The sequence below is a fragment of the Bartonella senegalensis OS02 genome, assembly GCF_000312545.1.
Classification (GTDB): domain Bacteria; phylum Pseudomonadota; class Alphaproteobacteria; order Rhizobiales; family Rhizobiaceae; genus Bartonella; species Bartonella senegalensis.
In genome coordinates, this window is sequence record NZ_HE997540.1 from 506,916 (window position 1) to 550,981 (window position 44,066).

Here is a 44,066-nt window from a genome sequence, read left to right on the forward strand (position 1 = left end):
AATCACTTTATTCTGAACATTGATGATAGAACTTCCAACTCCTGTCAAAGCTTCCGCTACATTCTTATAGCTCGCCTCTTCAGCCTTACCATCTTCCCTAACTGTCTTCACTTTAAAACTAGGAGCCATCCATTCGCCATTCTCGTACTTAGCACCGCCACCAAAATACTTGGCTATATTCGTAGCAACAGTTTGTAGATTGTTAGCAACAGTATCTACTTTCTGATTTGTAGTAAACAGTTGCGAGCCCGCGACTGCCTCTGTTGAATCTTTTGAGACGTCACCCTTCTTTATACCCGTAAGAATACGCTTTTCACTTTTATTGTTGGCAATATCGATTTTATCACCACCTGTATTCTTGCCAATAGTAATCGGATCTGTTTGTGTCTTTTGCTCAACGAAACCACCGCCTGTTCCTTTTTGCTTTATTGCTTTTAATTGTGCAAAATTCACCGCATCGCTATCTTCAGTACCATTTGCCACGCCTGTAATCTTTTTATTTTCTGCTGAAATTCCTGCAGTTGTTATTTTAGGACCATCACTAATAAATAAACCCATTGCATCTAAAGTATTTTTCCCTAACTTTATGCTATTCAGTTTAAGGTCCTGTGCAAGATCAAATTTTACTTTGTTATCATCATTGCTTTTTTTAATTATGAAATTTTTGCTTCCTGCGGAAAAATCTACACCACTGTCCATCAGAACAGTTTTAGCATTTTCACCGCCTACAGATAAACTCCAACCTTTAGTTCTTACAACTTTCTCTAGACTTTTTAACTGTGCAACATTCACTGCATCGGTATTTTCAGTACCAGCAGATACTCCTGTAATTTGGCGCACTATTTCTTGCTGGGGATTACCAATACTAACCGCCCCTGCAGAACTTTTCCATGCTATACTATTATCTTTTGAAAGAGCATGCGTCATAGGATCATAACCATGAACAGAATCCGAAGTCATAGAATAGGACATCCAACCCAAAGCAACACCTGTAGGGACAATTGCTCCAGAATTCATACCTAGAGCCACTGAATTTTCCCCAAAACCAATAGAAGCAGAACCTATAGAAATTGTTTTTTTACCCCTCGCGAATGCGCCAGCACTTTTATTACCAGCACTACCAATTGCAATAGAACTCTCTTCATCAGCACTAGTATTTTGACCTATAGCAATACTACTCACACCCGATGCCCTTGCAAGATGACCAACAGCTATACCGGAATCTCTCTGCACCGTTGAAAAAGAACCAAGAGCTATAGATTGTATATTGTTCGCCCTAGCACGATATCCAATAGCAATGGATTCTTCGCCTTTTGCTATCGTACGACCCTCAGTAGGGATCGGTTTATCCCCATCTCTACCTTCACCACCTATAGCGATACTTTTTTTACCTACGCAGTGAGCTAAATGTCCTACAGCAATAGAAATTTCTTTTTCTACCTCCGCACCATAACCAACAGCAACCGAATCTATAGCTAACATTGATACATTAGCACCAATAGCAACAATATCTTCGGTACTATAGGCATTTGGACGTCTTTTTATTCCTTCACCCAATATGACATTCGTACTATTGATACGTTGTAATCCGGCACTACGCTTCGTTATTGCAGTGAAACTATCGCGCGAGGAATCAGATACATCAATGATCGCTGTATTCTCATCATTCTGTGCAAGCTGTTGAGAAAAAACATTATTACGAACAGACAACTGCGGACTGATAAGAGATTTCTTCTTTTTTTCCTCTGTATTTACCGCTCGTTTCGATCGGTTACTACCATCTACTCTAAGAGTATTTACAACAAAACTATCACTGCCTCCATCAGAAAGGATTTTGTTTAGAAAATTTGCATAATCCTTATCATCCGCAGAAGCATTCACTTTTGCTGCGAGCACCATATTCAGCGCTTTTAAATATTCTGCTTTGGATAAATTAAAGTCATCAAAACTGTTATGACTGGCGTAAGCAGAAACAATACTCCTATTGTTTCCTTGAAAATAAAGCACCGACGCCTTTTCTACAGTTTGAAGAAACTGTTCTGGTAAATTAATTTTTTTTGCAAAAATAGGCGAAACATTTGATAAAAATGCAACGATTGCGGTTCCTAACAAAAGCTTTTTAAACAAATGTTGAGAGAAATGTACGTAATCCCAGTCATTCCTCTTTGATATGATAGATAATTCTTTCATCACAAGTGCCCCAATGAAAAAAAATCAAATCAAACATATTTATGACATAAAAAAACCATATTTCAATTTATAATGTATTATTTTTATTAAATGAAATGTTAATAATTATTGGGAAAGGTTATTTTTGCGTGAAGCTATAATAAAAAAGCCACTTTAAAGAAAGTTGGAAGTTTTTTGGCAGTTTTATTTTTATGATGATGTGTTATTGGATAATAGGCTCATTTAAATAAATTTGCGGAGGACTATTTTCATGCTAGGTTGGTGAGTTTTTACTTGTGAATTAAGTAGCATTGTGGTTTTTATGATCTTTTGAGCTATTTTTTCGTAAAAAGCAGAAATTATTAATATCTGATAATCTCCGTTATTATTAAGTTGTAAATTGAGATGCAAACAGAGCTTTAGCATTAATAGTACATTTTATTTTATTATTCAGTTACTTGTCATGTTTTTCTTTAAAGACTTCACTATCTCGTTTGTTAACTTTATTGGTTTCTTATTAAAATAAACTTTCGCCCCTGTCTTCATTAAGACAAGAGCGCAAGTGTTTTTACTCAAGAATTTTGTTGATATCAATTCAATGTCATATTGAATCCAGCACCTACACCCCAATGACCGCCAGAAGTGGTAACAGATACATTAGAGCGAATATTTCCCTTTTCTGATGTATAACCAGCACCAAAGGCAAACGCAGATTGGCTACGCCATAAGCCAGTACCAAATCCAACACTTAATTTTCCAGGTGTATCATTGTAGCGTAAGTTAGCTACTGCTAAACCAATAGCCGCTGCTTGTCTTGCTTCTTTTCGTACACCCTCAATACTGTAATTTAAAGCATCAAACTTCATATCGGTATATTGTTTGGACCTCTCAACAGCATCGTCAATCGCATCGATAACAATATTATTGACCCGTTGATCTGTGTAGTGCTTCGATTCATCGAGAACGATTTTCATTTGTTCTTTGGTGTAGTCGTGAAGTTGCCCACCATTTACAGCTTCTTTCGAACCTTTCTCAATGCGACCATCAGCAACATTATCAATCATAACAGGTTCACTTTCATTACCGCCTTTCAAAGTGATTTTATTGGTCTTTTTACCGTTTGCATCTCTGTCATAGCGAACAGCATCCTCAGCAATGTTGTTAACCTTGTCATCAATCTTATCAACTTTGACGTTAATATTGTTAACTGTATCACCAATGTTGGTAATCGTATTGGAAATGTTGTCAACTTTTTTGTCGATAATCTCAACATGATTTTCAACATTTGCAACACGCTCATTGGTTTTCCAAAGTTGGCCACCATTCACTGCTTCTTTTGAATCTTTTGCAATTTTACCATCAGCTACATTGATAATCTTACTTGGTTGACCATTGCGACCAGCATCATAAGCTTTTTTATTCTCATTCCACTTTAAAGCATCTGAATCAACCTTGTTTATAACATTATCAATACGGTTATTAATATTTGACATCCCATTACTAATGTCATCGAAAGCATCTGCGACATTGTTGTGCTTTGTCTCAACAGTCTTACCATTCTCATCAACTTTAGAAATCTTGAAAGTAGGATCTGTCCATTGACCATTCTTATAACCAGCACCGCCACCAAAATAATTGGCAAGCTTGTTGCTCATGAGATAAAGCTGGTTACCCGTAATAGCATCCGTTGAACCTTCAATAATCTCACCATCCAAAAGGGATTTAAGCTTGCTCTTTGTTTTCTTTCCATCTTTTTCATGAAGTGCAACAAATGCACCTTCTTCTTCATCCCACAGTAAAGCATCTTTAGAGATCCCCTTTATGCTTTTATCAAGTTGGGCTTTGTTAACAGCTTCATCATCTTCCTCTGCTGCTTTTACACCAGAAATAGTACGCCCTGCACCACCAACGCCTGCAACATTGATTTTAGTACCTGCTGTTTTCGCACCAATAGTGATAACACCTGAAATTCCCTCTTGTTGCACAAGATTATTTTCCTTCATTTCAATAATCTTATCATCAAGATTTTTAATGGAAATATTTACACCAGTGAAAGCATCTGTAACATTATTATACGTCTCATCCTTAATAAGAAAAGCTGGTTCTATACCATCAATGACATCTGTACTGCCACCAAAATAGTTTGATATATTTTTAGCAATCTCAAAGAGCTGAGAACCATTGATGGCATCTGTTGAGTTAACATCAATATCGCCATCTTTCAAAAATTTAATCTTGCTGTTTGTTTTACGCCCTTCTCCATGAAGTGCAACAAATGCTTGTTCATTTTCACTCCATAATAAAGCATCTTGAGAGAACTTATCAAATTTCTGATCAAATTTATTATCTACGTATTGTACATGGGTATTTACATTCTTTATATTTGTATCAAGCCCCTCAAGAGCATTACCAACATCATTATATTCCTTCTGCTCTATTTTACCATCTGTAGAAACTTTAGATAAATTATACCTAGGATTACTAAAGGTGCCATTATTAAATTCTGTACCACCACCAAAAAACCTCGCAATATCTTCAGATATCGTATTGATTTGACCACCATTCACTGCATCTTTGGAACCGCTCTTAATGTTGCCATCAGAAACATTTGTAATTAATACAGGGGCATCTTTATCGCCACCTCTCAAAGTAACCTTATTAGTTTTTTGACCGTTTTCATCTCTGTCATAGCGAACAGCATCCTCAGAAAGATCGTGAACTTCCTTACTCATATCAGTAACCGTACTTGATATAATGTCAACTCTCTTATCAATATGAGCAACTTTTTGTTCCGTATCCCAAAGCTGTGAACCATTTACAGCTTCAGTTGAATTCTTTGAAAGATCCCCTTTTTTTACACCAGCAATAGTCCGCTCTCCACTAGTACCTGTGATATCAATTTTTGTGCCATCTTTCTCTTTACCGACACTGATAAGCTTCTGACCTTCTTCCCATTTAACAAGACTATTGCTTGTTACGTCTTTTATTTTCTCCTCTACTTCTTGCAACTGTGAAAGATTAACTGCATCCGTGTATAAAACACCGTTTGCTACATTTTTAAGCTCTTTATTGCCAGCATCAATACCGCCATATGTTATACTTGGACCCTGTTTAATCGCTAAACCACTATTATTTATAGTAACTTCACTCCCTACTTTTATTGTTTTAGCAATTTGAATAACTTCGTTTAAATCAAATTTTACCTCGTTATTATCGCCTCTTACAATTTTAATGTTTTTGTGACCTTCATTATTCGCAACAGCAGTAAATTTTACTGTATTACCTGCCTCAATATCTGTAGCATCATCGTTATTAACAGAAAGCTTCCAACCTCCTGCTTTTGATATCAATCCTTTTACCTCAGTCAATTGCTTGAAATTTACTGCATCGGTATCGACAGTCCCCGCTTCAACATCTGTAATCTTTTTCTTACCAGCAGAAATACCATCAACAGTTATTCTTGGTCCCTTATCACCATCAAATATAAAACCATCATCACTCATCTTGCTTCTGCCTGCAGTGACACTCGTCACTGTAATATTATTAGCTAAGTCAAATGTGACATTACGGCTATCATCTCCTACAATTGTGATGTTTTTCTTTCCTTCCTTGTTAGCTGACTTCAAATTTACTGTATCGTTTTGTCCAATAGATATAGGACTTTCACCATTAACGGTAAGCTGCCAATGCGTTATAGAAGCATCTCTTACCTCTTTCAGCTGTTTATAATTCACTGCATCAGTATCTTCTTCTCCGGCTTTCACTCCTGTGATTACTTTATCGCCAGCATGAATGCCATCAAAAGCTATTCTTGGTCCATTATTATCAGTAAATCCAAAGCCATCATCACTCATAGTGCTTCTGCCTGTAGTGATGCTCGTTAACTGAAGATTATCATTCAAAGTAAATTGAATTTTATGCTTATCGCCTTCATTGCTTTTTTCAATCTTTAGGTTATCTTTTCCTACTACGTTGTTACTTTTCACTGAAAAATCTACTGTATTGCCTGCATTAACATCTGTAGGACTTGTATCATTAGCAGAAATTTGCCAACTTCCTCCTCCTTCTCCTATGATACCTCTCAGAGCTTTTAACTGTGCGACATTCACAGCATCTGTATCTTTGGTACCAGCAGCTACCCCTGTAATTTGCCGTGTTAGATTACCTCCTCCATCAAGAGCATCAACTTCACCAACGCTAAAAGCTCCTGCTGTGCTTACCCATGCTATACCGGTTTCTGTCGTATCACCATTAAGGTAAGGGTCATACCCCTTAACGCCCTTGTCTCTATCAGAAACAGAGCCACCACCGATAGCAACACCATCATTAACAAGTACTTGTGCATTTGCTCCAATAGCAACGGAATCTTCAGTTTTAGCGTATGTATGCGAACCTATAGCAATCGCATTTTCAGACTGTGCTATTGCTTTTCTTTTAGGGTCTGCTTGTTCTGTTCTTTCAGATTTGACACCACCTATCGCAATAGCACCTGAAGCTTGAGCTTCAGCCCTTGCGCCGATAGCAATCGCATATTCCTTTTGTGCTTTTGCCTCTACACCTAAAGCAACAGTATTTTTACCAGAAGCGGTTGCAAGTCCACCAATAGCAACCGTAGCCTCTTCTGATGCTTCTGATCCAACGCCCATAGCAATACTTGCTTTACCGCTTGCAAGTGCAGAAACACCAAAAGCTTGGGCTCCACCAGCTTTTGTGGTCGCACCAGCACCAAATGCTGTTGAATAATTCCCCGTTGCCGCAGCTCCACAACCGGTTACAAAAGAATAAACACCATAAGCTTCAGGCATTGCATTTGTCATACCACCAGTATGGGTTCCCATATAACCTCCCTTTGGAGTCGTTGTACCATCACTACTCCAAATGACTTTCTCAGTTGTCGTGCCATAAGGATTACGATTTGAAAATTCTTGATTTTCAATAAATCTTCTATATTGATCCTCTGCAGTTATTTGTGTACCTGTTTTTGATGAACCACCACGCCCTTTAACATTATCCGCACCACAAAAATCATTATCACCGGCAAAAACAATACTGCCATGACTACCATATGTATAAGGAACACCGGGACCACTATCATACTGAACAAGCCCTCCTGTTATCGCAACGCCAGCAGCGAAAACAGGTGAGACACTCGATAAGAGCGCCGCCATGGCGGTTCCTAATGAGACCGCTTTAAGCGAATTTGATTTTGAATATAATTTTTTCATAAGAACCTCCTCCAACAGAGTCCAATACCATTACAAGGCGCAAAAACTCTCGTGGCAAAACCCCTGTTCGCGCACCCCAAAAACCAATAAATAAAGATAAAACCCATCCCTTCGTGATACCGATATTCATTACGGCATCATCCTAAAGTCTCTAAAGAGACGCTAAATCTAGGAAAGTCCCCAACCCTTTTAGCTAGAGGGATTTAAGCTAAAAAATAAAGAAAATAGACAATTTTGAAAATATCGTACCTCTCCCCATTCAAAAACCCGCGCTTTATCTTCTAACAAAAACAGCTTCATTAAAGAGCAATTCTACCTTTCAGATAAAGCGCACAAGAAAAATGGCAAGAGTGTGAAAAATAATTTTTTATTAATTTGCAAAAATACTTTTCAATAAACCTAAAGAGAGCTATTTTACTATAGCTTTTCTTATAAGTATAAGCTTATGATTTTTTTAGAATTTTTACATAATGTAAAAGAGAGTGCTTATCATGCTAATAGCATTATTCACTATGAAATAGCATATTTATAATATGGATCTGTATCTTTAAAGGAAAGATTTACCAATCTCATTCAGCGATTTCTCAAATAAATTTTTGCTCTTTTAATTTCATGCGCTTTATAAAAAAATAAAAGTTCTGTACATTTTCTTGAATTCTTCTCTCTCTTTATATTTGTTTCCTTTTTTAAGCTGCGATAAGAAAATTATTTTAATAGTTATTGTTTTTTTATAAATGTATGGATTTTTATAAAATACCGCTCAATGAAAAGGTTGTGTTTTTAGCTCTTGCCACCCTAAAGCATTACAAACAGAGTTTTTTCGTAAATCTCTCTTACGAAATCATATGAAAAATGCTTTAGAAACATTTTCTATAAACAGACTATGCTTTTTCCAGATTTTTGCACGAATAAATAAGATCCATCACCAAATACACATGTTATAGACTCTTGAATCAACACTTAGACGTTATAAAACGTTATAAAAAATGTGTACTACTCAATTGAACTATTAGCGGTATCCACTATTTGATGGGCTTTTTCTGCTTCGATTTGGCGTTTTAAATGAAGTTTTAAAAGAGGCAAAGTGGCTTCGACTTCTTCCATATCTTGGATATTGTGAATAAGCTCTTGCAACTTTCCATAAAGCTCTGCCGCTAACTCCGCTACATCTTCAGGAGGAAGTGTTATTTGTGCATCACGATAGGTCGTATAAGCTAAATACCCAAGGCGCTTCATCACTCCAGCAGGAATAGCTTGTGGTTTTAAACCCGCTGCTTTCGCCTTCGCTATGTCTGTAAACATCTCACCATTGCCAGTTATCAGCCAATCTAATGAAACACCGCAAATTTCTTTGTATTTAGAGAGAGCAGAGGCTGTAGGTTCACTTATGCCCATTTCATAAGTCCCTATGGAACCAGCAGTTATACCAAGATGTTCGGCAAATTGTTTACGCTCCGTGAAACCAAGTATACGCCGCACTTCACGAAAACGTCTTGCCAATTTGGTTTTAGGTTCTTTTTCAGGACGTGCCAAAAAAATTACTCCAAAATCAATATAATTGTTGACTAAATAATTATATTGATTTATATCTATCATTATCCTCCCATTAAGAAGGGCGGTTATTACACATAGTACCCCACAAAAATGGATGTTACAGCATCCGTATTCATGACAATCACACAAAAAGGGGATCACCAGAATATCTTAGCCAAGCTACACCACCAGAATATATCCTTGGCAAAGAACGCCAGAGTTTACCAAATACCCCCATCCCGTGTCAAAAACATCTCGACAGACCTCAACGAAAAAACTGAACACATCATTGCCGATTTTATCCGATTGCTCACCAAGCAGATGTTGGTCAATCGCCACCTAAAAAGTTGCATTTGCATTTCTAAAGCAGCAAAAAAGCGTGATAAGGCTTCTCTTCTTGCTCACAGCCTATTTTGCAATAATGCCGCTTAAACCTCTTGGCAAGAATGTGTAAAGCATTTCCCATAGTTTTCTAATTACATAAGATAAAAGATTTATCAATGTCTAAAAGTTCATACAAAATGAGCAAGATACCTGATGTTCTGGAAAATATGAAACCATCACCTCTTATGCAAAAGCTAAACATTTACAAACCATATCTGCTTATTATCAATAGTACAGATTTTGTTTTGATTGGCAATGACGAGATCTTAGGGTATGTGTTTTATCGTCAAAGTAGTCCATCTCACACGCAAATTAAAAGCCGTTTGGCAATATATCCTCAATGCTGTAAACTCCATAGTAAAGATACTGCAATACCTCTTCATGATTGGAAGATTAAAGATCTTGGTGCAATAAAATTGCCAATAGATTATAGTTTAAAAACTGCTGTTTTGCAACAAATTGACAAAACCATGATGTTGGTATACATGGCAACTCTTGGTGATGACAGTGGGGTAACACCTAAAATATCAAAGCCGCATGAAAAAACCGCAACGTGGAGGAATAAGCATGACCTCTTTATGCGATAAAGAATTATCCGATACACTTGTTGGTCTTTATGACGATTATCAACGGGGTTCTGATATTGGGGAAGAGCTTAAATTGTGCGTGGATTTGGCTTTAGCTCTTGAATTGGAATTGAGTATTCACCGTTTAAGCGAAACAGATAGCGTTTTGAAAAAGGAAATTATACAGACCTTACAACATCGCAGAAATTCTCATTCCAATGAAGATGAAACAATTGACAAGACTGATACAATTCTTCATGTAAATCTTGAAGACCGCAATTAACCTAACACCTATCGTGTGCGAAAATGCCTCATTGCTTTGCGTTCTATTTTGCTTAAACATAAAATGAAAAAAATTTTAAAGCACTGTATTATTGGCCATTCACAATAATAAGGTTAATTGCATAAACATATCACTGTTTTTGGGTCATTTATCAAAAAACGACGAGCATTTTATAGCATACATAATTTATATTAAAAACTCCGCTCTTGGCATTTGAAATTGGCTCACCTCTTTTAAAACCACACATTAAATGTCAAGCGTTATAAATATTTGCAAAATGACATCATACTTAAAACAATTTACTGTTTTTTATTTTTGTAAAATAAAACAATGAGCATTCCAATAACAGCAACAATACTTTGAAAAAAGTATAGAGATTGGAGTGAAATGCTACTGCTCTCTTTCGCCATGAAGAGATAAACTCCAAGGATAAAGCAACCAGAGAGAGCATTAAAACTTGCTTGTAATCTTCCCTGATATTTAGGATCACAAGAAAGTTGTGATAAAGAAATTGACAGAGCCCAGCTCGAAAGTCCAAATCCAATCATAAAATAAACAGGAAAAACAATAAGTGTATGTCTATTAATAGATAGAATGAAAAGACCGATAGCTATAATAGCTAATAAAAGCGCCAGTGTTTTCCTTATGGATAAAACTTGACAAAAAAGTGGCGAAAGAAGTGCACCAATAAATACGCCCGCTGAATAAAGTACTTCGAACATTGCAAAGGTCCTGCTGCTATCTTCATTCAAGACCTCTTGTGTATAGGGAACCAAAATAACAGGAATTGTCATTAAAAGTGTCATAATAATCATCTGGCTCATATAAGGCATAAAAAGAGCCGGATTCTGCTTAAAATAACGAAGTGACTCTGTATAATTTTTCCACAAGTTTTGCTGGTTTTGCCTTTCAAATCCTCCGGTTTTAGGTACCTTCATTGCAAAATTAAACAAACCAGCAATAATAGAGAATGTGCCACCTATCAGAAGAGTTCCTTTTATTCCAGCATAGGTGAGTATAAATCCACTTAATCCCATACCTATGATCGTGCCAAATTCATACACCATATCAATTGTCGCATTTGCATTAATCAACTGCTCTTTTCGAACAATAGTTTGAATTAAAGAGAGTGCTGATGACATATACAAAGAAATCAAAATACCCAAGAAAGCCGATAAGAACATTAAGTTAATTTCTATGCCAAATTGCCAAAGTGTTACCCAAACCACGAGCACCAAACCTCTGACAAGGTTTGAAATGACAATCTGAACTTTACGATTGTATTTATCCGCTAATACGCCAAAAATAGGCGCAAAAATAATGCTCGGCATCCAGAGAAAAAACATGAGAAGTGCTACACCCTGAATTGAACTCGTCTGATTGTAGGCTAGCCATGATAATGCAATATAATTTAGCCCATTTCCAAATGTAGCAAATAAGCTGCTCAACGTAAAATAGAGAAAAGTTCTACTCTCGAATAAAGCAGCCCGTTCTTTCAAATTTGCAGCGAACATAAATTATCCCTTCGAACAAATATCTCTTAGTATAGAATTGAACCTGTTTTAAAATTTTTTATTTTAAATTATTAAAATTTGAGGAAGTGAAATTCCTCATATGTCGTAGTATGATTTATTTTTTTATGAAAATAAGGGGCATTTTAGGCACAATGGAGAAAAGATTTAAGATATTGAAATTTCATAAAAGTCATTGTACTTCATTGGGGTTTAATGTTTAAATCGTGGATGTAATAGAGTGCCTTTAAAGCCAATTTTTTGGTCATATCAAAAAATAAAAAGTCTAAATCAAATATTAGATACACCTTATAGATCTAACGCAGTGTTTGCATCGTTGTTCTCTATGTCAAGAAGAGACTCTGGCTGCAATATCAGAAAGAAAGAGACTTTGCCGCTTTATCTCTCAAAGGTAAGACAATATCAAATCCCCCTAAAAGGAAACATTATTGCCTTAATCCTTAGTTTACTCTCCGTATTCAAATATGCTTTGAGCATATCTCTACATTGTCGTTTTTACATCGCCATGCTTAGCATAAAAAATTAAGATATTCTTATTATGATAAATATTGATAACTTCTTCACTATTTTAAACCCTCCAACACAAAATTTTTCAAAAACAAAGCGCGTTGCGGTTTAATGATAGTTAATTTTCCAATGAGAATATTAAAATATTCAACGCAATATTTTTCCAAAGCATATCAATTATTGTGATCACATCTCTAGAACTTCAAATGTAGGCTCTAAACCAACATAATACCGCGGATAGGCTTTTTAAAATTATGAATCAACACTCTATTTTATTCATAGCAAAAACAAACCTTATCTCTATGGTATCGTATCTGATTATGGACATAAGATATTTTAAAAATTCGTCTCATTGCCATTTAAATACATTGCTCCCCATAACCTTACCTATGAAATAGGCTGAATTTATTTTTATTAAACAACCCTCATGAACATTTAATATCTCACGGGACTATTCCTGCACGAAAAACCAAAATACTAAGTACAATAAAACCGCAACTTTACAGGGTGTATTGGCAATCCTGATGCCACCATATATCTATCACCACCTGTTATCGCTACAAAAATGGCATTACTGAAGCAAATGTTAACTTTGATGAGTCCGAGCTTACTAGCTTTACAAATGCTTAGAATTCGTTATTCGCTAGGGATGTTTCTATAGATGATATAATCTTCCTAGCTATAAGCATATATAAAAAAACCAGCACATTTAGCGTCTCATATTTTTGAAAATTTTCGATTTTAGTTTTCTGATACCGTCCAAATGGATAACCTCATCTTTTGCACTAGAGTATTCGGGATTGGTCATTCCCATGAGTAAGCTGTAAATTCAATGCGAGTTAAAGATATTGAAGCGGTGATTGTGCCAAAATTTGGACGGATTTCTTATCGGAATGCATGGAATTTCCATTTAATTGTGATTGCACTGCAAAACACATTATTGGAAGTAGAAGGAGAAAGTATCAAAGGACAGTATCTCTTCAGCTCTCCTTTAATGAATTTATGCTTAATATAATGAGAAGAGCTTCTCAATTATGTATGGCAGCAATTATAAGGAGGGTACTATAATACAAAGCATTCAAGCAAAAAGTGAAAAATTTGATGGATTGGCTGATGATTATGATCGCTATCGTCCGCGCTACTCTCTTACTTTATTTAAAACCATGCTGCTTCCTTTTAAGGACAAAAAGCATTTATCCATCGTGGATGTAGGAGCTGGAACAGGTATCGCATTAGAGGGGATTATCAAACTTCTGGGGAACGAACACCAATACCATGCTATTGATATATCAGCAGATATGATTCAGCAAGGACGAAACAAGTTTCCTTTTGGGCAGTGGTATCAAGGCAAAGCTGAAAGCCTCTTGCCCTAAATCGGCGAGTTTGATCTGATCGTTGCAGCGCAGGCATTTCAGTGGATGGATCGTCCTCTGTTGCTTGACATTGTCTCAAATCAACTCCGAACCAGCGGTGTCATGGCAGTCATTCAAAATAATCGTGATTTTAAACACAGTGAATTTCTCGCTGCTTATGAGACATTGCTAGAGGAAATGAGTCCTAATTATTCGCGTTATTATCGTCATTTTGATTTCTTACAGGAAATGCATGATGGCTTTGGAGTAAATCCAGAAAAGATTACTTTCCACACGCACAATTGGACGATGACGATCCCATCCGAAGCCTTTATTGGAATGAGCCGCTCCTCAACGCAAGCGCAACGCGCCATTGCTCGCCACGGAGAAAAATATTTACGGCAATTGACTACATTGATAAAGCAATATGAAGTGCAAGGGAATTTGGAGATTTTGTATCGAAGTGAACTTTATATGTATGCAAGATAATCTTACATCTATGGTTCCTTCCGTTATCTTTCGGCGCACCAGAGCAGACAATGTATAAAAACTCACGCATTATTAATGGGCGTACTTGAAAAGCGTTGAACCGATTTTCCCCTCAGCGCTTAAACGAATGCCTCTTTGCATTTAATCTTTACTGTTTGCTTAGCCGGTATTTTTATTCAACAGGGAACTTCTTGGCTGCACTATGGCAGTTGCGAAAAAGCATTTTTTCACCTTCTGTTATAGAACAGCCCATCCTCATTATCGACAAACTAGATTAGACAAAGCCTTTGTTACAGCTATGGTGTTCAAAAGTGCACAAACGTCAACTTTGGTGCATCAAAATTGTTTTATGCAAAGCGTTGACTAAAAATATTTGTCTTTTACCAGCTAGAACGCTACCCTTTAAATAAACCATCCATTATGTATATGAATTGGAATGAATTTAACGAACGATCAATACATTGCATAGTTTCGGTTACCGTGCATCGCTTGTTAAGCAAGTAACTCAAAAAGGCATCAGAAAGTTCATTTAGAGCCAATGGTAATATATGGACACAGTTCTAAGCTAAAGAGTCTATTTTTAGCGGCTTAAAATGAATTTAATTCTTTGTAAAAAAAGATAATTTTTGCTTCACAGTGCATAAGCTGCTATTTTCTAGTGGAACTTCTAAAGATTGATCCTATAGCGGAGTGCAGGCGGTATAGAAAGGGATCTGATCCAAGCATATGCTTGCCTCTAGGAGAAAATACCGGATTCAGCTACATGAGCAGCTAACAAATCCTTGATCTTTTCTCTAACCACCGCCCACTATGCATATTTGATATCCAATTCCGTCAAAAAAGCAGCAGAACAAGCTTCGTGAAGGTGTTCTTGATACCCTTTGCAAAAACATTTCAACCAAATGTTTCTTACATATTTTTAGTATTATAAAAAGTCGAGGTTTAAAATCTTATATCAGCCCCAAAATAATGACACAAGCTCATCCAAATCGGCTTTATGTAAAACCTCCTAAAGCTAAATCAATAGTGCACTCTCTATGAAAAAAACACCATGTAATGGCCGTTAATATGACCACCCTCCCTCAACCTGAGGACAGATTCTCTGCTGCATAACGAGGTTTGTCGTCACACTAAAATCCAAACTTATGACAGCCAACGGTCAATAGTAAAATCTCAACGTTAAGTATAAACATAATCAGAAAGCGCCTTTCCTTCCCAAGGGCATAGCTATGCTCGTCATCTCGTGAAGCGGCCCCTATTAGCAACGCAACCAGCAAGAGGTGCCATGAAAATACCAGTTGTCCTCGGCTCCTTAGCCTTCTGAAAATGCGCTATCACTAAAATAAAGGTCAGTATTCAAATTTATATCATGTCCTGCTCAAAAAACTTGAAATGCTCGGCAATACATGTATCCATTATTTGTAGACATGATATTGATTATCATACTGCATATTTTAGGGGTTATAGGGGGGATGATGTCCGCAAACGGTTAGTGTTTCGGTTTTATGGTCTTGTTGTTCTGCTCTATCTTTCTGATATGGTGCTCTTTTTAAGTAATTTTTGGAATGCTTACCGTATAACATCCTCATCGGTTTTCCTAGGCATAACCATGGCTTTGGGAACCCTTACGCCCTATCTTTTGAAAAAAGTGGACTTTTGCACATTAAGTCCTCACTGCGGTTGGTAGATTTATACAGAAGACGAATTATCATTTATAGTCTTCTTTTACTGATTGCTCTTTTCCATTACGTTGATTCCCCCTTTGGTTTTATTGCTGTCTCTATCTCTATTGGTTATCTCTCTTTGATCACTCTAAGCACACTCGAGACTTATAATACTAAACTAGCGCTTAGTGGTTATATTAGCGCGCAAAAGGCTTCCCGCATCATGCAAACAGTGGTGCAAATTGGTGCTTTTTTGGGAGCAGCACTAAGTGGTTATCTTTTAGAAGTAACCAGTTCGCAAGGAATAGCCGCTGGAATTGACTATAATGGTTTGATTGGGGCAATTTGTTTGTTTGACATTATCGTAAGCCTTGTAGCTGGTTATGTTATCTTTCGCGATGAACATAGAGCCGATAATGCTACAAATGCCACCCCCCTACCGAGAAGATGCAAACAGCTATATCCAAAACAAACGGACTCTCTCCTGCACTTAAGCTTTTATGCGTCTTTATTTATGCGCCTCTATAGGCCTTATTGGCTTTCATATTTGCGCCTATAATACATTGGCAACTATTCTTTTTCAAAGTGTGAAAAATTTTGGCTCTGAATATTATGGACTTTGTAGTGCCGTTGCAGGTGTGGGCGCTTTTTTAGCTGCTTTTATCAAAATCCCTCGCTTTGAATTCATCCTCCCTGCCCTTCTGTTGAGTGTGGCTGATGTCATTTTAGTACCACCCAATTGCCCTATTTGGCTGTCGTCTTTTGCTTTTTTATTGGTTTTTCAATGAATACCATGCGAATTAATGCCCGCAAACATATGATTGAAGCAACCAAAACAGAAGCTCAAGCAGAGCTGGTGGGAAGCTATAGCGGCATGCTTTATACTCTCTCCCAATCGGCGGGTTATGTTATCCTTGGTCTTCTTACAAGCTCCACCCTTATGGGACCACAAGTAGCTGTTTATCTTCTCCCCCTTATAGGATTCATAATCTTTATTTATGTCCTTATTTATGTCATTTCCCTTTCCTTGCAGCGGACCACAGCATGAGCAAACCCATTCTTATTATCGATCCTTTCTCCACAGGTGCCCTTTACGGCCCTGCTTTGCAAAAATTAGGCTATGCTTGTTATGGCGTTGTCTCTCAACTATCTCCTTTTTCACACTATATGCTTTCTTATCAGGGTGAGGGCATGGCAGAAGCGAAACTTCATAGTGTAGAGGAAATAAAGCAGCGCTTTCCGATTGGCGCTATATCAGCCGTGGTGGCTGGTACTGAGGAGCTATTTATTGTACAGAGCAATTGGCGACGGAAAAAGGCGGCGATGCAAAGGCGCCTCTCTGAAAATGATTTATCTTATATCCGCTCAAAAATTCTTACAAAAGATGATTGTGCTCTCGATGGTTTTGAAAGCCATAGTGGCTATGTGGTGAAACCAAATGCTTCTGATGGAAGCGATGGTGTTTTGTTTTTCTCCAACCCTGAGGAAGTGGGGGCGTGGATCTCTGGAATCGACTGGAAACAGAAAAATATTTTTGGCGACATTAATGAGGCTTATTTGCTCCAAGAAAGGTTAGTAGGAGAAGAATATATCGTAGATGCCGTTGTAAAGGGAGAGGCTATCAAGATATGTAGTTTATCGCGATATAAAAAGGGTCTCCATAATGGAAGTGCCTTTGTTTATGAATCACTTGATGTGCTTGATGCTCAAGACCCTCTTTATGCCGATCTTATCTCTTATGCAAAACAATGCATTGGCGCGGTGGAAATTGAATATAGACCCGCGCATATGGAAATCATGCAAACCGCTCGCGGTCCAGTAATGATTGAAGTGGGAGCCCGCCTCCACGGAGGAATTGCACACACCTTATTCGCACATTGCTATGAAGATGATTTACTTAAAAGCTCCGTTAACCTCATTGCGGGGGTATTTTCACAAACACCAAGCCGCTTTAAGAAAAAGGGGCGTATTCTCTTTCTTATCAATAAGACTGAGGACTGTATTATAAAAGATATGAGCCTATGGCGAAAACAGCTTCATTCTTTGAAAAATGTGGTTCATTTTATGCTCTTTTTAAAGAAAATGAGCCCCTACCCCTGACAATCGATTTAAATACCTGTCCAGCCATTATAGCAATTTTGGGCGAGAATGATGATGAATTATCGACCTTAGAGACATTAATTCGTAGCAGTTTCTTATAAAAGATAACAATTGGGAGGAAAATAGGGATTCAGCAACACAAATGAGGAGAAAGAGAGATAAATATGAAAAATGGAAGCAGGTGGTTTTTAAGAATTCGATGTGGTCATGAATAACAAAACTAGACTTTTTCCCTGCCTATTCGGGGTGAATGGATAGCAAAAAGACATGCTCAGATTTGGATTCCATAGTAAGTTGACTGAAAAATATGATGGAAGACCTTATAAGTTATTGCAATACTTATAAGAGCTTTTATACATCTTTTGTTGGAGGGATGCGCTGTCATATGCTTGTTTGGCTACATAAATGCTGTTATTGTAACACTTAATTATCCAAGGTAAAATTAGATGTTCTTCATATGTGAATCAGAAGCATATGAAGGGTGTCAATCAATTTGAGTTTGTTAAAAATATTAAGCGAAACTCTATGAATAATCTGATAACCCCATATATTGCGGTTGCTGGTTCTTTTTATATTATTAAGGCATTGAAATATTTAATGAATTGGGACCCATGAACAATTATAGAAAAAACATTCTTCATTCATTTTTCCGGATACCAAATTGAGAGAACTGGAGATCCACATAGTGGTTCTTACCATATTTGTAATAAAGTGTAAGCTTTTATATTTAAAGTGATGTACTGATTACTTTAAAAACGTTGATGTGCTCATTGCTTTATTCGTGTTGGTGGGGAGTAAATGACGAACATATTAGCGTTTGGATTTTTATTTAACGGTATAAGGATTTTAACAGGCGCCTTTATTGTATTTTATATGCTTGAAAAAGGTTTAACGCTTATTGATATCGGTATCATTAAGTCATTTCAAGCCTTTGTTATGATGGTCATAGATATTCCCCTTGGATATTTTGCAGATAGAAAAAGTTATAAAATATCGATCATTTTAGCAGCGGCTTTTGCAGCTACATGGCTATTTCTCATGGGCGTTTCTACAAGCTTTTACGGTTTTCTTCTGGCAGAACTTTTTAATGCATTGTCGCTTACATTGATTGCTGGTGCTTATAATGCTTTACTTGTTCAATATGCAAAAACAAAACGTACATCTACTAAAAAAGTGCTTGGTCACAGCTCTCAATATAATTGCATTGGCATGCTTCTCTTTAGTTTGATAGGTGCCTATTTTGCTGATTATTCTAGCCAATACAAATACATATGGTATATCTCTGCATTTCTCATGATGATGACCACAATATTTGGTTTGTTTTTTCTGGATGATCTAAAAGGAGAGAAAAAAACAAAAAAAGCGAATTTTTTAATTTCTGAAACAAGAGAAATGTTGTCTATTTTTATTAGAGTTCCTTATATATCTCTCTGTTTTTATTTTTCACTTCTTTTTTTCAATATATTTTCGCAGTATTGGCAGTGGATATTTAAAGACTATAATATCAATGTAACTTATTTTTATCTCGGTGTGGTATTTTCCCTTATATTGCTCTCCCAGCTACTGGCTAGTTTTCTATTTACAAAACTAAGTGAGAGGATGAATTTTGTTTTACTGCTGTTACTTTCAGCTTCTATGATTTTTACAGTTGCCTTCTTTAAGCCAAAAAAAGAATTTGCTGTTATCTTAGTTTGTATGATTTTTTATTTAATTAAATATACATATCTCCGGGTAGAAGTTACTCTGCACGACAGTATTAGCAACAATCTTAGAGCCACATACGAATCTTTTTTGTCTACTGTTGGGAGGCTCAGTCCTTGGTATTTTTTTACATGAGTGCATATATGGTCAACATCTTTGGCTTTTTGTCATCAGTTTATATTTTGGGTATATATTTACTTATTTATTTGTTCGCAGTGTTTTTTAGAAGGAACTCTGAAAAAATCTCACTGAGAATGTTAACTTATCATAATCGCGAGCGTTTTATGGAGCTTCAGAGTGGAGCGTTTACATGTCATGCTAGTGTTTATTTTTGACCTTCGATTATCGCTTCTTGTACAGTTGTGCTGCGAGATATAGCGGTGTACAGCTACTAAGTCTGCGACCACCAGCCTAAAGCCAGCATAGAACTTCTTTTTGTTGCACGCCTTACTCTTCATAAATTGGATTTGCAGCGTAAAATAGAACGCTGGAGAATGTCTGTACCCCCAGACTTATAGACAAAAGAGACCCAATGCATTAACTGATCACCAATCAATGGCACAGTAATTCAAAGGAGAACGGATCCTTCAGCATACCGCATCTTGCTTTAACAGTTCTGCGTCCTGCTCTTCATCTATACCGGTTGAAAAATCTTCATCGTCTTTGACCATATGAACATATCGGAGAATGATTGACTGAACAAAAATAAACGACCAAAGAAAAAACCTCAAACGTTTGATCAAGTTCAGCCTATTTTGTGTGATATGTGTTATTTTTCAGTATCCCTATAACTTTCACCCTTGTATTCCCCTTTTCAAAAGTTTCCTACCATTGTTATTTTCTCAGTTCCTTATACTCAATCATAAAGGTATCACCTTCAATCCTCGGTTTTTTTGCTATGGCATAATTTTCAAATTCTTACTAAGCTTTGGCAAGTAAGGTTATCGCCATTTTTTTGATCGTATGTTCAAAAAAATTGATCAAGTTTACTGCTTTTACATTCGTGCGTTAATTGTTTTTGAATATCTCCGATTATGGCTTTGTAAAAAAGTTTATAGGACTTTGTAAAAAACTTACCTATCTAGTTATCTACTTTTTACAGTAATGCTTCATATTTAATTATTCGCAAGTAAATAAGCACTCATTTTATAAAAAGTGATCACATCTCAAAGAATTCCTGGTGATTATCATACACTGGTGTAAACCGATTCATTGCCAACTCTTTGATTTCGCATGACGAAAAGCTCCGTACTTCACTTTTCCAAGTCCGCTATTTTCAGAAGAACGGCATCTAGAGGAAAAAAATTAGAGAAAAACGAAGCGTTTTTATAGAATGGAAATCAATCGCAAACAGCAAAAAAGCCAATAGAATACCTGACTTATGAAGTCACGCCATCAAGAAGCATAAAGGAAGTTCATTTAAGGTCATGAAGTAAATAAAAATAAGTTATATAAAAATGAACGAAAAGCACCAACGGAAAAAATCCAACACATTTATATAACTTATTGATTTTATTTAAAATGGCGGAGAGAGAGGGATTCGAACCCTCGATATGGTTTCCCATATACACGCGTTCCAGGCGTGCGCCTTCAACCACTCGGCCACCTCTCCAGATTTTTGCACACTATAGCCAGAAAAAAATAACGTGCAAGCTTAAACTCTACACTCAAAATTCAAAAAACAACTTTATTTAAAAAACAAAATGTAAGACTTATTAAATAACAAGCGTATCCCCTTTTTTAAGAAAAAAATTTTTGTAGATCCCCCTAAAATGCAATAACTGGATTAACATAAATCAGCAATTTTCATATTCACTTGCTTACCTTTTCACTTAATGTTTTTTCAAAAAAAAGATTAAACACCGCTAAAAAACCTGTTACCACTGATTGTGCCCAATAATCATTAGGATAAAGAATGACATTAACCTCTTGTTCGCAAAATTCAACATGCTTCATGGACATAATAAACCTCACTCCAACAAAAACGATTTATAATGTGATTGCTTACAAAATTGCGAATTTGACTAGTTCCCCCCCTTCAAAACTCTTGCATCACCTTATATCATTGCTAAGGGCACGCACAGCTCGCGCAGTTTCGCACTGTAAGGCTTTTTTCGCTAAAATTCTCATATCCCCAAAACTATGTGCCTGTAAGCATGCTCTTACTGAAGAAATATCACAGGATATCATAGAAAGTTCATGAATCCCTAACCCCGTTAAAATCATCGCTGCAAAAGGATCTCCAGCCATACCGCCACACACACTAACCCAACATCCATGTTTTGCGGCACCTTGAATAGTATGGTAAATCATACGCAAAACCGCTGGATCAAGACTATCAGCTTCAGACACAAGATAAGGATTTTGTCGATCAACAGCCATTGTATACTGCGTCAAATCGTTGGTCCCAATTGAGAAAAAATCAACATGAGCACTCAAAATATCTGCCATAATGGCAGCAGCTGGCACTTCAATCATAATACCAAATTTTAATTTTGGTGCACCAATATCGTTGCGAATCTCTTCTGCAATCTTTTTCATAGCAAAAACTTCTGAAACAGACATGACCATCGGAAACAGAATCCATAAATCACCCCCTTCTTTTGCCGCGCGATAGAGAGCACGCAATTGCGGAACCAAAAGATCACGCCGACGTAATAAAAGCCGTGTTCCCCGAACACCTAAAAACGGATTATCTTCTTGAGATAAATGTAAATGTTTAACCTGTTTATCTCCTCCAATATCGAGCGCACGAATAATTAATGGCTTATCTCCCACAGCTGTAATCATCGCTCGATACACATCAAATTGTGCATCTTCATCCGGAATGCGCGGACTCTCTAAAAATAAAAATTCCGTACGCATGAGTCCAATACCCTCAGCCCCTAAATCCAATGCAAAAGGAACCTGATTTGCGTAATTGACATTAGCCATAATACGAATTCTTTGACCATCTGTCGTCTGTACAGGTAATTTACACACATTACTGTCACGCTTTTGCACGGCAATGCTTATTTGTTTTTCAGCTTCTTCAACATCTTCCGGAATAGGATCAGGATAAACAAACCCATTATCACCATCAATGATAACTTGAATATCTGGTTCTATTGCTAAAATATCCAGTCCCGCAGCCACAACCATTGGAATACCAAGAGTACGTGCCAGAATAGCTGTATGGGACAATGGACCTCCCCATGCTGTTGCTAAACCTCGCACTTTTTTACAATCAAGCTGTGCTACATCAGAAGGAGATAAATCATCTGTAACAAGAATAACACCGTGCGGAATATCATTTAAAAAGAATGATCTATAAGATGGATTGATTTCGCCTAGAACACGACGACCAACATCAACTAAATTAACAGCACGTGCCGCTAATAAAGGATTATCTCCTTTAGAAAGCCTATCTGTAAACTGTCGAATCGCGCTATCCCAAGACCAAGCTACACCATGACCTTCTGCCATAAAACGACAAGCTAGGGCGATCAGATTTTCATCTTCCAGCAAAACCATTTGCGCAGAAAAAATCGCGGCAGAATCTGCTCCCATACGCGCAGTGATATCGTTAATAATTGATATCATTTTATGTTTGGTTTTTGTAAGAGCATTTTCAAGACATGCCTTACCACTTGCAAAACTAATTGGCTGATCGGTTATAGAAATATCATTCTGCTTTAAAACAAAAATCTTGCCAAGAGCTAATCCTGGACTCGCTCCAACACCAGAAATGCTTTTCTGCATAAAACGCGGATACCAGCCGTGAAAAACCTTGGTTTGAGCTTTTATTCCTCTCATCATACATTTTTCACTTATGCTCACTTTCTTCACGACAGAGATTGCTTCCTTTAAAAGTTGCACGCCTTCTGAAGCATCCGTCGAAAAAATCAGAACATCACCGTTTTTTGCTCCTAATTGCAATAAACCAACCAAATTTTTCATTTCAACAGTATACTGACCATGGCGAACTCTGATAGAGCTCCGCGCTTTTTTTGCAAAGTCAACCCAAAGAGAAGCGGGGCGCGCATGAAGACCACTTGGATAATCTAAAGTCCATTCTTGACACACCGAAAGATCACCAAAAAATGTCGTTCCCTTCTTCGTATCCTGACCAAACAGCATTGTAATAATCTGCTGTTTGTCCGCAGTTGTTGAAAGGACTTCAAGCCGTTCCTTATCAAATAAAAGAAGGGTCAATTTTTTGCAAATCTCTCTATAAAGATCCTGACAAGCCGCAATGGCAATAACCAAACGTGCTTTATTGCCATCACACCAATCAACACCTGTAGGAATCTGTATAACAGCAACTGCATCTTTGATAATTAAATCACGATTTTCAACCATTCCATGGGGAATTGCTATACCATTCCCAAGCCAAGTATTCGTTACTGCTTCGCGTTTGAGCATACTTGCCAAATAAGATTTATCAACTGCACCGATTTGCACAAGCAGTTCAGCCGCAGCATGTATCACATCATTTTTATGATCAAAAGCAGCTGCAAGTTTTACAGAGTTTGTAGACAAGATTGCACTCTCGTTAAAATCTCTATTCATTACCTCTGCTTCCTCACATCTTATCATGAAATCTAAACTGCCTCACATTTGAGCATAAATGTTTCTGATAAATTTTATTTCAAAGCTGTATTTTCCAAAATATAAAAAACAATCACGCAAATTTCTTTTGTCTTAAGAAGATCGCTGTTGCAAAAATATAAACTTCAGTGAAACGTCTAAACATCCTCAACATGAGATCCATCACGTGATGAAATTGCGTCATCTACTGAGTAGCTTGAAGCCATTACAGGAAAATCCAACTCTCTCTACCCAAAAAAGATAAATCCTCCATCCAACGCACTAAAAAACTACTTTGAAAATATCTCTACCATCTCAAGTCGTTCAACATAACTTGTCATTACCCCTTCTCTCAAAAAGCAGAAGATCCCAATCATCTAAAACTACATCGAACATTTTTCTTTCTTTCCCCATACTGAGCTACCCTACTTTTACTCCTTACATTATCACAGATTGCTATAAGCGACCTATTGCTATAAGCAATTTAAAATCTTTAATATTCCGCATAGCTAAATATCGCACGACACAAAATCCTCATGCTTACAATCTTGACAAAACTGTAAGCTTTTCTCTCTCAAGTAAATTATAGAAACTGCCCGTTTTACTCTACTCTGTCTGCATATTCGTTAAAGTATATAAACCAAATCCAACAACACTCTCTTCTGCTCGTAATCAAGCAGAGCTCCACAAATAACCTGAATTTCTAAGTATTTTGATAAACAAAATAAATAAGGCACCCAAATAAAAAACATTTTTGCCTTACATCAATCTTTGCTCTTTTGTTGGTAGGTTTACTTTTCATAACGCTTAAAAACAGATAGATCAAAAAACATGCTTAATGTTGCTAATCGCACATAGGTTATTTCGATATCTTCAAACTTCATCCCCTTCTTAATAATACAGCTTCCCTCTTGACTTATTAGAAAATCTTTCAATGCATATCACTGCTTAAAACACAGCTTTGATTCCCTCTTCGTTTTATCTCTTTTACATATCCCTTCTTTTGTAAACTCTAAACAGATCACCTTAGTGGTTCTCACAGTCCTTAAGAATATTATGACCTCTCCAGAAGCTAACAAACTCGTTCATTTTCATCAAAATAAAGGTGCTCCCCCTTCAATTCTACGATAACTCTCTGAAAATAAATCTTCCGGCATTTTTTCAAGCCTATATCTATCCTATAGAGGAAAGAAAAATTTCCTCATCACGCCCTCTCTTGATTATCATTAACCTCCCTTAACATCTTCACTCCAAAGAAAATATGACAGCCACTTTTGCCATTATTTAAGAAAAATATTTCTCCCGATTCTATTTTGTTCTTTGTTCCCCCAAATATCACCCATTTTGGATTATATCATAGAACGCAAAAAAGGAAAGACAGCATCCTGTCTTTCCTTCTCATGTTAAAGATTTTAAAACTAAAATCCAAAGAAATCTCAGCTTATTGCAGAGAACATTCCTACTTATTCTACAACCTCCACCATAGGAATAACAGAAACATACGAACGATTATTCGCTTTCCTTTGAAAAGAAACCACACCATTGGAAAGTGCAAAAAGAGTATGATCCCTCCCTATACCGACATTGTCACCAGGGTGCCAGCGCGTACCACGCTGACGAACAAGAATGTTTCCAGCAATAACAGCCTCACCACCAAATTTTTTAACGCCAAGACGTTTCGATTCTGAATCGCGACCATTACGCGAGGACCCACCAGCTTTTTTATGTGCCATGGATGTTCTCCTTTAATCTTCTTTACTCTTTGATGCTACGGCATCTTGTTTCTGTGATGCAGACTTTTGCTCAGCAGTTTTTTTTGTAGCCTTTTTTACAGAAGTCGCTGCTTTTGTTTCTTGAGCTGTTTCTTTCAATGGAGCTGCTTCTTGTTTAATTGGCTTCGCAGCTGCTTTTTGAGGCTTTAAACCACCCGTTAAAATTTCTAAAATACGAAGTGTCGTTACTTCTTGGCGGTGACCACGCACGCGTTTTGAATTTTGACGACGGCGCTTCTTAAATGCGATAACCTTACGTGCACGTGCCTGTTCTATAATTTCAGCCGTCACCAAAGCATCGGCAACAACAGGTGCACCAATAACCGCACTCTCTTCTTGCCCAATCATCAATATGTCATTGAATTCAACAACATCACCGATATTCCCAATAATTTTTTCAACTTTTACCACTTGGTTAGCAACAACGCGGTATTGTTTACCACCCGTTTTAATGACTGCGAACATTTTTTATCCTTCCGTTCACTCCAGCTCTTATTTTGATTTCTGCCTTAATTAATAAGGGAAAATAGGCTGCTTTTTATCAGTCGTTATAGATTTAAAAGAGAGAAATATTCTCGCAAACACAAACATGCGCAGATTTCTCCACGCTTGCATTCCGAGCATATATGATAGAATTTCTGTTCTCTGTCAATAAAATCCTACAAAAAAACAAAAAAGGGTTGTACTCAAAGCAATTGAAGTTTATCTACCCATCATATACTCAGACAGTGAAAATTTTGTTATAGCTTTTTATATGGAGAGATGGCTGAGTGGTTGAAAGCACCGCACTCGAAATGCGGCATAGGGGCAAACCCTATCGGGGGTTCAAATCCCTCTCTCTCCGCCAAAGTATCAGCCGAAAGGGCATTCTCTTAGAATGTCTTTATTTAAAATGTCTTGCCTGAATATGCGCCAACAAACCTAATGTTGAACTATCACGATTATCCACTTTGTTTTCTCCACGAAGAATTGGGAGCAATTCATTGGCCAATTCTTTACCAAGCTCAACACCCCATTGATCAAATGAATTAATATTCATCAAAATACCTTCGACAAAAATACGATGCTCATAAAGTGCAATGAGACGACCGAGTGCAAAAGGTGTCAATAAATCCTGAACCAGCATTATATTGGGGCGGTTTCCCTCAAAACTTCTATGAAAGGCTAAATTCTCTGCTTCAAATTCACCAACACCATTTTTTAAAAGGATAAGCCGTGTATCTTGAATGCTGCGTCCTTTCATTAAAGCCTTTGATTGCGCTAAACAATTCGCTACTAACATGTCATGCATAGGACGTAAATTTTGCTCATGCCCTTTTATAAATAAAATAAATTCTACAGGAATAACATCTGTCCCTTGATGCAAAAGCTGAAAAAAAGCATGTTGCCCATTCGTCCCTGAATCACCCCAAACAACTGGACCACTTGAAAAAGCTAATGTTTTGCCATCCAAAGAAACCTGCTTACCATTTGATTCCATATCAAGTTGTTGCAAATAAGCTGGAAAACGCGCTAAACGCTGTGCATAAGGAATGATAGCACGTGATGTATAACCACAAATAACACGATGCCAAAACCCTAAAAGAGCAAATCGAATAGGAATATTTTTATGCAAAGGTGCTGTTTTAAAATGTCGATCCATCTGCTGAGCACCTTCGAGAAATTGGCGAAAATTATTCCCTCCTATTGCTAACATCACAACAAGACCGATGGCTGACCAAATCGAATAACGCCCTCCAACCCAATCCCAAAATCTAAAAGTTTTTGAAGAATCTATGCCAAATTCTGACACCTTATCAAGCGCACTTGAAACGGCAACAAAATGTTTGCAAACAGCATCTTGCCCTAAATGTGATTGAATCCATTGACGTGCAATTTGAGCATTTGCAATCGTTTCAGCCGTTGTAAAAGTCTTAGAGGCAATAACAAACAGCGTGGTTGCCGGATTCAAAACAGAGAGAGTATCAGAAATATGGGCACTGTCCGCATTAGAAACAAAATGACAATTTGGACCATCATGATAAGGTTTTAAAGCATGTGTGACCATTGCAGGTCCAAGATCAGAGCCACCAATCCCAATGTTTACAATATCGATTATCTTCTCGCCACTGTTTCCCTTATAGCTACCATCACGGACCATGTCAGAAAATCTTTCCATATCATCAAGAACATCTTGAATATCGTGAACAAGATCATTGCCATCCAACATGAAAACTTCGTCAGCAGGCAAACGTAGTGCAATATGAAGAACCGAGCGTTTTTCAGTTGTATTAATGGCTTTCCCTGAAAACATTGCATCACGCCTGCCTAACACATTTGCTGTAATAGCCAAATCATCTAGCAGTTGCAGTGTTTCAAATGTTACGGCACATTTTGAAAAATCGAAAAGGAGATCATCAAGGTTTAAGGAAAAATGAGAAAAACGCTGTTCATCCTCCACAAAATGCCGACGAATATCATAAACACCCTCTTTTGTTGCATGTCTTCTTAAAGCTTGCAAAGCACTGTGAAAAGCTTTTTCATTTCGAACAAACAAGCTATCTTCCATGGTTTTATCCCACATGGTTACTAACAATAAAATTTACACACCCAAAATAACACCTTAGAGAATTTTTCCTTTGTTACAAATAACTTTTAATCCTTACATCCACAATGGAGTGGTGTAAAAAGTGGAAAGATACAACCAAAAAACGACATTTTTAAAATAAATGTTAAAAAACTAGCAAATATTCTCTACCCGATACGTCATTTAACTTGGCTTAATTCTCTTGTTAAGCGGAGAGCTTCTTCTGATTTTGGTCTCACAAAACGACCAAGAAAGAGATAAACAACCGGTGTGACATAAAGAGTAAAAATAGTTGCTAAACCCAAACCGCCAACGATAACCCACCCCAAAGATGTACGGGCTTCCGCTCCAGCACCTTTGGCTAAAACCAAAGGAATCCCCCCTAAAATAGCACAAATCATCGTCATACAAACTGGGCGAAGGCGAATATTGGCTGCTTCTTCGACAGCCTCACGTACGCTTTTACCTTGATCACGTAACTGATCTGCAAATTCAACAATAAGAATACCATTTTTGGCCATCACACCAACCAACAAAATCAAACCAATTTGACTGTAAATATTAAGACTCACCCCACTTAAAAGCATCGCAATTACAGCACAACCAATCCCTAATGGGACAGTCGCCATGATAATAAATCCTGAAATAAAACTTTCAAACTGTGCCGCCAAAACCAAGAGAATAATCACAAAGGCAATTCCAAAAACAATCATAAAATTGTGAGATGTTTCACCGAGTGTAGCTACTTCCCCTAAAGGAACAATATAACTTCCCTCTGACAATAAAGGAGCTGCTATTTTCTGCACAATTTGATATGCGCTCCCTAAAACGAAATGGGGAGCAAGATTTGTGCTTAAAATAACAGCACTCATGCGTTTCTCTCGTTTTAACTGAGGGGCAATGGCTTTTTCATGCAGGTTCGCAATAACCGATAAAGGAACATATTGATTGCCTTTGGTTTTTAAAAAAATGTTTTCCAAATCATGGGGATTATTAAGAGGAGTCTTACGCGATGTTAGTTTAACATCATAAGAATGGTCATCCACATAAACCGAACCAATTTTTTTTCCATCCAACATTGCTTGTAATGTATTGCCCAAATTGGTGATATCAATTCCTAAATCAGAGGCTTTTTCTCGATTGATTTCAATAAAAAATTGCGGTTGTGTCGCATCAACTGTAAGCCGTGGGCGAATAAAATGCGCATCAGCTTGCAAAGCATTCACAAGTTCCTCTGCAATTGGCTGTAATTTTGTATAATCATTTCCAAGAATTGCAAATTGTAACCCTTGACCCGTGCCTCTAACGCCTAAAGAATTTCCTTGCGCTGTAAAGGCAAAAACTGTCGGAAATTGTTTTACCTTTGCATTAACATCTTCCACGATCTCTTGTTGAGTACGCAAGCGCCTATCCCAAGAGGAAAGCAATAAAATTAAAAAAGCAGTATTGGGCGAACCACCAATACCAGCAATAGAGTAGCTGTTAGCAATCTCTCCAGAATCGCGTAAAGGTTGTAAACTTTTTTCAATCTGCTCTACCTGTTCATTCAGATATTGTGTTGAAATACCCTGTGGTCCATTAATGACCAAAAAGATAAGGGCTCTATCTTCTGCTGGCGTTAGTTCCTGTTGTAATTTCGTAGAGCCAGCAACACAAAGACCGGCAAAAATAAGCGAAGCAAAAACAACTATCCAAGGTCTTGCCAAACATTTATGCAGACTATAACGGTATCCTTTACTAAAAAAAGAGCCTAAATTATACAAAAAAGTAAAATGAAGCGCTCTTTCCTCATAACTTCCAGTATGCCCTCTCAGAAAACGGGAAGCTAACATGGGACAAAGTGTTAAAGCAACAATCGAAGAAAGCAGAATAGAAATTGCTAATACAAAACCAAATTCTTTAAAAAGTGCTCCAACTTGCCCAGGAAGAAAAGAAATAGGTACAAAAACGGCAACTAAAGTCAACGTTGTTGCTAAAACAGCAAAAAATACTTCTCGTGTTCCCAACACCGCTGCTGCCCGAGGACCAAAACCCATATTGCGCCACCGAACAATATTCTCAAGAACAACAATCGCATCATCCACCACAAGTCCTGTTGCTAAAACAAGTCCTAAAAATGTGAGAATATTTAATGAAAACCCTACAAGGTAAATGGCAGCAATTGTCCCAATCAAAGCAACAGGAATAGATAAGGCAGGAATAAGCGTTACACGCACATCTCTTAGAAAAAGGAAAATAACCAAGATAACACTGAGAACCGCAATAACCAATGCAACCTCGACTTCATGAAGGGCACTCTTAATGAAAATGGCATCATCACTAATAATACTCATCTGCACAGAAGAAGGAATAACCGTTTTGAGATGATCGACAACCGCTCGAATACCTTGCGAAATATTCAGGGTATTGGATTGTGCTTTGCGCACAATCCCCAAACCAATGCCTGTTTTGCCGTTGATACGAAGAATAACTGTTTCTATATCAGGTGACAAAGTAACATGCGCGACATCACCAAGACGCACATGAGATTTTAAAACAACTTGTTCAAAAGCTTCCGGTGTTGTTAAACGTGCAGTTGCACGAACAACTAAAGTTTGCGTAGAATTGCGTAATGACCCCACCGGTACATCCGTTTTCATATCAGCAAGAACACGTGAAATATCCGCTACGGTTAACCCATGGCTAGCAAGTCTTGCCTGATCAACATCAATCTGAAAAATCTTCGTGCGTGCACTATCAACCTGAACATCACCAACACCCTCAACAGCAGAAAGCGCATCAACAATTTGATCGTTTACAACCATTGTTAAATCATCAATACTCATCGTTGGTGATGTCACAACCAAATACATCATCGCAACAGCATTTGAATCTGCTTTAATGATCAACGGTGAATCCGCATTCTTTGGTAAAGAATAAGTAATGCGAGAGAGCACATCACGAATGTCAGATGCTGCAACATTTAAATCAACACCAACATTAAAATTAATCTCCACACGTGAACGGCCAAAAGAAGATGTTGAAGAGATCGTTTTAACACCTGAAACACGAGAAACGGCATCTTCTATAATTTTTGTAACTTCACGATCTATTGTTTCCGCCGATGCTCCAGAAAAAGCCGTCATGATTGTCATCACTGGAGTATCAACATCCGGGAGTTCTCGTATATCAACATTCAGCCAGGCAACAAACCCTGCTATTATAATCATAGCATTTAAAACAAAGGTAAAAACCGGTCTGCGAATAAATAAAGCAATTATACCACCTTGCTCTTCCTGTGCTCTATGCTGTTTTGTGCTTACATCTTCACTCATTGTACATCCTGCTTGGGAAGTGCTGATAATTGCTGTTGATGTTTTTTTGAATCATCAATCGTTACCTGACTTCCTGGATAAAGCATTTGTACTCCCTGAATGACAATTTGATCACCCTTTTTGAGAGCTGCTTTCACAAACACTTGATCTGCTTTATGCTGAATGATTGATACTGGAATGGGCTCTACTTTCCCATCTTTCACACGCCAAACAAATGATCCTTTGCTGTTCCATTGAATCGCAAGAGGATTAACAACAGGAAGCAATCCACCATAAAATTGCAACGCAACAGAAAAAGACATACCAGACATGAAGATATCTTTTTCATTCTTGATTTCAATCTGAACATGAAGTGTGCGGCTTTCTGGATTAATAACATTATCAATCGCATAAATATGACCAACAAAAGTTTTATCCGGCTGTGCTGTTAATGTCGCAGTCACTTCATCTCCTTTATGAATATGCGATGCGTACCGTTCAGGAACCCATATATCGACTAAAATACGTTCTCTATTCTCAACACGACCTATTACAGTATTAAGAGATACAGCATTGCCTTCATCAATGGGTAAAATACCAACAATCCCGCTAATCGGTGTACGAATTGTTCGCCGTTCAAGATCTAACTCAGCATTACGCAAAACCAAATTCGCATTATCCAGCTCTAAGCGCGCAGTAATTTCTTGAACCTCTGTTGCTGTCTTGCTGGCACGTAATTTAAGAATACGTGAAAGCGTTAATGCACTATTATCACGTTGTACTTTTGCTTTTGCAGCCGCTATTTCTTCCTTTTTAGAATCAAGCTTTGCAATAACATCACCCTCTTGTACTTTTGTACCAGCTGATACAAAAAACTTATCAATAACACCTGATGACCAAGGGGTTAACTCCACCGATGTAAATGCTTGTCCACTCCCAAGCACATTCAACTGTTCATGAAAATCTTGAACTTTTACAAGATCAATAACAACCTTTGTTGGCGGCCTTCCCATGGAAACTTTTGAGAGTTTATGAGAGGTATTTGTCGTTTTATCCACTAATGGAATAAATTGTTCTGAACTCTTTTTCCCTGCCCAATAAGTAACCATCAAAATGACAACAAAACACATCAGAGGAAAGATTTTTTTTGAAAACTCCATACACCTATCCTTACTGTTTCATGAATATGCAAATTTGTCTGAAACAGTCTTCAACACTAATATCCGAGTTTTACATAAAAACCGAATTGCAGGTAGCGCACCTCACTCCCCCACCGTAAAACACATATCTCATCTCTTTATTGACTATCTTTCATAAATTAAAACGTCAAGTTAACTATCGTTCATATTGATTTGCCCCGTCGTTAATACAACAAAAATAACTCTTGCTAAAATACAACTAAAACTAGAAACACACTGTAGCCTTTTTAAAAATGGACCCTCCATAAAAAGATAAAATTTTTATTTTTACCAAGTTTCACTTGCAATTCCTTCATGAAACGATTAGGAACCCTTTCTTAATGAGATAAAAATTAGAAGTGCACCCGTAGCTCAGCTGGATAGAGCACCAGACTACGAATCTGGGGGTCAGGAGTTCGAATCTCTTCGGGTGCGCCATTCATGGAGTTTCTCTTTCTCTTCAGTTAGTTATTGAAATTAGTAAACAGAAATTTAGTGCGTTATTTTTTATCACCTGTTATGCATTATCACAGAACAAAATGTTTGCTTTTTGACTGCGAATCAGGATTACTTTGCTGAATATTTTTTCAACGTACCGAATGCTTCACATATTTTTATTCGTCAAAAATAAAGATTTTTGAAGATCTTTTTACATTTTTTCACTCAAAACCGAATATTCTGTCCTCTTTTGCAAATTTTGCATCCTTTTAACTAAACTCTCTTCCACAAAACTTGAAGATATAGAAAATCTGAATAGAATATACTGTTGGAAGAATAAAAGAGCATCACAAAATGCTCTTATGAAAAAATATCGTATAAAGAAGTTTTTCCTGAATCATGCATTTCTTTTTAAAGCTTGTCAGAATGAAAAACGAAGCGATTCCTCATTTTTCTAAAAAACTATAAAACCTGCTTTTGCTCCACTTTAGCATTCCTTCTTGCAGACTATATCATTGATCTTTATGATGTCTTGTGCACTGTATATTAGAGTTCCTCTCGTTCGTTTATAATACACACGCTTAATGTCAACAAAAGCCACATGTAAAGAATTTTTCCATGCCTAAGACAGATATTGAAATTGCTCGCTCTGCTCAAAAGCAACACATCACTAAAATTGCGCAAAAAATCGGTATTGCACATGAAAATCTCATTCCTTATGGACATGATAAAGCTAAAATTTCTTCTGCATATATAAAATCGCTTAGTAAAAATCCCGATGGTAAACTTATCCTTGTTACGGCTATCAATCCAACACCTGCCGGAGAAGGAAAAACAACAACAACCGTTGGTCTTAATGATGCTCTCAATCTCATTGGAAAAAAAACCATTGCCGCCTTGAGAGAACCGTCTCTAGGTCCCTGTTTTGGTGTAAAAGGTGGTGCTGCTGGAGGTGGCTATGCTCAAGTTGTACCAATGGATGATCTTAATTTGCATTTTACCGGTGATTTTCACGCCATTACAGCTGCTCATAATCTTCTTGCTGCAATGATCGATAATCATATTTACTGGGGGAATACTCTCAATATTGATCCACGCCGCATTGTGTGGAAACGAGTCCTTGATATGAATGACCGTGCATTGCGCGATATCGTTATTTCATTGGGAGGAGTAACCAACGGATTTCCACGTCAAACAGGTTTTTATATTACTGTTGCATCAGAAATTATGGCTATCTTTTGTCTCGCTGAAAATCTAGAAAATCTTGCGCAGAGACTCAAAAAAGTTATTGTTGCCTATCGCTATGACAAATCACCCGTAACCGTTGCTGATCTTCATGCAGAAGGCGCAATGACAGTTCTGCTTAAAGATGCCATGCAACCCAATCTCGTACAAACAATTGAAAATAACCCTGTTCTTGTTCACGGAGGACCTTTCGCCAACATTGCTCATGGCTGTAATTCAGTTATTGCAACAAAAACTGCCTTAAAACTTGCCGATTATGTTGTTACAGAAGCGGGATTTGGAGCTGATCTTGGAGCAGAGAAATTCTTCAATATTAAATGTCGACAAACTGGTCTTGTACCAGATGCTACAGTGATTGTCGCAACAATTCGCGCATTAAAAATGAATGGTGGTGTCGATAAAAATAATCTTAAAGAAGAAAATATCACCGCTTTACAAAAAGGCGCAGCCAATCTTTTACGGCATATAAGAAACATGGAGCACTACGGTATCCCTTGTGTTGTCGCACTCAATCATTTTGATACCGATAGCGATACTGAAATAAGTGCGCTACAGAAAATAGTTGCAACAACTGGACACAAAGCTGTTCTTTGCAAACATTGGAAACAAGGTGGAAAAGGCGCCATAGAACTTGCTCAAGAACTTGTTACCTTAATTGAAGAAAAAAATGCCCATTTTAAAGTTTTGTATCAAGATGAGCTCCCTCTCGTTCAAAAAATTAATTGTATTATAAAAAATCTCTATGGTGGACGTGGAGCCATCATTCCAGCTCCTCTTCTCAAACAACTTGAATCTTGGCAACAAGAAGGTTACGGCTCGTACCCTATTTGTATGGCTAAAACACCCTACTCGTTTTCTGCTGATCCTACTCAATACGGTGCTCATGTTGATTTTGAAATTCCTGTACGCGAAGTTCGTCTTTTGGCAGGTGCGGGCTTTATTGTCATCATTTGCGGAGATATCATGACTATGCCTGGTTTACCGCATTCCCCTATCGCTGAAAAAATTTATCTTGACGAAAATGATCAGATACAAGGACTTTCATAAGCTTGTCCTAGTGAACGAAATCATTCATGATTAAAAGCATCTTAGAGTAAAAAGATGAGAATTTTAAAAAGCAATATAGACAAACACCTTCTTTATGTGATATCTACGTATATCTTTATACGTATGATAGGCGTGTAATGTGCATCCTTTTAGGTCTATATTTAAAAGGAAATGGTTTTTTCATATTATTTGTGACATTAGAATAAAGCAGGATAAATAGTGCAAGTACTCGTTCGTGATAATAATGTTGATCAAGCGCTACGCGCTCTGAAAAAAAAGATGCAGCGTGAAGGCATTTTTCGTGAAATGAAAATGCGTGGTTATTATGAAAAACCATCAGAAAAGCGTGCTCGTGAAAAAGCTGAAGCTGTTCGTCGTACACGGAAGCTTGCACGTAAGCGTGCACAAAGAGAAGGTCTTATTAGCAACGGCCGGAATTCTCCGCTGAAATAATATCCCTGTATTTATTTAGTATAACGTGTTCATGTGGTATAAAATTCCTTTGGTCATGGTATAGAGATAAAAAGGCTACGAAGTTTCTCCTTCTATTGTAAGTTGGGTTTTTTATATCACGTGCGTTGCTTAGGGATGTTTTCCGTATTCGTTATTTGAAATGATGCGTAATTTTTTCTAAAGAGCATTGGCTATTCTTATCTTGTAGCTATTTTCAAGCAGTAGGAGCAGCCTATCGTTTGAGATTGTTTAAAGTTTTTTTGCTACAAAGAGTGCCTCGTTCCTTGTCAATGGTTTTTCTGTCATCTCCTAAGGTAGTTTTTTTCTTTGCTTATTCCATCTGGAATGATTTTCTTACTTGGAAACATCTAACATCCTTTAGCTCCTTAATCTCAGAGAAAAAAAGCACATGTTGTTCTCATAATATGCGAGTGTGTCCATAAAGGCAGTTATAAATGCGATCTCTTCTCATTTGTTAAATGAATCGATAAGATTCTGTAATTTTGAATGCCTCATAATGACTCGGAATGAACGTGTGCTCATGCAGCTTGATCTGCTTATTTGGTACAGTATTAGGCAATTAATAAAATTATTTTAGCCGACTATGATCAAATTGAAAAGTTTATAAAAAGCGTTGCCTTTGAGGAAAGTTGTCTTTAGGTTAAAGAAGTGAGAAGTTAACCTTATCTTTATAGTGACCTTCCCTTAATGGGGTTAAGCCGCTCACGTAAAACAGAACACCATTGGATTGCCCATTTACGGGTTTGTTAAAAAAACATCTCTCAAGGCATCCAAGCCCATTTCACAACAGCGTCCGTGAAGAGTATAACTGTAAATCCATTGACACCCCCATCTTTATGCCTGTGAAACAGTAAGCCAGTATCATCATACTCTTTTACCAACCCGCAATGTTGCGACAGCTCTTAGTACTTAAGATGGTTCATAAGAGGCATATTTACTATTTTCTTCTATAGTTTTTATCCAGACGCTCATTCCGCTTGCAACGTATAAGCGAATCATTTTGATTGATTCAGCATAGCGAGATTTGAAATGAGAGAAGCCTACGTTGTTCAGGGTTCTCATTCAAGTTGAATAACGCTAAATTATCATTATAAATCAATACTTTGTATCAATATCACTCACGCTTTTACATTTACAAAGATTCATTCATCGCTTGATACATCCACTATCAAAGTGCTTTTCAAGGCATACACTAATCTCTTGATTGACCCATTATCGAACAATTTTTTTTGATTCATAATACGAGTATATTCGTATCCCCGTTTCAAAAATAAACAAAGTAAAGAGACACAAAACCTTACTCCTATTTTTTATATAAAATTGATACAGCGCTGCAAGACACTCAGTCTTTCCAATATTTATCTCAAACGTGCAATTCTATAAAAGCTGAATATTCATTTACGGGTGTATTTTTAAACACCGCGACCGTTAAAAAATTCAAATTTTTCCTTATTTCTACCGTTATTTTTGTAAAAATTTGCTGACTGTTTAGATCTCTTTAACTATCGATATGTCATAGCTTTGATCAGTTCTCACTCCTATCTTACAGGTCTTAAATTCACCGATATAAAAACGAAGAGATAAAGGGTTTCAGTGTGCAAGATTCTCGTTGGTTTCAATTTTCCGTGCTTGCATTATGTCTCTTAATAGCAGAAGCTTTTATATTTAATTCACCTCGTTTTTTACACGCACAAACACTCAATCAAAATTTAGGGCAAAATTTAGGGCAAAATTTAGGACCAAGTGGCTTACCATTGCCACGATTTGCTTCAATTAAGCCTACCCGCGTTAATGTGCGTGTTGGGCCAGGGAGTGGTTATGCTATCATCTTTACCTACACAAAACAGGGCTTACCTATTGAAATCATTCAAGAATACGATCAATGGCGCAAAATTCGTGATGCCGAAGGCGATGAAGGTTGGATCTATCAATCACTTTTATCAGGAAAACGAACCGCTATAACTATTCCATGGCAAAAAGATAAAACAAAAAGGCTAATGCTTCGCAAAAGCCCAGCAGATAACGCAGAAGTTGTAGCAGAAGTTGAGCCTAATGTTATTGGTAATATTCGCCAATGCAATGGACACTGGTGCGAAATCAGCATTCAGAATACCCGCGGATGGTTTTATCAATCACAGTTATGGGGAATCTATCCTGATGAAAAAATAAACAGTTGGTGATTGTGTAAACTAATTCAGTTTAATTTTCATCCCTTTTTGTTGCATTCTCACAGTTCTCTCATCCAATCAATTTTTTTGGTTTTAAACGAACTATCAAATCCACATGGGAAATTTCCATACCCTCTGGTGGTTGAGGCAAATTGCCAATAATAGGAGCTTCTTCCAAATTGCATGGAATATCAAGAATACGATTTTCGCCTTCTATATAAAAATGGTAATGATCAGATGTATTGGTATCAAACCAAGTTTTAGAACCTTCTACAGCAATAATCCTTAACAATCCTGCTTCTGTAAATTGATGCAGCGTATTGTAAACAGTTGCTAAAGACACAGGAACACCCAATTTAATTGCTTCTTCATAAAGCTCTTCAGCGGCAATGTGGCGATTACCTTGTGAAAAAATCATATTAGCAAGCTCTAGTCGCTGGCGTGTTGGCCTTAAACCATTTTGACGCAAATGCTTTTCCAACATAGATATGGAATAACACCTCACAACTTTTCCACAGTCTTTCGTGAACTGTTCTTCTTCATTAAAACCTAAATTATCTGCGTTTACTGACATGATAAAAACCAAAATGTATTTCTGTTCCCATCAAACTAAAACACAAAAAAATGGGGACAGTATGATATAATTTTTTATTCCATTTTAAATAACTAGCCATGCAGGATACATAAAAAAGGGCTGCTGTCATTAAAAAATAATATAAAACATTTCCCTCTCCTTAAAATTTGCTCTAAAAGTAGGTTGGGGAAAAGCGCAGAAGAAAAATATACGCAAATAAATGGAGTAACAATGGCTGAACAAAAGTCTCGCTACACTTATGAGGAGCTTCTAAGCTGCGCTCGCGGCGAAATGTTTGGTAAGGGTAATGCACAATTACCAGCACCACCAATGTTGATGGTCCATCGAATCACTGACATTAATGAGACTGGCGGTGAATACAATAAAGGAATGGTTCGCGCTGAGTTTGACATTACTTCAGACCTATGGTTCTTTAATTGCCACTTTATAGGCGATCCCGTCATGCCAGGATGTCTTGGTTTGGATGGCATGTGGCAATTGACAGGTTTTTTTCTCGGCTGGTTAGGTGAACCAGGAAAAGGGAGGGCTATATCAACAGGTGAAGTAAAATTATCAGGTATGGTAACTCCACAAACTCAACTTCTTGAATATGGAATAGATTTTAAACGTATCCGGCGTGGAAATTTGGTCTTGGGAATAGCAGATGGATGGGTGAAAGCAGATGGAGAAAGCATTTATAAAGCAAGTGATTTACGCGTTGCTCTGTTCAAAGAAGACTAAAAAACTATTTCCATTAGAGGGTATATTTTACTATTCTTTATGAAACAAGGAGGTATGAATGCGTCGAGTTGTCGTAACTGGTATGGGAATCGTCTCCGCAATTGGAAATAACCCAGAAACCGTTTTAGCCAGTTTATATGAAGCAAAATCTGGGATTTCTTACGCACCTCAGTATGCCGAATTAGGCTTTCGTAGTAGAGTTTACGGTAAACCTGATATCAATATAGAAGAACTTGTTGATAGACGTGCTCTGCGTTTTCATGGACGTGGAACAGCTTGGAATCATATCGCCATGGATCAAGCAATTGCTGATGCGGGTTTAGAGCCCCATGAAGTCTCCAATGAACACACAGGGATTATTATGGGCTCTGGAGGAGCTTCAACGCAGTCAATCGTTGAGGCCGCTGACATTACACGTCAAAAAAGTCCAAAGCGTGTTGGCCCTTTTGTCGTACCTAAAGCAATGAGTTCTACAGCATCCGCAACACTTGCAACTTTTTTCAAAATTAAAGGAGTGAACTATTCAATCTCTTCTGCTTGCGCTACTTCTAATCATTGTCTTGGAAATGCTTATGAGATGATACAATATGGCAAGCAGGATCGCATCTTTGCTGGTGGCTGCGAAGATCTGGATTGGACATTATCTGTTTTGTTTGATGCCATGGGTGCTATGTCCAGCAAATATAATGACGTACCAGAAAAAGCTTCTCGTGCGTACGATGCTCATCGCGATGGATTTGTTATTGCTGGTGGAGCTGGAGTTTTGGTTCTTGAAGAACTAGAATGCGCTAAAGCACGTGGTGCAAAAATCTACGGAGAAATTGTTGGTTATGGTGCGACATCCGATGGGCATGATATGGTTGCTCCATCAGGAGACGGAGCAGAGCGATGCATGCGTATGGCATTGGCAACCGTGAAGAATAAAATTGATTATATTAACCCCCATGCAACAGCAACACCTGTTGGTGATCCTCCTGAAATAGAAGCGATTCGTCGTATCTTTGGAGCAGGTGATCAATGTCCACCTATTTCCGCTACAAAATCTCTGACTGGTCACTCCTTGGGAGCAGCAGGTGTTCAAGAAGCAATCTATACACTGTTAATGATGAATCATAATTTTATTTGCGAAAGTGCCCATATTGAAGAGCTTGATCCAGCTTTTGCCGATATGCCAATTGTGCGTGAACGCCGTGATCATCAACAACTTAATACTGTCTTGTCAAATACCTTTGGCTTTGGCGGTACCAATGCAACGCTCATTTTCCAACGTTATGGATAAATAGGAATTCTTAGCTGATTTAAAAAAGCACGGTCTTACGGAGAATAATATGAAAGGTTTGATGGAGGGCAAACGTGGCCTTATTATGGGGGTTGCAAATGACCATTCAATTGCTTGGGGCATCGCGTGTCAACTTGCAAAAGCAGGCGCTGAATTAGCATTTACCTATCAAGGAGATGCTTTCGGAAAACGTGTTCAACCCTTAGCAGAAAAAATTGGCTGCAAATTAGTACTTGAGTGTGACGTTGAAAAAATTGAAAATGTTGATCGTGTCTTTGATCGTCTTGAAAAAGAATGGAAAACTATAGATTTCGTTGTTCATGCTATTGGTTTTTCAGATAAAAATCAACTAAAAGGACGTTATGTTGATGTGACAACACGTGAAAATTTTAAGCGCACAATGGTTATTTCGGCTTATTCCTTTACTGAAATTGCCCAACGTGCGGGTAGGCTTATGCCTCATGGTGGTACGCTTTTAACACTCACTTATGGCGCTTCACAGCAAGTTGTTCCTAATTACAATGTTATGGGTGTTGCTAAAGCTGCTTTAGAGGCTATGGTGCGTTATTTAGCTGCTGACTTTGGTGCTCAGAATATTCGCGTTAATGCAATTTCAGCCGGTCCTATTAGGACCTTAGCTGGTAATGGTATTGCAGCTGCACGAGCAATTTTTTCACATCAACGCCGAAATGCGCCCCTACGCCGTAATGTAAATATTAATGAAATTGGAAAATCTGCTCTTTACCTGCTTTCTGATTTATCTTCAGGGGTCACTGGTGAGATTCATTATGTTGATTCAGGTTATAACATTATGTCTATGCCAATTCTTGAAGAATTAAAACAAAGTGAAGAAGCTCAAGGAGAATGATTATCCATAACTCTTTTAAAATAGAAAATGGTTACTTGTATACCGCTTAGATACATATTACGTGCTTTTTCTCAGGTGAATGACATTGAGAATGGAGGGCTTCTTTTTTAAAGATATGGCTTAAACAGTAATAAATTTTTGTATGTTTAAGTCATAGAGCATAAAAAAAACTGGCTCTTATGAATTTCCGGTTCTAAAGCTCACCGCTTTTAAAATAATCAATGTGATCTTTTGTCAGTTTCTGTCTTGTTATGGTCATATCTCTCATATGACTTAAAAGGTACTTTTCCCAGCACAATGCTGTTTGAAGGTACCTCTGATTTCGAAATGCCCACCTTCGATAATTTCAAAAATCAAGGCAAGGCTTGCTATGGCTTTGGGCATTTTCAAAAGATGCGCTTGTAAGTTTTCAGAAAGGTCATTCCCTTTGACTTGTTTTAAAATCTTTTCCATCCATTCACGAAACATCTCTTGAGCTTTAGGAGAAAAACGCATCACAAACGGGTGTTTTGACAAGCCTAGGAAGTTTCTCATAAAGAGACTGAAACACATCCCTTCATAGTCCTTCTAAGCCTCTTGATTGGGATTCTCTCAACCAAGTTCCAATCTTTTGTATCATCGGAAAAGACCAGTATTTGAAACTGTTGGATAAAACCATCATTGCCTTTGCCATATGAAACATTGCGTATAAAGGGCAGAATGCGTGAGGATTGATGCCCCCAATTATTGATAAGGTTGCATGAGGAATATAAATAGCTCCCTGTCCTATACGGTCATAAGTAAATGGGCTATCTCCATTAAATTAAAAGCGTCCTGTATCATACATCTCATCTTTGAGTTCACGGCTTAGTAATGCATTAGCCGCTTTGGATACACTTTTACCACAATAGAGCACCTGGTAAATTTGCTCTGTAATTGGCATTTCTACCCCAATACGTTGTGCTAACATATGCACTTCTCTGGTATTTAAATAACCTTCAACAATCTGACCAATCTGTTTTTTTGCTTCTTCTCTATCCATTCCTTGCCCAAGCAGCATTCCAAAACGGCGATTGCGCGACTGATTATCGGTACATGTTAAAACCAGATCCCCTAAACCTGTCATGCCCATAAATGTTGAAAGCTGCGCACCCATAGCAATACCTAAGCGACTAATTTCAGCTAATCCTCGTGTGATGAGAGCTATTCGCGCATTTGCTCCAAATCCCATACCATCTGATATTCCTGCACCAATAGCAATGACATTTTTGACTGCTCCACCTAGTTGAACACCGATCATATCTGGATTTTTATAAACTCTAAAACTTTTATCACAATGAAAAAGTTGCTGGAGTTCTTCACTAAATTCAGCATCAGAAGCTGCTACAGTAATTGCTGTAGGCAAACCAATAGCAAGCTCCTTAGCAAAAGTCGGTCCAGAAAAAACAGCTAAAGGGATTTTATCACCTAGAATTTCACGTGCAACTTCTTGTAGGAGGCGTCCCGTACCATGCTCCAAGCCTTTGGTTGCCCAAATAATCCGTGAATGTTGATCTAAGTAAGGTCGGACATTGTACAATACCTGATGAAATACATGGCTTGGAACAGCGATTAATATATTGCGACTTGTCGTTATTGCAGTTTTAAGCGAATCTTCAGGGCATAGATTATCAGGAAATTGAACATCGGGTAAAAATGCTTGGTTACAACGATGTTTCTGTAATTCCTTGATATGCTGAGGATTATATCCCCATAGGAGAACATGATGGCCATTACGAGCAAGCACAATGGCTAATGCAGTACCATAAGAACCGGCACCAATAACTGTCATTGAAACCGCATGCATTAAATTTCCTAATGATTTCTCAAATCTTTGATTTAATTGTATGTTATTATTGCAAAAATCTTCAAGTAAAAGACTTTCATATAAATTAACTCGCTCTGAAACATCCCTTCTTTATGACTTTACTTTAACATACTATAAACGATCTTTTAAATGCCCTCATTCTCTCTGTACTAAATTGTGTCAACACTTCTGCTTGTAGATTTATAAAACGAGTGTTGTCTCGAAGACCAATAAGATTTTATTAAATTATCTATAGATTTCATTATTTAAAATAAAAACACATTCACAATCGTAACAATAAAATTCTAAATAACCCTTCGCCTACCAGCTTCGCACAAACATTTACACATACCAAAGCCCACAGGGCTGGCAAGATGGCTAGGGTATCTCTGCCCGGTAACCATCTAACTCTTTACAATATCTGCCCCGCAGTTGTACTTACTTGGGCATATCAGAGCCTGGTGCAGGCTCTACAGGTGTCTGCATAGCGGGAGCTTGCCCCATAGGCATTCCAGAGCCTGGTA

The 44,066-nt window shown here is 37.5% G+C and carries 24 protein-coding genes, 3 tRNA genes and 3 pseudogenes; 15 read left to right on the top strand and 15 right to left on the bottom strand.

Annotated elements, in window-relative coordinates; genetic code table 11:
- From BN200_RS09340 to BN200_RS02055, 3 genes and pseudogenes are all read right to left on the bottom strand, one after another.
- Nucleotides 1-2,190 (bottom strand): annotated as a pseudogene (locus BN200_RS09340) (hypothetical protein); the annotation flags it as partial.
- Nucleotides 2,191-2,759: 569 nt separating this feature from the next.
- Entirely contained in the window at nt 2,760-7,394 is a 4,635-nt protein-coding gene (locus tag BN200_RS02050) for a Vomp family autotransporter (protein WP_019220757.1), read from the bottom strand.
- A 993-nt stretch (nt 7,395-8,387) separates the two neighbouring features.
- Complete coding sequence (locus tag BN200_RS02055) at nt 8,388-8,927, bottom strand: helix-turn-helix domain-containing protein (protein ID WP_034988862.1); 540 nt, start codon at nt 8,925-8,927, stop codon at nt 8,388-8,390.
- Nucleotides 8,928-9,038: 111 nt separating this feature from the next.
- Between BN200_RS02055 and BN200_RS02060 the strand changes: the two genes are divergently transcribed.
- The 3 genes from BN200_RS02060 (at nt 9,039) to BN200_RS02070 (ending at nt 10,160) form a co-directional block, all read left to right on the top strand.
- On the top strand, nt 9,039-9,359 hold the full coding sequence (locus BN200_RS02060; protein ID WP_019220760.1) for a helix-turn-helix domain-containing protein: 321 nt from the start codon (nt 9,039-9,041) through the stop codon (nt 9,357-9,359).
- Between the two features lie 89 nt (nt 9,360-9,448).
- Nucleotides 9,449-9,898: a hypothetical protein gene (locus BN200_RS02065; RefSeq protein WP_244426848.1), complete on the top strand. Its 450-nt coding sequence runs from the start codon at nt 9,449-9,451 to the stop codon at nt 9,896-9,898.
- A complete protein-coding gene (locus tag BN200_RS02070; protein WP_019220761.1) occupies nt 9,879-10,160 on the top strand; it encodes a hypothetical protein in 282 nt (93 codons plus the stop codon). Before BN200_RS02065 ends, BN200_RS02070 begins: the two co-directional genes overlap by 20 nt.
- A gap of 299 nt (nt 10,161-10,459) precedes the next feature.
- On the opposite strand, the gene BN200_RS02075 is transcribed toward BN200_RS02070, so the two are convergent.
- Nucleotides 10,460-11,674, bottom strand: a complete 1,215-nt coding sequence (locus BN200_RS02075) for an MFS transporter (protein ID WP_019220762.1) — start codon at nt 11,672-11,674, stop codon at nt 10,460-10,462.
- A gap of 1,559 nt (nt 11,675-13,233) precedes the next feature.
- Here BN200_RS02075 and BN200_RS02085 point away from each other — a divergent pair.
- The 4 genes and pseudogenes from BN200_RS02085 (at nt 13,234) to BN200_RS02100 (ending at nt 19,640) form a co-directional block, all read left to right on the top strand.
- A pseudogene (locus tag BN200_RS02085) lies at nt 13,234-14,040 on the top strand (class I SAM-dependent methyltransferase).
- Nucleotides 14,041-15,577: 1,537 nt separating this feature from the next.
- Nucleotides 15,578-16,752 (top strand): annotated as a pseudogene (locus BN200_RS10045) (MFS transporter).
- On the top strand, nt 16,749-17,804 hold the full coding sequence (locus BN200_RS02095) for an ATP-grasp domain-containing protein (RefSeq protein ID WP_019220769.1): 1,056 nt from the start codon (nt 16,749-16,751) through the stop codon (nt 17,802-17,804). The pseudogene BN200_RS10045 and the gene BN200_RS02095 overlap by 4 nt, the downstream one beginning before the upstream one ends.
- A 798-nt stretch (nt 17,805-18,602) precedes the next feature.
- Nucleotides 18,603-19,640: an MFS transporter gene (locus tag BN200_RS02100; protein ID WP_244426854.1), complete on the top strand. Its 1,038-nt coding sequence runs from the start codon at nt 18,603-18,605 to the stop codon at nt 19,638-19,640.
- A 1,387-nt stretch (nt 19,641-21,027) separates the two neighbouring features.
- Here BN200_RS02100 and BN200_RS02105 read toward each other — a convergent pair.
- From BN200_RS02105 to rplU, 5 genes are all read right to left on the bottom strand, one after another.
- Nucleotides 21,028-21,117 (bottom strand) — tRNA-Ser (locus BN200_RS02105).
- Nucleotides 21,118-21,317: 200 nt separating this feature from the next.
- Nucleotides 21,318-21,467, bottom strand: a complete 150-nt coding sequence (locus BN200_RS09100) for a hypothetical protein (protein WP_019220770.1) — start codon at nt 21,465-21,467, stop codon at nt 21,318-21,320.
- A gap of 90 nt (nt 21,468-21,557) precedes the next feature.
- Nucleotides 21,558-24,056, bottom strand: coding sequence for a phosphoenolpyruvate--protein phosphotransferase (gene ptsP, locus BN200_RS02110; RefSeq protein WP_019220771.1), 2,499 nt, complete (start codon nt 24,054-24,056; stop codon nt 21,558-21,560).
- A 1,481-nt stretch (nt 24,057-25,537) separates the two neighbouring features.
- The gene (gene rpmA / locus BN200_RS02115; RefSeq protein WP_019220774.1) at nt 25,538-25,807 is read right to left on the bottom strand and encodes a 50S ribosomal protein L27; all 270 of its coding nucleotides are present in this window, start codon (nt 25,805-25,807) and stop codon (nt 25,538-25,540) included.
- 12 nt (nt 25,808-25,819) lie between these two features.
- Nucleotides 25,820-26,311, bottom strand: coding sequence for a 50S ribosomal protein L21 (gene rplU, locus BN200_RS02120; protein WP_019220775.1), 492 nt, complete (start codon nt 26,309-26,311; stop codon nt 25,820-25,822).
- Between the two features lie 291 nt (nt 26,312-26,602).
- Here rplU and BN200_RS02125 point away from each other — a divergent pair.
- Nucleotides 26,603-26,693: transfer RNA gene (locus tag BN200_RS02125), tRNA-Ser, on the top strand.
- 36 nt (nt 26,694-26,729) lie between these two features.
- Here the strand turns inward: BN200_RS02125 and pgi are convergent.
- The 3 genes from pgi to BN200_RS02140 all read right to left on the bottom strand — a co-directional run bounded on the left by pgi (nt 26,730) and on the right by BN200_RS02140 (nt 32,865).
- Nucleotides 26,730-28,394 carry a glucose-6-phosphate isomerase gene (pgi, locus tag BN200_RS02130; protein ID WP_019220776.1) on the bottom strand — a complete coding sequence of 555 codons (1,665 nt, stop codon included), beginning with the start codon at nt 28,392-28,394 and terminating at the stop codon, nt 26,730-26,732.
- Nucleotides 28,395-28,591: 197 nt separating this feature from the next.
- Nucleotides 28,592-31,726, bottom strand: coding sequence for an efflux RND transporter permease subunit (locus BN200_RS02135; protein ID WP_019220777.1), 3,135 nt, complete (start codon nt 31,724-31,726; stop codon nt 28,592-28,594).
- The gene (locus BN200_RS02140; protein WP_019220778.1) at nt 31,723-32,865 is read right to left on the bottom strand and encodes an efflux RND transporter periplasmic adaptor subunit; all 1,143 of its coding nucleotides are present in this window, start codon (nt 32,863-32,865) and stop codon (nt 31,723-31,725) included. The genes BN200_RS02135 and BN200_RS02140 overlap by 4 nt, the downstream gene beginning before the upstream one ends.
- 379 nt (nt 32,866-33,244) lie before the next feature.
- Between BN200_RS02140 and BN200_RS02145 the strand changes: the two genes are divergently transcribed.
- From BN200_RS02145 to BN200_RS02160, 4 genes are all read left to right on the top strand, one after another.
- Nucleotides 33,245-33,321 (top strand) — tRNA-Arg (locus BN200_RS02145).
- 618 nt (nt 33,322-33,939) lie between these two features.
- Nucleotides 33,940-35,613, top strand: coding sequence for a formate--tetrahydrofolate ligase (locus BN200_RS02150; RefSeq protein WP_019220779.1), 1,674 nt, complete (start codon nt 33,940-33,942; stop codon nt 35,611-35,613).
- A gap of 219 nt (nt 35,614-35,832) precedes the next feature.
- Nucleotides 35,833-36,066, top strand: a complete 234-nt coding sequence (rpsU, locus tag BN200_RS02155; RefSeq protein WP_019220780.1) for a 30S ribosomal protein S21 — start codon at nt 35,833-35,835, stop codon at nt 36,064-36,066.
- A 1,616-nt stretch (nt 36,067-37,682) separates the two neighbouring features.
- Complete coding sequence (locus BN200_RS02160) at nt 37,683-38,267, top strand: SH3 domain-containing protein (RefSeq protein WP_019220781.1); 585 nt, start codon at nt 37,683-37,685, stop codon at nt 38,265-38,267.
- Nucleotides 38,268-38,325: 58 nt separating this feature from the next.
- Here BN200_RS02160 and irrA read toward each other — a convergent pair whose 3' ends face one another.
- A complete protein-coding gene (gene irrA, locus BN200_RS02165; protein ID WP_019220782.1) occupies nt 38,326-38,829 on the bottom strand; it encodes an iron response transcriptional regulator IrrA in 504 nt (167 codons plus the stop codon).
- 231 nt (nt 38,830-39,060) lie between these two features.
- On the opposite strand from irrA, the gene fabA reads away from it, so the two are divergent.
- From fabA to fabI, 3 genes are read left to right on the top strand one after another with little or no spacing between them, the layout of a single operon-like run.
- The gene (gene fabA / locus BN200_RS02170; RefSeq protein ID WP_019220783.1) at nt 39,061-39,570 is read left to right on the top strand and encodes a 3-hydroxyacyl-[acyl-carrier-protein] dehydratase FabA; all 510 of its coding nucleotides are present in this window, start codon (nt 39,061-39,063) and stop codon (nt 39,568-39,570) included.
- A 58-nt stretch (nt 39,571-39,628) separates the two neighbouring features.
- A complete protein-coding gene (gene fabB, locus BN200_RS02175; protein WP_019220784.1) occupies nt 39,629-40,849 on the top strand; it encodes a beta-ketoacyl-ACP synthase I in 1,221 nt (406 codons plus the stop codon).
- Nucleotides 40,850-40,898: 49 nt separating this feature from the next.
- Nucleotides 40,899-41,717: an enoyl-ACP reductase FabI gene (gene fabI, locus BN200_RS02180; RefSeq protein WP_019220785.1), complete on the top strand. Its 819-nt coding sequence runs from the start codon at nt 40,899-40,901 to the stop codon at nt 41,715-41,717.
- Between the two features lie 273 nt (nt 41,718-41,990).
- On the opposite strand, the gene BN200_RS09565 is transcribed toward fabI, so the two are convergent.
- Nucleotides 41,991-42,212, bottom strand: coding sequence for a DUF3987 domain-containing protein (locus BN200_RS09565; protein ID WP_034988625.1), 222 nt, complete (start codon nt 42,210-42,212; stop codon nt 41,991-41,993).
- 307 nt (nt 42,213-42,519) lie between these two features.
- A complete protein-coding gene (gene gpsA / locus BN200_RS02190) occupies nt 42,520-43,542 on the bottom strand; it encodes an NAD(P)H-dependent glycerol-3-phosphate dehydrogenase (protein ID WP_019220786.1) in 1,023 nt (340 codons plus the stop codon).
- Nucleotides 43,543-44,066: the final 524 nt, after the last annotated feature.

Bases quoted from the DNA above. Each gene is read 5' to 3' on its own strand.
- rplU (WP_019220775.1), bottom strand. From the start codon at position 26,311: ATGTTCGCAGTCATTAAAACGGGTGGTAAACAATACCGCGTTGTTGCT.
- BN200_RS09565 (WP_034988625.1), bottom strand. From the start codon at position 42,212: ATGCGTTTTTCTCCTAAAGCTCAAGAGATGTTTCGTGAATGGATGGAA.
- irrA (WP_019220782.1), bottom strand. From the start codon at position 38,829: ATGTCAGTAAACGCAGATAATTTAGGTTTTAATGAAGAAGAACAGTTC.
- fabB (WP_019220784.1), top strand. From the start codon at position 39,629: ATGCGTCGAGTTGTCGTAACTGGTATGGGAATCGTCTCCGCAATTGGA.
- BN200_RS02135 (WP_019220777.1), bottom strand. From the start codon at position 31,726: ATGAGTGAAGATGTAAGCACAAAACAGCATAGAGCACAGGAAGAGCAA.
- BN200_RS02060 (WP_019220760.1), top strand. From the start codon at position 9,039: ATGGATGTTACAGCATCCGTATTCATGACAATCACACAAAAAGGGGAT.
- rpmA (WP_019220774.1), bottom strand. From the start codon at position 25,807: ATGGCACATAAAAAAGCTGGTGGGTCCTCGCGTAATGGTCGCGATTCA.
- BN200_RS02065 (WP_244426848.1), top strand. From the start codon at position 9,449: ATGAGCAAGATACCTGATGTTCTGGAAAATATGAAACCATCACCTCTT.
- fabA (WP_019220783.1), top strand. From the start codon at position 39,061: ATGGCTGAACAAAAGTCTCGCTACACTTATGAGGAGCTTCTAAGCTGC.
- BN200_RS02100 (WP_244426854.1), top strand. From the start codon at position 18,603: ATGACGAACATATTAGCGTTTGGATTTTTATTTAACGGTATAAGGATT.
- ptsP (WP_019220771.1), bottom strand. From the start codon at position 24,056: ATGAATAGAGATTTTAACGAGAGTGCAATCTTGTCTACAAACTCTGTA.
- BN200_RS02140 (WP_019220778.1), bottom strand. From the start codon at position 32,865: ATGGAGTTTTCAAAAAAAATCTTTCCTCTGATGTGTTTTGTTGTCATT.
- BN200_RS02075 (WP_019220762.1), bottom strand. From the start codon at position 11,674: ATGTTCGCTGCAAATTTGAAAGAACGGGCTGCTTTATTCGAGAGTAGA.
- BN200_RS09100 (WP_019220770.1), bottom strand. From the start codon at position 21,467: ATGTCCATGAAGCATGTTGAATTTTGCGAACAAGAGGTTAATGTCATT.
- BN200_RS02150 (WP_019220779.1), top strand. From the start codon at position 33,940: ATGCCTAAGACAGATATTGAAATTGCTCGCTCTGCTCAAAAGCAACAC.
- gpsA (WP_019220786.1), bottom strand. From the start codon at position 43,542: ATGCATGCGGTTTCAATGACAGTTATTGGTGCCGGTTCTTATGGTACT.
- BN200_RS02070 (WP_019220761.1), top strand. From the start codon at position 9,879: ATGACCTCTTTATGCGATAAAGAATTATCCGATACACTTGTTGGTCTT.
- fabI (WP_019220785.1), top strand. From the start codon at position 40,899: ATGAAAGGTTTGATGGAGGGCAAACGTGGCCTTATTATGGGGGTTGCA.
- BN200_RS02050 (WP_019220757.1), bottom strand. From the start codon at position 7,394: ATGAAAAAATTATATTCAAAATCAAATTCGCTTAAAGCGGTCTCATTA.
- pgi (WP_019220776.1), bottom strand. From the start codon at position 28,394: ATGGAAGATAGCTTGTTTGTTCGAAATGAAAAAGCTTTTCACAGTGCT.
- BN200_RS02095 (WP_019220769.1), top strand. From the start codon at position 16,749: ATGAGCAAACCCATTCTTATTATCGATCCTTTCTCCACAGGTGCCCTT.